This is a genomic window from Dyella marensis (genome assembly GCF_900112865.1).
Taxonomy (GTDB): Bacteria; Pseudomonadota; Gammaproteobacteria; order Xanthomonadales; family Rhodanobacteraceae; genus Dyella_D; species Dyella_D marensis_A.
This window is the reverse complement of the sequence record NZ_FONH01000002.1, coordinates 114,893-168,112: the sequence shown is the minus strand read 5'-3', so window position 1 is coordinate 168,112 and position 53,220 is coordinate 114,893. Positions and strand designations below refer to the sequence as shown.

At 66.9% G+C, this 53,220-nt stretch carries 40 protein-coding genes (1 of these 40 running past the window's edge); 28 read left to right on the top strand and 12 right to left on the bottom strand.

The annotated features are described in order from the left end of the window. The first annotated feature begins 1,108 nt into the window (after window positions 1–1,108). The 16 genes from BM172_RS03565 to BM172_RS03490 all read left to right on the top strand — a co-directional run bounded on the left by BM172_RS03565 (window position 1,109) and on the right by BM172_RS03490 (window position 27,310). Entirely contained in the window at window positions 1,109–1,765 is a 657-nt protein-coding gene (locus BM172_RS03565; protein ID WP_035323866.1) for a Pvc16 family protein, read from the top strand. A gap of 1 nt (window position 1,766) precedes the next feature. Continuing rightward, window positions 1,767–2,786, top strand: coding sequence for a hypothetical protein (locus tag BM172_RS03560; protein WP_026636667.1), 1,020 nt, complete (start codon window positions 1,767–1,769; stop codon window positions 2,784–2,786). A 67-nt stretch (window positions 2,787–2,853) separates the two neighbouring features. Continuing rightward, complete coding sequence (locus BM172_RS03555) at window positions 2,854–4,242, top strand: phage tail sheath family protein (RefSeq protein WP_026636668.1); 1,389 nt, start codon at window positions 2,854–2,856, stop codon at window positions 4,240–4,242. Window positions 4,243–4,438: 196 nt separating this feature from the next. After that, window positions 4,439–4,879: a phage tail protein gene (locus BM172_RS03550; protein WP_026636669.1), complete on the top strand. Its 441-nt coding sequence runs from the start codon at window positions 4,439–4,441 to the stop codon at window positions 4,877–4,879. Between the two features lie 5 nt (window positions 4,880–4,884). After that, the gene (locus tag BM172_RS03545; protein ID WP_026636670.1) at window positions 4,885–5,340 is read left to right on the top strand and encodes a phage tail protein; all 456 of its coding nucleotides are present in this window, start codon (window positions 4,885–4,887) and stop codon (window positions 5,338–5,340) included. A gap of 39 nt (window positions 5,341–5,379) precedes the next feature. Then, complete coding sequence (locus BM172_RS03540) at window positions 5,380–5,568, top strand: DUF5908 family protein (protein ID WP_026636671.1); 189 nt, start codon at window positions 5,380–5,382, stop codon at window positions 5,566–5,568. After that, window positions 5,568–6,293: a CIS tube protein gene (locus tag BM172_RS03535; RefSeq protein WP_026636672.1), complete on the top strand. Its 726-nt coding sequence runs from the start codon at window positions 5,568–5,570 to the stop codon at window positions 6,291–6,293. The genes BM172_RS03540 and BM172_RS03535 overlap by 1 nt, the downstream gene beginning before the upstream one ends. Further along, window positions 6,290–8,056, top strand: coding sequence for a type VI secretion system tip protein VgrG (gene vgrG, locus BM172_RS03530; protein ID WP_026636673.1), 1,767 nt, complete (start codon window positions 6,290–6,292; stop codon window positions 8,054–8,056). Before BM172_RS03535 ends, vgrG begins: the two co-directional genes overlap by 4 nt. Window positions 8,057–8,118: 62 nt before the next feature. Continuing rightward, window positions 8,119–8,388 carry a PAAR domain-containing protein gene (locus BM172_RS03525; RefSeq protein ID WP_026636674.1) on the top strand — a complete coding sequence of 90 codons (270 nt, stop codon included), beginning with the start codon at window positions 8,119–8,121 and terminating at the stop codon, window positions 8,386–8,388. Between the two features lie 4 nt (window positions 8,389–8,392). Beyond that, on the top strand, window positions 8,393–8,833 hold the full coding sequence (locus BM172_RS03520) for a GPW/gp25 family protein (RefSeq protein ID WP_026636675.1): 441 nt from the start codon (window positions 8,393–8,395) through the stop codon (window positions 8,831–8,833). A gap of 4 nt (window positions 8,834–8,837) precedes the next feature. Further along, window positions 8,838–12,509, top strand: a complete 3,672-nt coding sequence (locus BM172_RS03515) for a baseplate J/gp47 family protein (protein ID WP_026636676.1) — start codon at window positions 8,838–8,840, stop codon at window positions 12,507–12,509. Further along, on the top strand, window positions 12,506–16,258 hold the full coding sequence (locus BM172_RS03510) for a hypothetical protein (protein ID WP_051549045.1): 3,753 nt from the start codon (window positions 12,506–12,508) through the stop codon (window positions 16,256–16,258). The genes BM172_RS03515 and BM172_RS03510 overlap by 4 nt, the downstream gene beginning before the upstream one ends. A 21-nt stretch (window positions 16,259–16,279) precedes the next feature. Further along, the gene (locus BM172_RS22395) at window positions 16,280–20,536 is read left to right on the top strand and encodes a PKD domain-containing protein (RefSeq protein ID WP_051549047.1); all 4,257 of its coding nucleotides are present in this window, start codon (window positions 16,280–16,282) and stop codon (window positions 20,534–20,536) included. Continuing rightward, the gene (locus tag BM172_RS03500; RefSeq protein ID WP_026636678.1) at window positions 20,533–22,041 is read left to right on the top strand and encodes a contractile injection system tape measure protein; all 1,509 of its coding nucleotides are present in this window, start codon (window positions 20,533–20,535) and stop codon (window positions 22,039–22,041) included. The genes BM172_RS22395 and BM172_RS03500 overlap by 4 nt, the downstream gene beginning before the upstream one ends. A gap of 382 nt (window positions 22,042–22,423) precedes the next feature. Then, window positions 22,424–25,969: an eCIS core domain-containing protein gene (locus tag BM172_RS03495; RefSeq protein ID WP_051548370.1), complete on the top strand. Its 3,546-nt coding sequence runs from the start codon at window positions 22,424–22,426 to the stop codon at window positions 25,967–25,969. 12 nt (window positions 25,970–25,981) lie between these two features. Beyond that, window positions 25,982–27,310, top strand: coding sequence for an ATP-binding protein (locus BM172_RS03490; protein WP_026633988.1), 1,329 nt, complete (start codon window positions 25,982–25,984; stop codon window positions 27,308–27,310). 93 nt (window positions 27,311–27,403) lie between these two features. Here BM172_RS03490 and BM172_RS03485 read toward each other — a convergent pair whose 3' ends face one another. Further along, on the bottom strand, window positions 27,404–28,363 hold the full coding sequence (locus BM172_RS03485; protein ID WP_051548371.1) for a GlxA family transcriptional regulator: 960 nt from the start codon (window positions 28,361–28,363) through the stop codon (window positions 27,404–27,406). Between the two features lie 116 nt (window positions 28,364–28,479). On the opposite strand from BM172_RS03485, the gene BM172_RS03480 reads away from it, so the two are divergent. From BM172_RS03480 to BM172_RS03470, 3 genes are read left to right on the top strand one after another with little or no spacing between them, the layout of a single operon-like run. Then, window positions 28,480–29,541, top strand: a complete 1,062-nt coding sequence (locus tag BM172_RS03480; protein WP_035322449.1) for an HlyD family secretion protein — start codon at window positions 28,480–28,482, stop codon at window positions 29,539–29,541. Beyond that, entirely contained in the window at window positions 29,538–31,076 is a 1,539-nt protein-coding gene (locus BM172_RS03475) for a DHA2 family efflux MFS transporter permease subunit (protein WP_026633990.1), read from the top strand. Before BM172_RS03480 ends, BM172_RS03475 begins: the two co-directional genes overlap by 4 nt. Then, window positions 31,066–32,550 (top strand): efflux transporter outer membrane subunit, encoded by a 1,485-nt coding sequence (locus BM172_RS03470; RefSeq protein WP_035322450.1) that lies wholly within the window; start codon window positions 31,066–31,068, stop codon window positions 32,548–32,550. Before BM172_RS03475 ends, BM172_RS03470 begins: the two co-directional genes overlap by 11 nt. Here BM172_RS03470 and BM172_RS03465 read toward each other — a convergent pair. The 4 genes from BM172_RS03465 to BM172_RS03450 form a co-directional block, all read right to left on the bottom strand. Further along, entirely contained in the window at window positions 32,510–33,271 is a 762-nt protein-coding gene (locus BM172_RS03465; RefSeq protein WP_197022827.1) for a LysE family translocator, read from the bottom strand. The genes BM172_RS03470 and BM172_RS03465 overlap by 41 nt on opposite strands. Before the next feature lie 29 nt (window positions 33,272–33,300). Further along, window positions 33,301–33,708, bottom strand: a complete 408-nt coding sequence (locus BM172_RS03460) for a (R)-mandelonitrile lyase (protein WP_026633992.1) — start codon at window positions 33,706–33,708, stop codon at window positions 33,301–33,303. A 59-nt stretch (window positions 33,709–33,767) separates the two neighbouring features. Further along, window positions 33,768–34,217 carry a nuclear transport factor 2 family protein gene (locus BM172_RS03455; protein WP_026633993.1) on the bottom strand — a complete coding sequence of 150 codons (450 nt, stop codon included), beginning with the start codon at window positions 34,215–34,217 and terminating at the stop codon, window positions 33,768–33,770. 100 nt (window positions 34,218–34,317) lie between these two features. Beyond that, window positions 34,318–34,767 carry a nuclear transport factor 2 family protein gene (locus tag BM172_RS03450; RefSeq protein WP_177218777.1) on the bottom strand — a complete coding sequence of 150 codons (450 nt, stop codon included), beginning with the start codon at window positions 34,765–34,767 and terminating at the stop codon, window positions 34,318–34,320. A gap of 83 nt (window positions 34,768–34,850) precedes the next feature. Here BM172_RS03450 and BM172_RS03445 point away from each other — a divergent pair, with 83 nt between their 5' ends. The 3 genes from BM172_RS03445 to BM172_RS03435 all read left to right on the top strand — a co-directional run bounded on the left by BM172_RS03445 (window position 34,851) and on the right by BM172_RS03435 (window position 39,355). Then, a complete protein-coding gene (locus BM172_RS03445) occupies window positions 34,851–35,459 on the top strand; it encodes a hypothetical protein (protein ID WP_026633995.1) in 609 nt (202 codons plus the stop codon). Between the two features lie 346 nt (window positions 35,460–35,805). Next, a complete protein-coding gene (locus tag BM172_RS03440) occupies window positions 35,806–38,319 on the top strand; it encodes a PKD domain-containing protein (RefSeq protein ID WP_143096441.1) in 2,514 nt (837 codons plus the stop codon). A gap of 364 nt (window positions 38,320–38,683) precedes the next feature. Then, window positions 38,684–39,355 carry an HlyD family secretion protein gene (locus BM172_RS03435; protein ID WP_143096440.1) on the top strand — a complete coding sequence of 224 codons (672 nt, stop codon included), beginning with the start codon at window positions 38,684–38,686 and terminating at the stop codon, window positions 39,353–39,355. A 40-nt stretch (window positions 39,356–39,395) separates the two neighbouring features. Here the strand turns inward: BM172_RS03435 and BM172_RS03430 are convergent, their stop codons facing one another. The 3 genes from BM172_RS03430 to BM172_RS03420 all read right to left on the bottom strand — a co-directional run bounded on the left by BM172_RS03430 (window position 39,396) and on the right by BM172_RS03420 (window position 40,989). After that, window positions 39,396–39,701 carry a putative quinol monooxygenase gene (locus tag BM172_RS03430; RefSeq protein WP_035322451.1) on the bottom strand — a complete coding sequence of 102 codons (306 nt, stop codon included), beginning with the start codon at window positions 39,699–39,701 and terminating at the stop codon, window positions 39,396–39,398. Window positions 39,702–39,852: 151 nt separating this feature from the next. Continuing rightward, window positions 39,853–40,509: a GTP cyclohydrolase II gene (locus tag BM172_RS03425; RefSeq protein WP_051548374.1), complete on the bottom strand. Its 657-nt coding sequence runs from the start codon at window positions 40,507–40,509 to the stop codon at window positions 39,853–39,855. A 63-nt stretch (window positions 40,510–40,572) separates the two neighbouring features. Beyond that, entirely contained in the window at window positions 40,573–40,989 is a 417-nt protein-coding gene (locus tag BM172_RS03420; RefSeq protein WP_026633997.1) for a DoxX family protein, read from the bottom strand. Between the two features lie 160 nt (window positions 40,990–41,149). Here BM172_RS03420 and BM172_RS03415 point away from each other — a divergent pair, with 160 nt between their 5' ends. From BM172_RS03415 to BM172_RS03390, 6 genes are all read left to right on the top strand, one after another. Then, window positions 41,150–41,788 (top strand): TetR/AcrR family transcriptional regulator, encoded by a 639-nt coding sequence (locus BM172_RS03415; protein ID WP_026633998.1) that lies wholly within the window; start codon window positions 41,150–41,152, stop codon window positions 41,786–41,788. Between the two features lie 117 nt (window positions 41,789–41,905). Beyond that, entirely contained in the window at window positions 41,906–43,030 is a 1,125-nt protein-coding gene (locus BM172_RS03410; protein ID WP_026633999.1) for a pectinesterase family protein, read from the top strand. A gap of 182 nt (window positions 43,031–43,212) precedes the next feature. Further along, window positions 43,213–43,707: an SgcJ/EcaC family oxidoreductase gene (locus BM172_RS03405; RefSeq protein WP_026634000.1), complete on the top strand. Its 495-nt coding sequence runs from the start codon at window positions 43,213–43,215 to the stop codon at window positions 43,705–43,707. Window positions 43,708–43,784: 77 nt separating this feature from the next. After that, a complete protein-coding gene (locus BM172_RS03400; protein WP_177218776.1) occupies window positions 43,785–44,954 on the top strand; it encodes an alginate export family protein in 1,170 nt (389 codons plus the stop codon). A 105-nt stretch (window positions 44,955–45,059) separates the two neighbouring features. Beyond that, window positions 45,060–46,157 carry a serine hydrolase domain-containing protein gene (locus tag BM172_RS03395; protein ID WP_026634002.1) on the top strand — a complete coding sequence of 366 codons (1,098 nt, stop codon included), beginning with the start codon at window positions 45,060–45,062 and terminating at the stop codon, window positions 46,155–46,157. A 128-nt stretch (window positions 46,158–46,285) separates the two neighbouring features. Continuing rightward, window positions 46,286–47,752 carry an FAD-dependent monooxygenase gene (locus BM172_RS03390; RefSeq protein WP_026634003.1) on the top strand — a complete coding sequence of 489 codons (1,467 nt, stop codon included), beginning with the start codon at window positions 46,286–46,288 and terminating at the stop codon, window positions 47,750–47,752. Here the strand turns inward: BM172_RS03390 and BM172_RS03385 are convergent. The 4 genes in view from BM172_RS03385 to BM172_RS03370 are tightly spaced (at most 27 nt apart) and all read right to left on the bottom strand, a layout consistent with a single transcriptional unit that may run on beyond the window. After that, entirely contained in the window at window positions 47,668–48,963 is a 1,296-nt protein-coding gene (locus tag BM172_RS03385; protein WP_081805036.1) for a type III PLP-dependent enzyme, read from the bottom strand. The genes BM172_RS03390 and BM172_RS03385 overlap by 85 nt on opposite strands. Before the next feature lie 27 nt (window positions 48,964–48,990). After that, window positions 48,991–50,745 carry an IucA/IucC family protein gene (locus BM172_RS03380; protein ID WP_026634004.1) on the bottom strand — a complete coding sequence of 585 codons (1,755 nt, stop codon included), beginning with the start codon at window positions 50,743–50,745 and terminating at the stop codon, window positions 48,991–48,993. Then, the gene (locus BM172_RS03375) at window positions 50,723–51,901 is read right to left on the bottom strand and encodes an MFS transporter (protein WP_026634005.1); all 1,179 of its coding nucleotides are present in this window, start codon (window positions 51,899–51,901) and stop codon (window positions 50,723–50,725) included. Before BM172_RS03375 ends, BM172_RS03380 begins: the two co-directional genes overlap by 23 nt. After that, window positions 51,898–53,220: the 3' portion of an IucA/IucC family protein gene (locus BM172_RS03370; protein ID WP_026634006.1), read on the bottom strand. It continues 474 nt past the right edge of the window; the window shows 1,323 of its 1,797 coding nt (coding positions 475–1,797); the start codon falls outside the window, past its right edge; it ends in the stop codon at window positions 51,898–51,900. The genes BM172_RS03375 and BM172_RS03370 overlap by 4 nt, the downstream gene beginning before the upstream one ends.

The following is a 53,220-nucleotide window of genomic DNA, read 5'->3' as shown; positions in this document are numbered from 1 at the left end:
ATCGACGACCTGCTCAGGCTATCGAGACAATCACGGCATGTCTGTAGGGAAAGGCTGATTTGTGGTTGGCATTTGAGCCGATGCGATACGGCGACAATCGAGCCGTGACGTCGCAAAGGCGCAGCGCTAAAGCTGGCCTCAGTCCCCGCTCTTAGGCCATTTCTTTTTGGTTACTTTTGCTTTGGGCCAGCAAAGAAAAAGTAACTCGGGCGCCGGCAGGCGTCCGAAATGCCCGCTGCATAAGCGGCCAGGTCACCGGATCGCGACCATCAGGCGACACGGAAACTGGATTCCGGCCTACGCCGGAATGACGAGCAAAAAAGGCAGGCGCACAGAACGCCCGCTGCGTAAGCGGCCAGGTCGCGGCCACGCGACCATCAGGCGACACAGAAACTGGATTCCGGCCTACGCCGGAATGACGAGCTACTTCACGTGCCATGCACGCGCGTACCCCTGCCAACCACACGACAAAATCCACCAACCTTTCGGCCTATCCCATTCGCCACTAATCCATATCTGCGAAGCACATCACAGGAAACTCCAACAACCCACCCATATGGCCATCGCATGACACAAAAGAACACCGCCGAGACACCCATCAAACCCATCAAATAACCCTTAAATTCCCACTCCAACGACACATCGAAAACAACATCGACCACCACCAACCCACCACAAAACAAAAACCACCACCCCCACCCGCGTAGTCCTCCCCTTACTCCGGAAGGCAGATTGTGCCAACCGACACCCACCACGCAGAGTGCGCGACAGCCTTCCACCACGAAGGCACCAAGGAACGACGCGATCGCCACGGCCACGCACCGCCCAGGCCAGCGAACGCAGAACGACGCGCAGACCAGCAGGGAGACATGGCGTGAGCGTGATCAAGGAAAGCGGCAGACCGTCGCCAGTCAAGACGGCCATCGGATCGTCCGGTCCACAGACGCAGGCAACCAGCGCGCAACCGCGCGGCAGAGTACCTGGCGGCCGCGTCCATTCGCGGCCATAGCGTCGACATCGCGGTTTCTTGAAACAGCGTGGCGCCCGTCGCCACGCCCAGGCCGGCCTGCGTCCTCGGAAGGACGCGGCCATTCGCGGAGGGGGCAACATGCTGGCGCATGCGTTGACGATCGTCGCCAACGAACTGGAGCGGCACCTGTCCGACACCTACGGCGTGCCGGCGGTGTCGCCGCAGGTGCGCCTGGGCAATATCGCCGAGGGCGTGGGTGGCGGCGCCGGCAGTCCGGGCTCGATCCCGCGCGACGTGCTGGCCTTCTCGATGATCAACATCCGCGAGGAGAAGACGCTCAAGAACCTGGTGCAGCCGGTGCGCAACGACGCCACCCTGCGCGTGGTCTACGAGAACCCGCCGGTGTTCTTGAACTTCCACATCATGGTGGTGGCCACGCACACCAGCTACACCAATGCGCTGCTGCTGCTCTCGCGCACCATCAAGTTCTTCCAGTTCTCCAACGTGATGGACCAGAACTCGGTGGCGCCGGCCTCGCTGGTGACCAATGCGCCGACCAATCCGCTGGACCAGCTGGAAACCTTCAAGCTGATCTTCGACATCTACTCGCCGACCATGGAAGAAGTGAACCACCTGTGGGGCACGCTGGGCGGCAAGCAGTACCCGTTCGTGCTGTATACGCTGCGCCTCTTGGAAATGAAGTTCCGCGCGGCCCAGGCCGAGGCCGGCCTGATCACCGAAGTGGCCGGCGATACCTCGGCGCCGTCGTTCCGCCAGATCGGACTGGGGAGCTGAGATGAGCGAACGCTCGACCACATCGTATCGCCGCCTGTTCGAGGTGCGGCTGCTGCACCACTACTGGCTGGACAACGGCGGCCAGATCTTCGACACGCTGCCGGCGGACATGCAGGCCGCGCGCCTGCTCGGCTACGACGTGCGCCCGCTGCTGCGGGTGGCGCCGACGCCGTCCACGCTCAAGCAGCTCGCCGGCCTGCGTTGTCTGTTCATGCCCACCGCGCAGGGCTTCGTGGTGGCGGCGCCGGGCGAAGCGACGTTCCCGACGGATACCGCGTTTTCCTTCAGCGTCGCGATCGCCGACGGCCAATGCCTGGACTACACCGCGCTGACCTTCCGCGCGCAGGCCATCCAGGAAGCCGCCGACCCCGGCGACCTGTCACCCACCCGCATGGTCTATCGCTACAAGGCGGACGTGCCGGTGCTGTCCAACCTCACCGGCGTCAAGCGCGACTTCGGCGCGGGCCCGGTGCTGTTCCTGTCGCGCGACTATCCGGCGCCCGCCGCCAGCGACGCGGTGGAGTCGATGGTGCTGTCCGCCGGCGCGCTGCTGCAGCTGACCGGCGATAACCCCGGCGCGGCCACGGAACAGCTGGGCGCCTCCGCCACGGACATGCCGGTGTTCCTGCACCAGGGCGACGTGCCCGCGATCGCGCCGCCGGCCGGTGTGGTGGGCGCGCCGGCGCGCGGCGTGCAACTGGGCGACGACGTGCCGGACGACGTGTTCGCGCTCATCACGCTCACCGCCGTACGCGCGGGCGACGACGACTTCAGCTTCGTCGACGGCACGGGCGCGCCCAAGGCGCCCGCCACCGTCTACGAAGTGCGCCTGAAGAACCGGTCCACCTGGTGGACCTATCTGGACAAGCGGACCGGCGCGCAGATCGCGGCCGAACCGCAACCGCTGCCGCTCACGTTCTTCGGCAATGCGGGCACACGGCAAAAGCCTTCGCGGGGGATCGTGAAGGCGCAGACGAGCGGCGCGCGCATCACGCGGCTGGTCTCGGAGATCTACATCTAGGTTCGTATCGCAACTCAAAAGTCAGCAGCCAACAGTCACAGCACGCGGAAAGAGGGAGCTAACGGTCATGGCCTACAACACACCTGGCGTCTACGTTGAAGAAATCTCGGCGCTGCCGCCGTCGGTGGCCGGCGTCGCCACGGCGATCCCCGCCTTTATCGGCTACACCGAGAAAGCGACGATGAAGACGGACGGCGACTTGACGCTGAAGCCGACGCGCATCACGTCGCTGGTCGAATACGAGACCTACTTCGGCGGCGCCAAGCCGGAGGAGGGCATCAAGGTAACGATCGCCACCGCCACGGACGGCACGGTCAGCGCCAGCGCGACCCTGGCCGAGGCCGATCGCAACCAGAACCTGATGTGGTACGCCATGCGCCTGTACTTCGACAACGGCGGCGGGCCCTGCTACGTCTGTTCGGTAGCCAATTACAAGGCGCTGGACGTCGACGAGCTCGGCGACGGACTGGCGGCGGTGGGCAAGGAGGAGGAGCCGACCCTGCTGGTCTTCCCCGAAGCCCAGTATCTGGCCATTGCCGACTGCAAGACCCTGTACGACAAGGCGCTGCAACAGTGCGACTTGCTGAAGAACCGCTTCCTGATCATGGATGTCAATGGCGACGACAAGTCGCTCAATGACGAGAAGACGCTCATCGGCGACGCCGCGAAGAAGTTCCGCGACAGCGGCTCGCCGGCGAACAACCTCAAGTACGGTGCCGCCTACGCGCCCAATCTCGCCACCGTCATCCGCTTCGCCTACGCCGAGGACAAGACGGACGTCACCGTTGGCGCCACCACCAAGAAGCTGTCCGAATGGCTGCCGCTGGACAACCACTCCTACAACCTTGCGCGCGACGCCATCAACAAGCTGCCCTGCAAGCTGCCGCCGTCCGGTGCGATCGCCGGCATCTACGCGGCGGTGGACGCCACGCGCGGCGTGTGGAAGGCGCCGGCCAACTATGGCGTGACCGACGCGATCGCGCCGACCATCGTGATCGACGGCACCGACCAGGACACGCTCAACATCGATACCACCAGCGGCAAGTCGATCAACGCGATCCGGGCCTTCACCGGCATCGGCACCCTGGTCTGGGGCGCGCGCACGCTGGCCGGCAACGACAACGAGTGGCGCTACGTCAACGTGCGCCGCTTCTGCATCTTCGCCGAGGAATCGATCCGCCGCGCCACCCGCCAGTTCGTGTTCGAGCCGAACGACGCCAATACCTGGGTCAAGGTGAAGGGCATGATCGAGAACTTCCTCACCTCGGTGTGGCGCCAGGGTGCGCTGATGGGAGCCAAGGCCTCGGATGCGTTCTCGGTGCAGGTCGGCCTGGGCAGCACCATGACGGCGCTGGACGTGCTGGAAGGCCGCATGGTGGTGGTGGTGGGGCTGTGCCCGGTGCGGCCGGCCGAATTCATCGTGCTGCGGTTCGTGCAGACGATGCCGGTGTCTTGATTCCATTCAACGCCAAAAGCTTCAAGTCGGAGTCCTTCTCCCTCCGGGAGAAGGTGCCGGCAGGCGGATGAGGGTACGGGCGGAGTGGTGCGCATCACTCTCGCGCTCCGCCCGCACCCTCACCCCAACCCCTCTCCCGGTGGGAGAGGGGCTTAGCTACCGCTTCGATGCGGACTGTTTCCCAAGGAGTTGAACCATGAGCCAGCAAGCGTATCCCCTGCCGCGATTCCACTTCCAGGTGGACTGGGGCGGCACGATGATCAGCTTCACCGAGGTCACCGGCCTGGTGATGGAGCGGGAAAAGATCGAGTACCGCCACAGCGACAGCCAGGACTTCCACAAGATCGCCCAGCCCGGCCTGCAGAAGACCGCGGCCCTGGTGCTCAAGCGCGGCAAGTTCGAGAAGGACGTCGACTTCAACACCTGGTTCGAGGATGTCGCCGACGATCGCGCCAATAAGCGCCGCGACGTGATCATCCGGCTGCTCAACGAGAAGCACCAGCCGGTGGCGGCATGGAAGGCCTCGCGCTGCTTCCCGCTGAAGGTCACCGCACCGGACCTGAAGTCCGACGCCAACGAGATCGCCATCGAGAGCGTGGAAATCGCGCACGAAGGCCTCAGCCATATCGACGTCTGACCGCCATGAGCGATTACTACCCGCCCTGGAGCTTCTACTACAAGGTCGAGTTCATGCTCGACGACAAGCCCGCGCCCGCCGCCGACGCTCGTTTCCAGACCGTCTCGGGCCTGTCGGTCGAGTACGACTTCGAGAGCTTCAAGGAGGGCGGGGAGAATCGCTTCGAGCACAAGCTGCCGGTCCGCACCAAGTACGCGGACCTGGTGCTCAAGCGCGGCATGCTGATGGGTTCGGCGGTGCTGGACTGGTTCACCGCGGCGTTCCGCGACCGCGAGTTCAAGCCTGCGGACATCAACGTGATCCTGATGAACGAGCAGGGGCAATCGTTGCGCACCTGGAACGTGGCGCACGCGATTCCGAAGAAGTGGCTGATCAGCGATCTCAACGCCAATGAAAACAGCGTGGTGATCGAGACGATGGAGCTGTCGTACCGCTACTTCAGCCTGCAGGACGGGCAGTAGTTCTTACCCCCGATTTTTATCAAGCCGAGGCCACCGGACATGCCGGTCGAGATCAAGGAACTGCACATCCGCGTCGCCGTCTCGGGCAAGCCGCCCGAGGCGCACGGTGCGTCCGGTGGCGCCGCGAAGCAGGCCGCGGCGGCCGGGCAGGCGGCAGGCAAGGACGAACTGGTGGCCGAATGCGTGGAGCAGGTGTTCGAACTGCTCCAGGCGAGGAAGGAACGCTGATGGCTGACTCCGGCAAGCACGACAAGATGCTGATCCTCGCCTTCGCGGACTCCAAGGCCGCGGAGAACGGCGGGGTGGCCGAGGCCGACGCTTCCTTCGAGGCCCTGATCAATCCGGAGACCTACACGCTGTCCTACAAGCTGAAGTTCTCCGAGGGCGGGCAGGGGCAGGGCAGCAGCGGCAAGCAGCTGAAGTACGAGTACACCGAGCCGTCGGAGATGGCCTTCGAGTTCCTGTTCGACAACACCGGCATCATCGACGGCGAGCCGCGCGATTCGATCGCCGACGACCTGGCGAACTTCAAGAAAGTCATCATCGACTACCAGGGCGACGCGCACGAGCCGCGGCACTTCAAGCTGGTGTGGGGCGAGAACTCGATCTTCAAAGGCCGCGTCACCGCGGTGGACATCGTCTACAAGCTGTTCAAGTCCGACGGCACGCCGATCCGCGCCACCGCCAAGGTCACCTTCAAGAGCAGCATCGAGGAAGAGAAGCGCGCGGCCAAGGAGAACAAGCAGTCGCCGGACCTGACCCACGTGCGGCGGGTGAAGCTGGGCGATACGCTGCCGCTGCTGTGCAAGCAGATTTATGGCGATCCGCGCTACTACCTGCAGGTGGCCCACCGCAACGGCCTGGCCAATTTCCGCCGGCTCACGCCGGGCATGACGCTGCGCTTTCCGCCGATCGCGAAAACGCAGGCCAGCGGCAACGGAGGCGGCAAGTGAGCGAGCCGTCCGCCGTCCCGACCCCGGCCACTCCGGACGTCTGCACCGTCGAGATCCTGATCGGCGGCCAGGCCATCCCCGGCACCCTGCACGTGCAGTCGGTGACGGTCACGCGCGAGCTCAACCGCATTCCCTCGGCGGTGCTGCAGCTCGACGACGGCGAGGCGTCCAAGTCCAGCTTCCCGGCCAGCGACGGCGACCTGTTCGCGCCGGGCAAGGCCATCGAGATCCAGTTCGGCTACCGCTCGCAGAACACCACGGTGTTCAAGGGCACGGTGGTCAAGCAGCGCCTGAAGGTGCGCAAGAACGGCAGCACGCTCAGCGTGGACTGCTATGCCGACGCGGTGAAGATGACCTCGGCGCGCAAGAGCAAGTACTACGTCGACCAGAAGGACAGCGACATCGCCGGCGCCCTGCTGGATGCGCACGGACTGGCCAACGACGTCGAAGCCACCAGGCCGGACCTGAAAGAAGTGGTGCAGTACGACGCCACCGACTGGGATTTCCTGCTGTGCCGCGCCGAAGCGAACGGGCAGGTAGTGCTGGTCGGGGACGACAAGGTCTCCGTGGCCAAGCCCAACTTCAGCGGCTCGCCGGTGCTGCAGCTCGGCTACGGCTCCACCGTGCTGGAGCTGGACGTGGAGATGGACGCGCGCTGGCAGAGCAAGGGCATCAAGGCGGTGAGCTGGAAAGCGGCCGACCAGGAAGCCATCCAGGCCGATGCTGCGGAACCCTCGACGCCGGCCGCCGGCAATATCGCCGCGGCGGACCTGGCCAAGGTGCTGGGCGACGACGTGGACGACATTTTCCATGGCGGCGCGCTCGACGAATCGCAACTGCAGGCCTGGGCCGATGCGCGGCTGCAGCGCATGCGCCTGGCACGCCTGCGCGGACGCGCGCGCTGCCAGGGCTTCGCCGGCGTGCAGCCGGGGCAGATCGTGCAGATCGACGGCATCGGCCAGCGCTTCCAGGGCAAGTTGTACGTGTCGGCCGTGCGCCAGACCGTGGCCGGCGGCAACTGGGAAACCGACGTGCAGTTCGGCCTCGGACCGGAGACGTTCGCCGAGAGCTACGAGCTGCGCCCGCTGCCCGCGAGCGGGCTGCTGCCCGCGGTGGCGGGCCTGCAGATCGGCGTGGTCACGCAGCTGGAGAGCGACCCGGCCGGCGAGGACCGCATCAAGTGCCGCCTGCCGCTGGTCTCCACCAGCGAGGACGGCATCTGGGCGCGCCTGGCCACGCTCGATGCGGGCAAGGGGCGCGGCACCTATTTCCGTCCCGAGATCGGCGACGAGGTGATCGTCGGCTTCCTCGGCGACGACCCGCGTTATGCGGTAGTGCTGGGGCAATGCCACAGCAGCGCGCATCCGGCGCCGGAGCCGGCCAAGGACGCCAACCCGCACAAAGGCTATGTCAGCCGCGAGAAGTTGAAGCTCACCTTCGACGACGAGAAGAAGGTGATCGGCCTGGAAACGCCGGCCGGCAACAAGATCAGCCTGAGCGAAGACGCCAAGGGCATCGTGCTCAAGGACCAGAACGGCAACAGCATCACCCTCGACGGCAGCGGCATCACCATCGAGAGCGCCAAGGACCTGGTGTTCAAGGCGAAGAAGGACGTGAAGCTTTCCGGCACCAATACCGAATTCAGCGCCAAGAGCGGCTTCAAGGCCACCGGCACCGGCACGGTCGAGTTGTCGGGCGCGCAGACCAAGATCAGCGGCGACGCGACCACCGTGATCAAGGGCGGCATCGTGCAGATCAACTGACGGCGCCGCGCCCGCGACATGGGGTGCGGCTGGGCAATGGACGCAAGGGACGGAACGGGACCATGGGACTCGCCGCTAGGGTTACGGACATGATCGTCAGCTCGGCCACGTTCGGCGCACCCGTGCCGATCGTGCCGCCGGGTGCGCCGACGGTGCTGATCGGCGGCATGCCGGCAGCGCGCCTGAGCGACGGCTGCGGCCTGGACGTGATCCTGCTCGGCTCGATGACGGTGCTGATCGGCGGCCTGCCGGCCGCGCGCATCGGCGATCCCACCGGCGCGGGCGGCATGGTCAGCGCGCCCGGCTGTCCCACCGTGCTGATCGGAGGCTGAGGCCATGGATCGCGATTTCCTCGGCCGCGGCTGGTCGTTCCCACCGGACTTCAGCGGACCGGTGCCGGGCGTGGCCATGCTGGAAGACGAAGCCGACGTGGCCTCGAGCCTGCATGTGCTGCTCAGCACGCGGCCCGGCGAGCGGGTGATGCAGCCGGACTATGGCTGCAATCTCAGCGAGCTGCTGTTCGAGAGCCTCGACACGCGGATGAAGACGCTGATCGCCGACAAGATCGAATCGGCGGTGCTGTATTTCGAGCCGCGCGTGACGCTGAACCAGGTGAGCCTGGACGACAGCGACATCGCCGAGGGGGTGGTGCTGATCCAGGTGGCCTACACGGTGAAGTCCACCAACTCGCGCTTCAACTTCGTCTACCCGTACTACATCCGCGAAGGCACCGACATCAATCTCACCACGACCAACCTGCTGCCGGACAACAGCTGACGTCATGGCCAACGACTGCTCCCACAACGACGATCCCCTGAAGCTGGTGCGCGAAGGCACCAGCCAGGACGAGCGCGCGCCGGCCGCGCTGTCGCCCGACGCCGCGCCGGTGGATGCGCGCACCGTCGCGCACGACATCGTGTTCGCCCAGGGCTATGCCGGCCTGCTCAGTCGCTACAGCAGCGCCAATGCGCTGGTCGGCGACTGGCGCGATTATTTCGGCGGCGACATGGCGGTGCCGCTGGCGGTGGCCGCGATCGAGGATGTCGACGCGTACAAGACCGCGGTGCGCGAATGGTTCGACTTCCTCAATGACATGGACAACGCCGGGGACGCGGAGGCGCTGAAGGATCGCCTGGGCTATCTGTATGCCGCGCTCGGCACGCTGGCCGGGGCGCTGGACGGACTGCGGCAGAAGCTGGCCGACGAGACGCCGCTGAAGGGCACGCTGGACAACCTGATCCGCACCCAGCTCGCCCCCGCCTTCGCGCGCTTGATCGCCTATTACAAGGGTGGCATGGGCCTGGGTGTGGTCAACGTGGCCGCGCCGGATCTGCGCGTGCTGCAACAGGACGCCAAGGCCTTCGCCGACGTGCTGTCCGGCGGCCTGTCCGGTGCGTGGAGCGGGGATGCGGCCTGGGCGGGCTATGTGAGCGGCATCGCGGCCGATGCGTCGGTCTATGGCGCGGGCGGCGCGCCCGATCCGTTCGTACGCATCAACCACTGCGCCACGCACAACCTGTTCCGCTCGGTGTTCGACCTGTTCCTGAAGGTGCTGATGCGCATCGCCAGCGAGGCGCAGGCAGGGCTGGCCGACGCGCTGGCGAATGTCTCCGCGCATGCGCCGCACTACGCGTTGTACCTGGCTTTCCTGCAGTTGCTGACGCATGTGCGGGACGCCGGCAACGGGCTGACCCGGCGGCACCTCGATTTCTATTACTCGACCATCCTTGGCCTGAGGCCGCGGCCTTCGCAGCCGGGGCATGTGCACCTGCTGGCGGAACTGGGCAAGCAGACCGCGCAGTACGATCTTGCGCAGGGCACGCTGTTCAAGGCCGGCAAGGACGCGAGCGGCAAGCCGGCGTTCTTTGCCAGCGTCGACGACCTGGTGGCGAACAAGGCGACGGTGGCGTCGCTGAAGACGGTCTATCGCCACGGCGCCGAGCCGCTCGCCTCCGGCGCCGACGACCAGGGCCGGCTGTTCGCCTCGCCGGTGGCCAACTCCGACGACGGGCTGGGTGCGCCGCTGACCTCGACGGACCGGTCTTGGCAGCCGTTCTTCAACAAGGACTATGTCGACGGTGCGCTGGCCGCGATCGACATGCCGCCCGCGCAGGTCGGCTTTGCCATCGCCTCGCACCATCTGCTGCTGGCCGAGGGCACGCGCTATGTGTTCGCGCGCCTGCAGCTGCGCGATGCGCTGCCGGCCGGCTTCGACCTGTCCGACGACGTGCAGTGCCAGCTCAGCACCGCCAAGGGCTGGCTGTCGCGCGACCCGCTGTACTTCTCGCAGAGCGACAGCAAGTCCATCGACCTGGTGCTGGCGCTGAGCGGCGCGGACGAGGCCATCGTGCCGTACGCGGCGGCGACGCAGGGCTACAACTTCGACACCGACCTGCCGCTGCTGCTGGTGACGCTCAAGCAGGATACGCAGCGCGGCTACGCCTATGCGCGCATGCAGGACCTGGTGCTGAATTCGGTCGAGCTGTACGTCTGGGCCGGCGGCATCAAGACGGTCGCCGCTTCCAACGACTTCGGCCCGGTGGACCTGTCCAAGCCGTTCCAGCCCTTCGGCGCCTCGCCGGTGAAGGGCAGCAGCCTGGTGCTCGGCTCGAAGGAAATGTTCCAGAAGCACCTGGACTGGGTGGCGATCACGCTGCCCTGGCAGGTGGCGCCATCGGTGTATCCGAGCACCGACGGCTTGCCGGGCGTGGCGGTCGATGTATTGCAGGCCGGGTCGTGGACGGCCTCCAGCGATGCCACCTCGTGGATGGGCAGCGGTTCCGACTATGCCTACTTCACGATTTACGACAGCGCCAACCAAGCGGTGCTGGACGCGCCGGACATCGAGCCCGACGAGCCTTACAGCACACAGGCGCGGCAAGGCTATGTGCGCCTGCGCCTGACCGGCGACTTCGGCCAGGACAAATACCAGGCGGCCCTGATTGCCTACCTGCGCAACAACCCCGCCAACTCGCCCGATCCGGGCCCGCGTCCGCCGCAGGGTCCGGTGGCCGCGTCGTTGACGCTGGCCTATGCCTCGTCCACCACGTTGGTGCTGGACACCGCTACCGAGGCAGCGTTCCAGGCACGCGCCGGACGCTTCTTCCATCTGGCACCGTTCGGTACGGCGGAACGGCATCCGTACCTGTGCGGCGGCGCTTCCGTGCCGCTGCTGCCGCAGTTCGCCTTCGTGCGTGGCGGAGCGACGCTGAGCAGCGAGGCGGAGTTCTATATCGGCATCGCCGGCCTGGTGCCGCCGCAGAACCTGGCGTTGCTGTTCCAGGTGGCGGACGGCACCGCCAACCCGCTGGCGAACAAACCGGTGCCGCATATCGACTGGTCGTACCTGGTCGACGACTTGTGGGTGCCGTTCCCGCAGAACGCGGTGGTGGATGCCACCGGTGGCCTGCTCAACTCCGGCATCGTCACTTTCGCCGTGCCGCGCGACGCCAGCAGCGACCACCGCCTGTTGCCCGGCGGCATGTACTGGTTGCGCGCGTCGGTGCACGAGGCCAGCGACGCGGTGTGCCGGCTGAAGCTGGTCGCCGCGCAGGCGCTGGAGGCGGTGTTCGCCGACCAGGGCAATGCGCCCGATTTCTCGGCGCAGCCCTTGCCGCCGGGCACGGTCGCCCAGCTCGCCACGCCGGATGCGGCGGTGAAGAGCATCGCCCAGCCGTATCCGTCCTTCGGCGGGCGCGGCGCCGAGCGCATGCCGGATTTCTACCGCCGCATCAGCGAGCGCCTGCGCCACAAGGACCGTGCGATCGACCTGTGGGACTACGAGCGCCTGGTGCTGGAAGCCTTCCCGTCGATCTACAAGGTGAAGTGCCTCAATCACACGCAGTACGAGCCTGCCGAGAGTCAGGGCTCCGGGCCGTGCAGCGGTGGCGTCTATCGCGAGCTGGCACCGGGCCACGTCACCCTGGTGGCGCTGCCGAACCTGCGCGGGCAGGTGCAGCGCGATCCGCTCAAGCCGTATACCAGCCTGGGCGTGCTGAGCGATATCCAGGCGTATCTGGCCCAGCGTTGCAGCGGCTTCGTGCAGTTGCACGTGAAGAATCCGCAGTTCGAGGAAGTGCGGGTGTCCTTCACGCTGAAGCTGCGCGACGGCTACGACGAGGCCTACTACACGACGCAGCTGCAGCAGGCGATCACGCGTTTCCTGTCGCCGTGGGCATTCGACGGCACCGGTTCGCCGTCCTTCGGCGGCAAGATCTACAAGTCCGCGCTGATCCACTTCGTCGAAACGCAGCCCTGCGTGGACTACGTCACCGACTTCCGCCTGTTCCAGGACCTGCCATGCCAGCCGCCCGGCAGCGCCGACCTGGACGAAGCCATCGGCTCGCGCGCCGTGTCGATCCTGGTCTCGGCGCCGGCCAGCAAGCACCAGATCACCGTCATCAAGCCCGCGCCGGACCCGGCGCTGGCGGAAAGCTGCGGGTGCGACGCATGAACAGCCTCCAGCCACTCAATGCCATCCCGAGCGGGGCACAAGCCCTGGTTGCGCAGCCGGCGCTCGATCCCTCGGTGGATTACTACCAGCTGCGCCGCGAAGGCATCGGCCATGTGCAACAGGCCGGCCACCAGCAGTGGACCGACTACAACGTCCACGATCCGGGCATCACCATCCTGGAAGCGCTGTGCTACGCCATCACCGACGTGGGCTACCGCATCGAGTGGGATATCGAGGACATCCTCGCGCCCAGGCTGCCGTCCGCCGATCCGGCGCGGCCGTATCCGGACCAGGCGTTCTTCACCGCGCGCGAAGTGCTGACGGTCAATCCGACCACGCTCAACGATTTCCGCCGTGCGCTGATCGACCTGCCGGGCGTGAGCGACGCCTGGGTGTTGTGCAAGACCTGCGCGTGCGAGGTGAGCTATTGGGCTTACTGCGACCTGGCCGACAACCTGGTGTTGCAGTACGGCCAGCCCGCGAGCCCGCCGAACCCGGCCAGCGAGACCTGGGTGCTGGGCCTGTACGAGACGCTGCTGGAGCTGGACGACGATCCGGAACTGGGCGATCTCAACGACCGCACGGTGCAGCAGAACAGTGTCTTCCACGATGGCGACGGCGCGCATCCGATCCTGATGGAACTGCGCTTTCCCGATATCGCGCTGCTGGAGCGCGATGCCTGGCAGCGCTTCCTCGCCGACGATGCCAGCTTCGCCGATGCCACCGCTTTTGACATCGAGCTGGTGCGGCTGGGCGCGACCAAGACCTACAACGTGTTCGACCTGCCGGACCCGGCCGACCGCGATCAATACCTGAGCCAGCAGTGGAACGGCGTGTTCTACGTGAGCCTGCGCATCACGTTCACCGGCTCGCCCGACGTCGTCGATATCGAGAACGCCGCGCTGCGCGTGTTCGCCGACGGCGCGGTGCAGGACAGTGTCAGCGCCGACGCCTGGCGCACGCTGTTCACCGACAAGAGCCCCGCCGGCTTCGTGCTGCGCTATCGCAAGAAGGCCAAGGCCACCGCGGCTGCCGTGGCCGGCGCCAAGGCGGCCTTGCAGCAATACCGCAACCTCGGCGAGGACTATTGCCTGATCGACCACGCCGGCGTGGAGGACGTAGCCGTCTGCGCCGACGTGGAAGTGCGGCCCGATGCCGACATCGAGCGCGTGCAGGCCAGCATCTGGTTCGCGCTGGAGCAGTACATGACGCCGCCGGTGCCGTTCCGCACCTTGCAGGAATTGCAGGGGCGCGGCGTGGCGGTGGAGGACATCTTCGACGGCCCGGCGCTGGCCAATGGCTTCATCGAGGATGCGGATCTCGCGGCCGCCGGGCTGAAAGCCATGCTGCGCGCTTCGGACATGGTCCACCTGCTGATGGACATCGACGGCGTGGTGGCGGTGAACCAGCTGCGCATGACCAAGTACGACGACGAGGGCCTGGTCGTCGCCGGCGCCGCCGATCCGAGCTGGATCAACGACCAGCCCGTCTATGACCAGGGCAGGACCAGCGCGGCCTGGTTGCTGGCGATCAGCCCGCGGCATCAGCCGCGGTTGTACCTGAACCAGTCGCGCTTCCTGTTCTACAAGGACGGCTTGCCGTTCCTGCCGCGGGTGGACGAGGCGACGGATACGCTCAATCAATTGCGCGGCGATGCCGACCGCCCGAAGAACCCCGGCGCGCCGAACGACCTGCCGGTGCCGCCGGGCGTGTACCGGCAGCCGGACGACTATTTCCCGGTGCAGTACAGCTTCCCGCTGGCCTACGGCATCGGTCCGGACGGACTGCCGCCGCGCGCGCTGCCGGCACGCAAGGCGCAGGCGAAGAACCTGAAAGCTTACCTGATGGGCTTCGAGCAACTGCTCGGCAATGCGCTGGCGCAGCTGGCGCATACCTCCGACCTGTTTTCGCTCGATGCCACGGTGGCGCGCACGTACTTCGTCAAGCCGTTCGACGCCGATGTGATCAAGGACCTGGCCGACATCGCCGATCCGATGAAGCTGACCCGCGCCGCGGTCGAGGCGCTGGTGGAGACGCCGGCCGAATTCCAGACGCGGCGCAATGCCTTCCTCGATCACCTGCTGGCGCGTTTCGGCGAGCAATTCGGCGAGTACGCGCTGCTGCTGACCCAGGCCGCGGGCGATGCGGTGGCGAAGTCGAAGCTGATCGACAACAAGATCGCCTTCCTGCGCCGCTATCCGGCGGTGAGCCACGATCGCGCCAAGGCCTTCAACTACCAGCTCGAGCCGAATGCGCCGGGCAACGAGCCGGGCATCAAGCAGCGCATCAACCTTTTGCTTGGCTATCCGGACCTGAGTTATGCGTGGACCGCAGCTGCGCCTGCGGCCGGCGTATATCCCGTCGACTACCAACTGGTCGATGGCATCGGCACGGTCCGGTTGGCGGGCACGCTCAGTGTCACCGCGGACAGCGCTGCGAAAGCAGGGGAGGGCGCGTACCGCCTGCTGCTCGACCGCATGATCCTCGAAGAGGCTTACACGACCGTGCCGGTGACGGGCGGCAAGTTCGCGCTGGTGCTGCAGGATGCCGCATCGACGGAGATCGGCCGCAACCCCGTGCCGTTTGCCAGCTCGACCGAGGCGGATGCATTGCGCGAGCTGCTGCTGTCGTGGAGCGCCGGCGCGCGCACCCTGGTGGTCGAGCACATCCTGCTGCGGCCGAAGTTCATCGGCGACGCGCTCTATCCGGCCTGCTGCGAGGACGGCTGCTCCACCTGCGGCAGCGCGGATCCGTACTCGTTCCGCCTCACCTACGTGATGCCCGGCTGGACCGTGCAGTACACCGACAACCTCGACCTGCGCCGCTACGCCGACCGCACCATCCAGCGCGAGACGCCCTCGCACCTGCTGGCCAAGATCTGCTGGGTGGGCAACGACGGCTATGTGGAGAACCCCTGCGACCAGGTGGTGGAAGACCTGGCGGACCTGCTGCAGGCCGAGGGGCTGACCGCGGACAGCACGCCGCCGTCGGACGACGATGCCTGCGACGACGCGCACATGATCCTGGACGAATTCAGCGAAACGTTCAGCGCCTGGTTCGCCGACAAGAAGCTCAGCTTCCTGCGCGAGGATGCGCTGGCGGCGGCGATCGCGGCGGAGTTCGCCGGCATCGCGCAGCCGGCGGACGGCGAGTACAAGACGCTGTTCACCCCGGCGCTGTGGGACGAAGTGCGCGCCCTGATGACCGCGCGCTTCACCGAGGTCGCCGGCCAGGGCTGGCAGTTCGAGCGTTTCGAAGCCGCCTGGCGCACCTGGCTGGACGCCAATGCGGCGATCGACTGGACCGACGAACGCCTGGTCGAGCGCGTGGAGGCCTTGCTGATGGCCGGCGTGCAGACCGCCAACGCCTCGGCCGGCGCGTTGTGCGATTGCGCCAAGCGCATCGTCACCGACTACGGCAGTGCGTACTACGCATGGATGCGCGACAACTTCACGGCGGGCCACGCCTTCGAAGACCTGACGCCATTCGCCGAGCCCGCCGTGACCTTGTGCGCGGGCCTGAGCTTCACTCCCGACACGCAACCGAAGATCGCCGCGCTGCTGCAGGAGCGCTATGCCGCCTACGCCTTGCCGTCCTACTGGCTGTGGGTGGTGACGACCCTGCTGGCCGGCCTGCGCAACACCTACCCGGGCGCCACGCTGCACGACTGCGACGAAGGCAGCGATTTCAATCCGGTGCGCCTGGACAACACCGCGCTGGGCAACTACCCGCGCAAGACCACTCTTTGACTTTGACGACGGAGATCGCTCATGGAGAGCTTGCTTGACCATTACCCGGTCTTCGAAGCGAACCAGGTACTGATGAGCCGGCATCTGAACGATGCCTTCGACTACCTCGAACAGCAGGAACGCCAGACCCGCTCGCACCTGATCGGCATCGGCATCGCCTGCGGCCTGAAGATCCAGCTCGCCGGTTCCGCCATCGCGCTGTCCAAGGGCTGCGGCGTGACCTCGCAGGGCTATCTGATCGTGGAGCCGGAGGACCTGACGCTGACGGCTTACCGGCCTTACACGCTGCCCACCGATATCGACTACCCGACGTTCAAGAGCGACGGCAATCCGTTCGCGATGTGGGAGCTGTTCGAGGACGGCGTGCCGAACACCACGCCGCTGGGTAGCCCGGCGGGCTTCCTCGACGACAAGGCGGTGCTGCTGTTCCTGGAGCTGAAGAAGGAAGGCCTGCGCACCTGCAGCCCGAACAACTGCGACGACAAGGGTTCGCAGGTCACCGCCACGGTGCGCCGCCTGCTGGTCGCGCGCGGCGACCTGGACAGCATCATCGCCGCGGCGAACGGCCTGGGCAGCGGCCTCAGCGAAGGCGACCTGATCGCGGCGATGTCCGCGCGGCTGAACCTGCCGGACCTGCGCCTGCGCCGCTTCGACGTGCTCAATTCCAACCCGGTGAGCTCGGACGACGTCTATACCGCCTTCCTCGACATGATCCGCCAGGGCGACCTGGCCAGCGCCACGGGACAGGCGTTGAGCGCGGCCTATGCGGCGTTCCGTCCCTTGCTGGCCGCCGATTACGCCGCGGATCCGTTCACCGGCTTCGCTGCCGCCTATGGTTTCCTCGACAGCGCGCCGGGCGATACCACGCAGGTGAAGTTCCTGCAGTACTACGCCGACCTGTTCGACGACCTGCTGCGCGCCTACGACGAGTTCCGCTGGAAGGGCCTGGAGCTGATGTGCGCCTGCTGCCCGGACGATGGGCTGTTCCCGCGGCACCTGATGCTCGGCCTGCTGCATCCGGAGAACGCGGCCAACCCCGATGGCTACCGGCAGGGCTTCCTGCCGTCGCCCGCGGTGGGCAACTGCGAGGAGGAGGGTGCGCAACTGCGCCAGCTGTTCGCGCGCATCGTGGCGATGTGCGCCGGCTTCACCGACCAGCCCAAGCTGCCCAAAGCCAATCCTTCGTTGCCGTTCGACCCGCAGATCCGCGTCACCCCCAGCCGCCGCTGCTGCGGCGAGGATGCGCTGGAAGGCATGGCGATTCCGTATTACTACGCGCAGCCCGGCAGCCAGCCGCTGTATCCGCTGTGGAGCCCGGTGCTGACCCAGCGCAGGCGCGCCAACCAGAACCTGGGCTACAACGCCGACCTGTACACGCCGGCCGCGCCGGACTTCGTCACCGATCCGCTGCGCTACGACCTGGGTTCGCGCGACTTCCTGCGCATCGAGGGGCACCTGGGCAAGGACTACCAGTCGGTGCTGCGCTCGCTGCTGACCATGAAGTCGCAGTACCGCCTGCCGATCGACGTGATTGCGCTGCGCACCGGCGCCTATGACGACAGCCAGCCGGTGGACCTGAGCCAGGAGCAGGCGCGCTTCCAGGACCTGGAGGCGCTGTACGACTCGCTGCGCGGCGAGCTGCGCGCGCAACTGGCCGAAGGGATCATGCAGCTGTACAACTTCACGATTCCTGCCATCAACGGCCTGCCGCTGAGCACCGGCGGCACGCCGCAGCTGCCGCTGCTGAAGCAGTACGCGCCGCAGTTCACCTACAGCGCCAACACCATCGGCGCCTGGTACGAGCATTACCTGACGCGCTTCGAGAACCAGGGCTATATCGACGTCGACCAGAACGCGATCACCTCGTACGCGATGCTTTACCTGTACTGCGCGCTGTTCAACGGCACCTCGGCGCCGGATCAGTCCGCGTATCCGCACGTGGTGGCGATCTATTACTCCAGCAAGCTGGCCGGGATCCTGGATCCGTCGCTGGCCGCGCTGAACTATGCGGACTTCGAGAACAAGTACCAGGACCTGATGGCCCTGATCCGCTATCTGCGCTCGGCCGCCGTGCACACCGTGCCGGCCGACCTGGCGGGTTTCCTGCCGCAGGACGAGTTCATCGACCTGTGCGAAGGCGTGCTGATGGGCTGCAAGCTCGACGGCATCAAGGCGGTGCGCGACGAGTTCCAGTCGCGCGTCGGGGAGCTCAAGCGCTTGCAGTTCCTGTCCAGCTTCCTGCAGCGCGAACCGGGCATCCAGCACAAGGCCGGCGTGCCGCTGGGCGGTACCTTCATCCTGGTCTATCACGGCGACACCACCGTCAATAACTTCGGCCTGGGGCAGAACCTTGGCCTGCTGCAGTTCCCGCTGGAGCTGGAAAGCCGGGATGCCAGGCGCGCGCCGATGTCGGCCGAGCTCAGCCCGCGGACCGGCACCGCGCGCGCGATGAACATCGCCAGCAGCGGCATCGCCGGCGCGGTGAACACCGCACCGAGTGCCGACGCCACCGCGGATACCTCGCGCCTGGCGCGCGCGATCGGCAACCTCAGCGCCAACCGCAACCTGATCCAGAACGACGACCTGCACCTGGTGGTGGACTGGCTGACCGGCCGCACGCCGGTGGTCACGCCGACCGCGCCGCCGGGGCAGGGCACGCGTTCGGACGGCGATCCGGCCGCCGCGGTCATCGGCAAGGCGGTGGGCGAGTTGGATGCCGGCACGGTGATCGCCGATTTTTTCCTGCCGTATCGCCTGACCGGCACCGGTCCTGGCATCCAGTACGTGCTGCCGAAGGTGCCGCCCACCTTCACCGTGGCGGTGGGCTGCACGGAACAGAACGGCACGGCCTCGGTGACGATCGACGCCAAGGGGGGCGTGCCGCCGTACGACGTGGCCGCCGACGGCGGTGCCTACCAACCCCTGGGCGCGCCGCTGTCGCTGCCGGTCGGCAACCACAGCGTGACCTTGCGCGATGCCGAAGGCGCGGAAACGCCGGCGCAAGGCTTTACCGTGACGCCGCCGCTGACCATCGGCGAGCCCACCTTCACCTGCGCCGGCGGCAACTACACCGCCTCGGCCACGATCACCGGCGGCACGCCGCCGTACGAGGTCAACGGCCAGCCGGCGCCGTCCGCGATGATCGTCACCGCGCCCACGCCCAGCGGCGCCACGGTGGAAGTGACGGTGCAGGACAGCAAGGGCTGCGCGATCGGTGCGCAGTTCACCCACGAGTGCTGCACGCTGCCCTGCGGCGGCGCTTCGCTCAATCGCAACTTCCGCTTCTTCATTCCCGATCCCGACACCAATCCGGACAACGCCTACCAGGCGTTCAACGCGGACGGCGTGGTGTTCACCGTCGAGGCGGAGACGGGCAAGCCGGTCGACCTCAGCCAGCAGGTCGCCAAGATCCTGGTCGCGAGCAAGGATCAGCTCACCGGCGCGCAGTTCCAGAAAACCGTCAACGGCTGGATGGCCGCGATCAACAAGCTGATCGCCAGCACCCCGGGCCTGGCCCAGCCGGGCAAGGCGCAGTGGCTGACGCTGGGCTACAAGCCGCTGTCGCCGGGGCGGTTCGGCGTGCTGACGCTGGAATACTTCCAGTGCCTGAAGTTCGATATCGAACTGGTCTCGACCTGGGCGTTGCCGAACGACAAGCAGAGCATGTCGTTCGCATATGCGCCGGGCGGCACCTCGATCAAGTCGGGCGACAGCGCGTTGAACGTGCCGGCTTTCGACGGCGTGTCGATCGACAAGTGCGCCGATGCGCCCAAGCCGGTGAACCTGTGCCCGGTGCCGCCGGAGTTCGGCATCCAGGCGCAAGGCCCGGGCTCGGGCTCGGTCGGCGGGACATCCGAGTTCTCGGTGAACGTGTCGCCGCCGCAGAGCGCGATGACCTATGTGTGGGAGGCGCAGGGCGCGACGCCGGCGATGGGCAGCGGTCCCAAGTTCCTCACGTCGTTCAATACCAGCGGCACCCGGCTGGTCACCGTGACGGCTTTCAACGCCAACGGCTGCTCGGTGATGGCGACGGTGACGGTGAAGGTCGGCGGTTCGACCAGTGGTCCGCCGATCATCGTGCCGCCGCCGGTCCGCGTCGCCGCCAATACGCCGGTTGCCAAGACACCCAGCGTGCGGAAGGCGGCGACAGTGAAAACGGCGGTGGCGAAGACGGCGGTAAAGAAGGCCGCCGCCAAGAAGACAACCGCCACGAAGACCGCGGTCAAGAAAGCTGCCACGACCAAGCGCACCACCCCGACGCGGCGAGGCGGTAAATGAGCCAGGCACGGCGCCATGTGATCCGCCGCGAATGCGTCGACCTCGCCGTCGATGGCAGCGAGTCGGAAGGCTTCGCGCTGCAGGGCCAGCTCGCGGCGTTGTGCCAGGGCGAGCTCGCCGCGGCGCTGGACGAGGCCTTCTCGCGGGTGGTGCCGGGCGACGAGCATTGGCAGTTCGAGCGGCTCGAGGTGGACGCGGGGGACTTCACGCCGGAGACCTTCGCGCGCGATTTCGTCGCGGCGGTGGCGAAGGCGGTGGAGGAGCAGGTGCGCACGCGCATGCCGCAGGTGGTGACGCCACCTGAGCTTGCGCTCGCCGACGCTGGCGACCTGCGGGTGAGCGGCGCGCAGTCGGTGCACCAGGCCTTGCTGTATTTCCTCGCGACCGGCGTATTGCCGTGGTGGTTCCGCCTGCCGGAAGGGTCGAGCCTGGAGGCGGCGGTGGACGAGGCATGGGGTGTCGCTCGCGGTGGGCAGGGACCGGCGGGTGCTCCGCCGCGCGCCTTGCTGTTGCGGACGCTCGCCGTGCCCACGGCGCGGTTGCGCCTGGCGCGGCAGTTCTCGGCCGGGTTTCTCGAAAGGCTGCTGGAGCAGCTGGCGCCGGGCACTACAGCAGTGTTGCGCGGTGTCGTGTCCGCGGTGCGCAGCGAGGCATCCACCACGATGGCGAAAGGGATCCCCGAGCAGGCATGGGTGGCGACGTTCGCCTGCCTGGCCAAGCATCAGGCGATCACGCCGGAGCTGCTGGCCGAAGCGTGGGCCGCCATCGCGCCGGAGGCGCTGCCGCCGGGCGTTGCCGCACGCATCGCCGGCGCGCCGGTATCGCATGACGGCCTCCAGGCGCTGCCGCAACATGGCGGAACTACCCACGCCAGCGAGCGCCAGGCCATGACATCGAACGACCCGACGATAAGACACGACACGCAGGCTGCCGCCGGGTTGCAACCGGCGGTCGGCGCGACGATACCTGCGGCGAGCACCACGCCTGCGGCACAAGCGCTCGATCTGCAGGAAGGCGTCTTCGTCGACTGCGCCGGCCTGGTGCTGCTGCATCCCTTCCTGCCGCAGTTGTTCGAATGGCGTGGCGTCGCGGTCGATGGCCAGCTGGTGCAGCCGGATCGGGCGCTCGCGCTGCTGCACTTCCTCGCCACCGGCCAGCCGAGCGCACCGGAACATGCGCTGCTGCTGCCGAAGCTGCTATGCGGGCTGGAGCCGTCGGCCGTGGCCGGTGCGCCAGCGGAACTGAGCGAGGAGGACCGCGAGGCAGCCGAGAATCTGCTGAAGGCGGCGATCGGTCATTGGAGCGTGCTGGGCGACACCTCGCCGGACGCGTTGCGCGGCAATTTCCTGGTGCGCCAGGGCAAGTTGTCCAGGCGCGGCGACGACGATCAGCTGCAGGTCGAACGACAGAGCTGGGACATGCTGCTCGGGCACTTGCCGTGGGGCATCGGCGTGGTGCGGTTGCCGTGGATGCGGCGGATGTTGTGGGTGGAGTGGCCGTACTGAGGGAGAGGGATTTCACCTTGAAGATTGAGGAAGGTCGTCGGAATGCTGAGCCCCTCTCCCTTCGGGAGAGGGGTGAGGGTACGGGCGGAGCGCAAGAGTGATGTGCACCGCTCCGCCCGTACCCTCATCCGGCTGCCGCCACCTTCTCCCGGAGGGAGAAGGGTTCCTGTTTGAAGGTTGAGGGGTGCCGCGACGTTTGTGAGTGTCGCAACACAGAGCCCCTCTCCCTCCGGGAGAGGGGTTGGGGTGAGGGTACGGGCAGAGCGGAACAGTGATGTGCACCGCTCCGCCCGCACCCTCATCCGGCTGCTGTCGCCTTCTCCCGAAGGGAGAAGGATTCGAGGTGGGGAGTTGAGGAAATCCATCGGGAGGAGGACACGGAGTGGGGTCGATCAAGGCGACAGCCGAAAAGAGTTCGAGCACCGCGTCGGCCACGCCGGCGCAGGCGCCGAAGCGTCCGTTCTTTGCGCAGGCGGGCGGCGGGGATTTCTTTCCGTCGGTGCAGGCGAAGATGACGGTCGGTGCGCCCGGCGACAAATTCGAACAGGAAGCCGACCACACCGCCGACAAGGTGTTGCGCATGCCCGACCCGGCCACGGCAGGCAAAGTGCAGCGCCTGCCGGGAGAGAAGGCGCAGCGCCAGACCGCCGATAAGGTGCAGCGGCGCCAGGAAGAGAAGATCTTCCGCGCGCCCAGGGGCGAAAGCATCCAGAAGGCTCCGGAACCGAAGGTGCAGCGCCGCGAGGAGGAAAAGATCCTGCGCGCGCCGGCTGAGCCGGCGGTGCAGCGGGTCGAGCAGAAGGGCGTGCAGCGCGCCGAGCAGAAGCAGGTCCAGCGCACCGAGGAAAAGAAGGTGCGGCGCGCGGAGGAGGCCAAGGTCCAGCGCGCCGACGACAAGGCGCTGCAGCGTGCCGAAGACCACGTCGCACATCCGCACCGCGCGGAGGAAATGATCTTCCGCGCACCGGACGACAAGCTGCAGAAAGCCGAAGCCGCCCCGGGCGGCGAGCATGTGCAGCGCGCGGCGTCGGCCGGTGGCGTGCCGGCCGTCGAGGACAACGTGCAGTCCACCATCCACCGCAAGATGACCGGCGGCCAGGCACTGGGTAACGATGTGCGCGGCTTCATGGAGCCGCGCTTCGGAGCCGACTTCAGCAACGTGCGCGTGCATCACGACGGCGAAGCGGCCGGCCTCAACAACCGGCTGGGGGCGAAAGCCTTCACCTACCAGAACCATATCTTCTTCTCGCGCGGCCAGTTCCAGCCAGGCACCAGCGACGGCAAGCAACTGCTCGCGCACGAGCTGACCCACACTATCCAGCAGGGCCATGCCGTGCAGCGCTCGCCGGAGGCCGCGCCGGTGTCGGCCGCGCCAGCCACGCCGACGGTGCAGCGCTTCGGCATCCAGGACGCGCTGGACAAGTTCGCCGACTGGGCCTACGCGATTCCCGGCTACCGCCTGCTGACCCTGGTGATCGGCTTCAACCCGATCAACATGCGCTCGGCCGACCGCTCGGCGGCCAATATCCTGCGCGGCCTGATCGAGCTGATGCCGGGCGGTTCGCTGATCACCCAGGCGCTGGACAACCATGGCGTGATCAACAAGGCCGCCACCTGGGTCGAGGCCAAGCTCAAGCAGCTGGGCGATATCGGCGCGGGGCTGAAGCAGGCGCTGGACGACTTCCTCGATTCGCTGAGCTGGACCGACATCTTCGACCTGGGCGGGGTATGGGAGCGCGCCAAGCGCATCTTCACCGAGCCGATCGCCCGGCTGATCGATTTCGCCGTGTCCACCGCGGTGGAACTGCTGAAGATGATCAAGGACGCGATCCTCAAGCCTTTGGCCGCGATGGCCCAGGGCACGCGCGGCTACGACCTGCTGTGCGTGCTGCTCGGCGCCGATCCGATCACCGGCGAAGCGAAGCCGCCCACCGCGGACAACCTGCTCGGCGGCTTCATGAAGCTGATCGGGCAGGAGGAGATCTGGGAGAACATCAAGAAAGGCAACGCCATCGCGCGCGCCTTCGCCTGGTTCAACACCGCGTTGAGCGGGCTGATGGGCATCGTGCGTTCGATTCCCACCCGGATCATCGAGACGCTGACTTCGCTGACCATCACCGACGTGCTCACCGTGGTCGGCGCATTCGGCAAGATCGCCAGCTGCTTCATCAGCATCGCCACGGACTTCATCAGCTGGGGCCTGGGCACGATCTGGGACCTGCTGAAGATCATCTTCGACGTGGTGAAGCCCGGCCTGATGGGCTACATCATGAAGACCGGCGCGGCGCTCAAGAGCATCCTGAAGAACCCGATGCCGTTCCTGGGCAACCTGGTGCGCGCGGCCAAGCTCGGCTTCAGCAATTTCGCCGACAACTTCGGCACGCATCTGAAGGCGGGGTTGATCGACTGGCTGACCGGTTCACTGCAGGGTGTGTACATCCCCAAGTCGGCCACCCTGCCGGAACTCGGCAAGATGGCGATGAGCGTGCTCGGCATCACCTGGGCGCAGATCCGCGGCAAGATCGTCACCGCGCTGGGGCCCAACGGCGAGCGCATCATGCAAGGCCTGGAGCTGGCCTTCGATGTGGTGAAGGCCTTGGTCACCGGAGGCGTGGCGGCGGTGTGGGAGCTGATCAAGGAGAAGCTCAGCGACCTGAAGGACCAGGTGATCAGCGGCATCGTGTCGTTCGTCACCGACACCATCATCAAGAAGGCGATCCCCAAGCTGATCGGCATGTTCATTCCGGGCGCCGGCTTTATTCCCGCGATCATTTCGATCTACGACACCGTGATGGTGTTCGTGCAGAAGCTGACCAAGATCATCCAGGTGGTCACCGCGTTCATCGATTCGATCGTCACGATTGCCGCGGGCAATATCGGTGGGGCGGCCAAGCGAGTGGAAAGCATCCTGGCGGGGCTTTTGTCGCTATCGATCAGTTTTCTCGCCGGCTTCCTGGGACTGAGCAAGGTCACCGACAAGATCATGGAGGTGGTGCAGAAGGTACGCGGGAAGGTGGATGCGGCGATCGGCGCGGCGGTGAACTGGGTGGTTGGGAAGGCGAAGTCGCTGTTTGCGCGCTTGTTTGGCGGTAAGGACAAGGACAAGCCGGACGATCGCACGCCGGAGCAGAAGCAGGCCGATCTCAATGCCGGCCTGTCAGAGGCAAATGCGCTCGTCGAGGCGCCCGGCGCTACCGATACGTCGATTCGCAAAGGTCTCGAAGGGATCAAGGCCAAGTATCGGATGACTTCGTTGGAGCTGGTAGTCGATACCGATGGCGAGCTGGACGAGTCGGCGCACGTGGAGGGCAAGGTCAATCCCGAGGGAAAGGGTTCGATCCACCGCATCGGCAAGGACGGCAAGGTGGGGCCGCTCGGCATCAAGCGCGAGATGCTCAAGGACTGGTCGGTGGAAACAGTGAAAAAGCTGCTGGAGGACAAGGTCTGGGACACGTTCAAGAAGGCGGGCTCCAAGTTCAAGGAAGCCGGCCTGGCGATACGCCACAAGGTATCGATCAGCGACGTGATCAAGCACACCGATGATGCCATTGCACCGAAGGAGCCCGACCCCGCGGCGAAGCTGCTGGAGGACAAGAAGCATCCGGTGGCGGGAAATCCGAAGACCAAGCCCAAGATCAGGGAGTCCGCCATCGATTACTTGAACGAGGTCAATCAGGATCCCAAAAACCTGTTCGTCGGCGACGCCCATATCAACAGCACCATCGTCAAGGAGCAGTACGACGCCGGCGACGATGGCGACTATGAAACGCCGGAAGACACGGATTATCGCAAGAATTTCGTCGCGAACTGGGGTTTCCAGGGCGAGACGTTCGAAATTACGGTGCAGCGCAAATCCAGGCGGTTGAAGCAGGGCCTGGTCAAAGAGAAATGGAAGGACGGCAAGCGCGAGATCGTGCCGGTCACCTGAGGATGGTCTGCCATGCATAGCGAATCGACGGCGCTGGAAGCGGCGCTGGAATGGGCCAGGCGCATCGTCGCCGGTTGCCTGGAGGTGCATTTCGGGGCGAGCGAGAGCTTGTCCGTCGCGCCGCTGGATCTGTTCGATGACGGCTCGCCGCTGGTGAACTTCGTCCGCCGCGAACAGCCCACGCGCGAAGAGCTGGCCATCTTCATGCTGGCGCTGGCCGCCGAACTGGAGCCGGGCTTTTTCGACGGGCTCATCGCGCGGCATCTGCCGCATGGCGGCGATTTTCCCGAGTTCGGCGGGGTGAAGCGGGGCGAGGGCTATCGCGGCGTGATGCCGACGGGCGAGACCGTGCAATTCATCCTGGCCGGTGGCGAGCTGGCGGAACGCCTGGCGATGCGGCGCTTCTTCGCCGTCGACCACTGGTTCCACCAGAAGCGGGTGTTGTGGCTCGAACCCGTGCGCGAAGGCGATCCGCTGATGAGCGGCCGCCTGATCGTCAACCCCGAGATCGTCGAGGAAATCGTCACTGGCAGGATCGGCCGCCCCGCCTTCAGCATCGACTTCCCCGCCGAACACATCGAGACATCGATGGACTGGGACGACCTGGTGCTCAATCCGATGACCCGCGCGCAGATCCGCGAGATCGAACACTGGATCAAGCACAACGACACCCTGATGAACGACTGGGGCATGCGCAAGCGCGTCAAGCCGGGTTATCGCGCGCTGTTCTACGGTCCGCCGGGCACCGGCAAGACGCTGACGGCGATGCTGCTGGGCAAGCACACCGGCAAGGACGTGTTCCGTGTCGACCTGTCGCGGGTGGTGTCCAAGTACATCGGCGAGACCGAGAAGAACCTGTCGCGGCTGTTCGACAAGGCGGAGAACAAGAACTGGATCCTGTTCTTCGACGAGGCCGATGCGCTGTTCTCCAAGCGCACCGACGTGCGCGACGCGCACGACAAGTACGCCAACCAGGAAGTGGCCTACCTGCTGCAGCGGATCGAGGGCTACAACGGCTTGGTGATCCTGGCCTCGAACCAGCGCGCCAATATCGACGACGCCTTCGTGCGCCGCCTGCAGGCGATCATCCCGTTCCCGATGCCGCAGCAGGAGGAGCGCTACGAGATCTGGCGCCGCACCTTCCCCGCGCAGATCGCCCTGGCCGGCGACGTCGACTGGCGGCATATCGCCGCGCGGCACGAGCTGACCGGCGCCAACATCCTCAATGTCACGCATTTCTGCGCGATCGAGGCCCTGGCCAGGCAGACGCAGGAAGTGGACCTGCGCAGCCTGGAGGAGGCGATCAGGCGCGAGTACGTCAAGGAAGGGCGAGTGATGTAGCGGGCGGACCGCCGTAGGTTGGGGTGAGCGCAGCGAACCCCGACATTGCCGCCATGTTGGGGTTCGCTGCGCTCACCCCAACCTACGTGTATCTCAGGCGATGGCTGCCAGCGCGTCGGCGTCTGCGGCGACATGCCGCCGCATCGCCTGCGGCGATTGCCCGAACGCGCGCAGGAAGGCGCGGCGCATCCGCTCGCGATCGGCGAAGCCCACTTCGCGTGCGATCACTTCGATGGGATGGCGCGTCTGTTCCATCATCAGGCGCGCCGCTTCGACGCGCAGATGCTCCACCGCCTTGGCCGGCGATTCGCCAGTTTCCGCCGTGAACGCACGGCTGAATTGACGCGGACTCAAGTTCGCAGCGGCGGCCAATTCCTCCACCGAGAGCGTGGCGTTGAGATGGCTCTTGGCATAGGTGAGTGCGTTCTGGATGCGGTCGGACTTCGGCTCCAGTTCCAGTAGCGCGGAGAACTGCGACTGGCCGCCGGCGCGGCGGTGGTAGACCACCAGTTTTTGCGCGACCTTGCGCGCTATCTCGAGGCCGAGATCCTTCTCCACCATCGCCAGCGCGAGATCGATGCCGGCGGTCATGCCGGCGGAAGTCCAGATATCGCCGTCGATGATGAAGATGCGGTCTTCCTCCACGTTCACCTTGGGGTAGCGGAGCGTCAGTTGCCGTGCGAGCGCCCAGTGCGTAGTGGCGCGGCGGCCGTCGAGCAGGCCGGCCTCTGCCAACAGGAAGGCGCCAGTGCAGATCGCGGCGACGCGGCGGGTGGTCTGCGGCGTCTTGCGGATCGCGTCGATCAGCGACGGCGGCGCCACCGGCACGCCCACGCCGCCACCGATCAGCAGCGTGTCGAATGCATGCGCGTCGATGGCTTCGGTCGGCACGTCCATGCCGAGCGTGTTGCGGACCGGGCCGCCGTGCTCGGAGAGCAGGTGGATCTCGTAGTTGGTCTGCTGCAAGGCCAGGTTGGCGAATTCGAAGACCGAGGCGGCAGCCAGGGTCATGATCTGGAAGCCGGGGAAAAGCACGAAACCGATGCGCTGCATGGCGAGCCTCCGCATGGCATAAAAGGTGGCATCAGCGACATTTAAGCCGAAAGCACTTGGACTTACAACTAGCGCCACTGGCCGCATACCCGCCGGCCCTGTGGAGATTCGCTGCGATGTCCGCCATTCCCGAGCAGGTCGCCGTCCGTCCGCGCCTGAACATCCTCAAACCCCTGGCCGCGGCCGTCGCGCTGGCCGGCGTGGCGTTCTACGGCATCCACTGGTGGTCCGCCGGCCGCTTTGTCGAGGACACCGACGACGCCTATGTCGGCGGCGACACCACGGTGCTGGGCGCCAAGGTGCCGGGCTATGTGCAGGCGGTGGCGGTGAGCGACAACCAGTTCGTGCACAAGGGCGACCTGCTGGTGAAGCTGGACGACCGCGACTACCGCGCTGTCGCCGCCAAGGCCGAGGCCGCCGTGGCGGCGCAGCAGGCGGCGCTCGGCAACCTCGATGCGCAGGCACACCTGCAGGAAAGCGTGATCGCCCAGGCGCAGGCGGCGCTGGCCGCCGCCAATGCCGAGGCCAAGCGCTCCAGGCTGGACGACGCGCGTTATCGGGAACTGGCCGACCGCGCCGCCGTGTCGGTGGAGAGCGCGCAACGCGCCGAAGCCAGCTTCGCCACCGCCGCGGCCGCCACCCAGCGCGCCAGCGCAGCCGTGCAGGCGGCGCAACGGCAATTGGAAGTGATCGGCACGCAGAAGCGCCAGGTCGAAGCGGCGCTGCTGCAGGCCCGTGCCGAAGCGGAGCTGGCGCGGCTCAACGTGGCCTACACCGAGTTGCGCGCGCCGGTGGACGGCGTGGTCGGCAACCGCCGTGCGCGAGTGGGCACCTACGCCGCGGTGGGCAACCAACTATTGGCGGTGGTACCGGCACACGGCCTGTGGGTGGATGCCAACTTCAAGGAGGACCAGCTCAAGCGCATGCGTGTCGGCCAGGCGGTGGAAGTGCGCGCCGACGTGATGCCAGGCCGCGTATTCCAGGGCCACGTCGCCAGCCTGGCGCCCGCCACGGGCGCGCAGTTCAGCGTGCTGCCGCCGGAGAACGCCACCGGCAACTTCACCAAGGTCGTGCAGCGCGTGCCGGTGCGTGTCCAGTTCAATGGCGCGGATGGCGACCTCGGCGTGCTGCGGCCCGGCCTGTCGGTCACCGCCCGCATCGATACCAAAGCGCCATGAGTCCGGTCGCCCACCTCAGCCCCGGGCAGAAGGTGTTCGCCTTCGCCAGCATGTGCCTGGGCATGTTCATCGCGCTGCTCGACATCCAGATCGTGTCGGCCTCATTGCGCGACATCGGCGGCGGGCTGTCGGCGGGCGCGGACGACGTGGCGTGGATCCAGACCGCGTACCTGATCGCCGAGATCGTGGTGATCCCGCTATCTGGCTGGCTGTCGCGCGTGTTCTCCACGCGCTGGCTGTTCGCCGCTTCGGCGGCCGGGTTCACCATCACCAGCCTGCTGTGCGGGGCGGCCTGGGATATCCAGAGCATGATCGTGTTCCGTGCCGCGCAGGGTTTCCTTGGCGGCTCGATGATCCCCACCGTGTTCACCACGGCCTTCGTGTTCTTCGAAGGCAAGCAGCGCGTGATCGCCGCGGCCACCATCGGCGCGATCGCCTCGCTGGCGCCGACGCTGGGGCCGACCCTGGGCGGCTGGATCACCGACCACTATTCCTGGCACTGGCTGTTCTTCATCAACCTGGTGCCGGGTGTGTTCGTGGCGATCGCGGTGCCCTTGCTGGTCAAGATCGACGAGCCGGATCTGTCGCTGCTGAAGTCGGGCGACTGGGCCGGCATCGCGCTGATCGCCGTGTTCCTCGGGTGCCTCGAATACACGCTGGAAGAGGGGCCGCGCTGGAACTGGCTGGAAGATTCGACCATCCGCACCACCGCGTGGGTGAGCCTGGTTGCCGGCGTGCTGTTCGTGTGGCGGGGGCTGACGGCGGAGCATCCGGTGGTCGACCTGCGCGCGCTGAAGGACCGCAACTTCGCGCTGGGTTGTTTCTTCTCCTTTGTCACCGGCATCGGCCTGTTCGCCACCATCTATCTCACGCCGCTGTTCCTCGGGCGGGTGGAGGGCTACAGCGCGTTCCAGATCGGCAAGGCGGTGTTCTCCACCGGCGTGTTCCAGATCCTCAGCATCCCGGTGTATGCCTTCCTTGCCAATCGCGTGGATCTGCGTTGGCTGCTGATGCTCGGGCTGGCTCTGTTCACCGCCTCGATGATCGAGTTCATGCCGATCACGCACGACTGGAGCAGCACCGAACTGCTGCTGCCGCAGGCCTTGCGCGGCATCGGGCAGCAGATGGCGGTGCCGCCGACGGTGACGCTCACCCTGGGCGGCCTGGCGCCGGCGCGCCTGAGGTTCGCCTCGGGCCTGTTCAACCTGATGCGCAACCTCGGCGGCGCGATGGGCATCGCCGCCTGCGCCACCATCCTCAACGATCGCGCCAACCTGCATTTCTATCGTCTCGCCGAGCACCTGACGCCGGCCAACGAGGCGATGAACAGCCACTGGAGCGACCTGTCGGGCGCCACCGAAGCTTCCAGCGCCGCGCTCAGGCAATTGTGGCAACTGACTTTCCGCGAGGCGCAGACGCTGACTTACGCCGACGCCTTCTTCTGCATCATGCTGTGCTTTGCCGTGGCCACGGTGATGGTCCCGTTGATGCGCAAAGTGCAGCCTCCCACCGGACCTTCCGCCGATGCGCACTAAACTTCTTTCCACCTTGCTGCTGCTTGGCCTGGCCGGTTGCACCGTTGGCCCCGACTACGTCAAGCCTTCGCTGCCGGGCGCCGGTGCGTTCCACGAGACCGGCGACCTGAGGTCGCCTGCCGAAGCCGCACCGCCAGTGCTCGATACCTGGTGGACCGGTTTCGGCGATCCGGAACTCGTGCGCATCATCGAGCGCGCGATGGCGCAGAACCTCGACCTGGCCGCCTCGGCAGCGCGGGTGGAACAGGCGCGCGCCGCCGCGCGGCATGCCCAGGCGGACCGGCTGCCGCAAGCTTCGCTCGACGGCAGCGCCGCACGCGTGCGGCAGTCCGAACTCAGCCCGCTGGGCAGGGTGGCGAGTGCGCTGCCGGGTTACCAGCGCAATCACACGCTGGAAGAGGTCGGCGCCGGCGCGAGCTGGGAGCTGGATCTTGCCGGCGGCCTGCGCCGCGAGGCCGAGGCGGCCGACGCCGAGTACCAGGCGGCCGAAGCGAGCCACGCCGGCGTGCGTGTCTCGTTGGCGGCCGAGGCGGCGGATGCCTACTTCCGCGTGCGTGGTGCACAGGCGCGGATCGCCATTGCCCAGGACCAGATCCGCAACGAGCAGGGTCTGCTCGATCTGGTGAAGCTGCGCCAGCAGCATGGCCTGGGGACGGCACGCGAAACCGCGCAGGCGGAGGCCTTGCTGCTGCAGGCGCAGGCTACGGTGCCGCCGCTGACGATCGAGTTGGAAACGCAGCTCAACCGGCTGGATGTGCTGATGGGCGCGGCGCCGGGGACTTATGCCGAGGAGATTCGTCCGCTGGGCACGCCCTTCGCGCTTCCTTCCATCGATACCGCGGAGGGTCCCGCTGCGCTGCTGCGCCGCCGTCCCGACGTGATCGCGGCGGAACGCCATCTGGCGGCGAGCAACGCGCGGATCGGCGCGGCGGTCGCGCAGTACTATCCTTCGTTCTCGCTGTCGGCGCTGCTCGGCGTCAGTTCGCTCGCCCCCGGCAAGTTGTTTACCGGCGCGGCGATGCAGTCCAGCGGTGCGCTTGGACTGCACTGGCGCTTGTTCGATTTCGGCCGCGTAGATGCGGAAGTGAGCGCTGCCAAGGGCGCGAACGCGGAAGCGATGGCGCTTTATCGCGGCTCGATGCTGCGCGCCACCGAGGACGTCGAGGACGCCATCGTCAACCTGGTGCAACTGGAAGCCCGGCACGGCGTGCTGGACCGGGAAGTCGATGCGCACCTGCGCGCCCGCGATGCCGCGAAGGATGCGTACACCGGCGGCGCGGTCAGCCTGATCGAAGTGCTGGACGAGGATCGCCAGCTGCTGCAAGCCCGCGACGACCTCGCGCGCATCCATGCGGACGAGGCGCGCGCGGCGGTGTCGGTGTTCCGTGCGCTGGGCGGCGGCTGGGATGCGGCGAAGGAGCCGGGCACAGGCCTCAGCGCTGCTGCGTCGCGACCTTCAGTCCAAGCGAAATGAAGATGGCGCCGACGATCTTGCCCTGCCAGCGCGACAGCCAGGACAAGCGCCCGACCAGCCGTCCCAGCGGCTTGATCGACAAGGCCAGCAACGTCGTATAGAGCGAGCTGAGCGCGACGAAGATCAGGCCGAGCACGGCGAACTGGGCGAAGGTCGAGCCGCGTTCCGGGTGCACGAACTGCGGCATGAAGGCCATAAAGAACAAGGCGGTCTTCGGATTGAGCAGCTCGGCCGGAATGGCCTGGAAAAAAGCCTTGGCGGGCGTGATCGGCGCCATGGCGGGCAGGGAAGGGTGGCTCGGTTTTTCCAGGATGGCGCGGATGCCCAGATAGATAAGGTAGGCGGCGCCGACGTACTTCACCGCGTTGAAGGCCAGCGCCGAAGTCATCAGCACGGCGGACATGCCCACGGCCGCGAACAAGGTGTGGCCGAAGTCGCCCGCCGCGATGCCCAGCCCGGTGAGCACGCCGGTTTTCCGTCCGCCCTGGACGGTGCGGCTCACTACCAGCAGGACCGCCGGACCGGGAATGAGGAAGAGGCCGAGCACGACGGCGACGAAAGTGCCGAGGGTGGGGAGGTCGAACATGGCGGGCTCCAGCGGGTAGCTGCTGCGCATGAATCCCTGATGCGCCCGGCAAGTCAAGCGGCGAGCCACCAACGCCGTCATTCCGGCGCAGGCCGGAATGACGGCCGAGAGTCGCCCCGGCTTGCTTGTCGCCACTCATCGTTCCGCAAAGCCATCGTGTCACCTCAGGCCGGCGGGCCGGCGAAGTATTCCTCGTCCGTTACCTTCTCCAGCCAGTCGATGACCTTGCCGTCCAGCGCCTCCTGGATGGCGATATGCGTCATCGCCGTGGTCGGCGTGGCGCCGTGCCAGTGCCTGTGGCCCGGCGGGCACCAGACGATGTCGCCCGCGTTGATTTCCACGATCGGGCCGTCCTCGCACCTGGTCCAGCCCTTGCCTGAAATCACGATCAGGGTCTGGCCCAGCGGATGCGTATGCCACGCGGTGCGCGCACCGGGTTCGAAGGTAACAGTGGCGCCGGCCACGCGGGCGGTACCGGTGCGCTGGAACATGTTGTCGATGCGGACGTTGCCGCTGAAGTGCGCCTCGGGTCCCTTCTGTGAGGGCTGGGAGCCGTTCCTGATGATTTCCATGCGGGTTTCCGTGAAAGGGCATGAGAGCGTGAGGTGAGGTTGCGCCGGTCTCCGCGCACTCACCTGTCCTTGTAGTAGGCATCCACCTTGATCACCTCGACCCCGCGCCATCCCCAATAGACCCGATGCGCCTGGATCTGTCCGTTCGCGATATCCATCACTTCGACGAAATCCATCTGCTCGCCATCGGGCGTGGCGCGCGGATATTCCCAGATCAGCGTGGTCCCGTCGGTGTAATAGCCGCGCCGGTAGAAATGCCGTGTGCCCGGCTTGCGCGGGGCTGCCTGCTCGAGCAGCCGGCGGATCTCCTCGCGGTTCTTGAGCACGCCCTGGTTGCCTTGCAGCAGGTGCGGCACCAGCGGGCTTTCCAGGGTGGCGGTCGGGGCGTAGAGCTCGATCATTGCGGCGAGGTCATCGGCGGACCAGGTGCGGTCCCATTCGCGGTAGATGCGTTCGATGTCCTGCGCGGTGTTCTGTGGAAGATCGGTGCGGCTGATGTTGTGCGACATGGCGGCCTCCGGCGTAGTAGCGGCTGGGCGTGTAGAACTCGAAGCCGATGGAATAACGCCGGCGGCGTGCATCGCACGTCGCGAAAGAGGCTCAGGGACGTTAACTGCTTGCCAGGCGCGACGCGTGGCTGGCCACGATCACCCAGCCGTCCGGCTTGCGCACGTAGGTGTCGGTGAACTGGAAGTCCAGCGCATACGGCTTGCCGTCGCTCTTGCCTTCTACCCGGGTGATGCCGGTGACCACGGCCGCGTCGCCATACACGCGCACCTTCGAGCCGTGGTTGCGGAACACGTCGTACTTCGTGCCGCCGCGCAGGTCGGCAACCTCATCCGCACGCGTGGTGACCTTGCCGGTGGAGCTGGTCAGGGTGAAGCCCGGGTCGAGATGCTTTTCGAGCCAATCCGCATCCTCGCGTTCGTAGGCGGCGCAGATGTCGCGCTCGGCCTGCAGAATCTGCCGGACGTCAGCTTGTTCGGAAGACCGGGCCGGGGCGCCCGCGAGCAGGAGCACCGGCAACAGCATGGCGGGCAGGGCAGCGGCGGAACGCATGGGCTTCTCCATGGACGGGATGGCGCTCTGTATAGCATGCATGGCGCTTAGCGATCCCCTGTCAACTGGCGCATGATTTGCCGATGGACGAATTCATCCTGCCACGCACGCTGGGCAAGGGCCGCAGCTTCGTCTACATGCTTCCCTGCCGCGACCAGGATCTGCTCAAGGTCGGTTTCTCGCGGGAACCGCTGGTGCGCCTGCGCACGCTGCATCCTCGCTTCTTCGACTACTTCGACCTGGAGCGCGGCCTGCTGCTGGAAGTGGATCGCGTCGTCCAGGCACGGGCGATCGAGCGCGACATTCTGCTGCGGCATGCCGAGGAGCGCTCGCCGGCGCCGCTGGTCGTGCCCGACCAGGCGGCCGGCTATACCGAATGGTTGCGTGGCGTCACCCCGGAGGTGACTGCGCGCCTGCGCGAGGCCGCCGCGCGCGAGGACTATCCGCTGCACGCCTTGAGCGATTGGGTAAGGCAGATGTTCGAAGCGCAGGCGGATCGTCTCTACGACCTCTCGCTGAAGTTGCTGGAAGCCATCGAGTACGAGGCATTCAATGTGCCCGGGGAACTGGCGACGGGCCAGGCCGCGCGGTCGCTGATCTATGTGCTCGACGCCTGCGCGAGCGTCGGCATCGACATGACGGCGACGTTTCCGGAAGCGGTGCTGGCGTGGCGTCGCTTCGCGTCTCGATGACCGCGAACGTGATGCCGCGGAACTGCGATACATCCCACATTCGCCCGGTCGGCATATAGACGCCTCCATCACGACGCCGGGCGCACATTCCTGCGACCCACGTACGCAATGTCGTGGGTTTCCACGGACTGGGGGAAGCATGAAGCGCACCACGCACTTGTTGCTGTAGGCCGGTTGTAGCTGGCCTTGCGTCCATGCGCGTCCGCGCATGGCTTCGTCGCATGCCTGTCGCGGCACGTGTTCGTGCATCCGCGCGAGCGCGCTTGTCCGCAAGAAGGCGCGCCCGCGGCTGCCCCTCGTTCGCCATCACCCGAGTCAACCCGCGTCACCACACAAGGAGAGTTGCATGAGTACCTGCAAGCGTACGCATGAAGGTGCAGCACGACACGGTCCACGAACATCGCGATGGTGGCGCAGGCTGGCCATCGCGCCGGCCTGCCTGACCCTGCTGGGGTTGGCGATGGCCGAACCCGCTTCCGCCGCGATCCGGCACGGCATGACCTGGCGCGTGCAGGAGCAGCAGGGCAACTACGTGCATGTCGGTCGCGACGACATCAGCAACGCCTACCAGGGCGACACCACGGTCGACCAGATGCTGCCGATCCTGTGCGTGCTGAAGGATGGCCGCGCGGCACCCGGCGGCATCAGCTTCGACTTCAATAACGGCTGGGTGCAGGGCGCGTTGCAGCTTACCCATCCGGTCACGGGCAGCGCGTTGACTTCGCAGGCCCAGGCCGACGGCATCTGCGCCAACTCGCTCGGCGCCGGTTGGCGCATGGCCGAGTTCCACGACGGCGGTGGCGGCTGGTCGTACTGGGGCGCGGGACAGTTGCCCACCGATACGCGCTTCTGGGTGGCGATCAACGACCAGCCGGCCAATCCCTGGAACTCGGCCGGCGATCCGCCGCCGGCGGATCCGCAGGACCCCAACTACAACCAGCAGACCGTGCAGACCGGCGCGGGCTGGAAGCTGGTGCAGACGGCCGGCAAGCTCGACGACACAGGCGCCACGTTCAACGAGCAGTTCTACCAGGTGGACGGACCGGCCGGCTTGACCGCCTCGCCGCTGCCGCAGCAGCTCAAGGATGCGATCGCCGCCGATATCGCCGCCACGCCCGCGGGTGAAGCGGTGAGCTACTCGGTGAGCAAGACCATCGCGGACGAAGTCGCACTGTCGGCGATGCAGGGCAGTCCCACCCAGCGCCTGATCGACCTGTCGGCGCAGGCGGATGCGGCATCGGCCATGGCGTCGACCAACGTGAGCCGCATGGGCATCCTCGGTTGCGGCGACAAGGACATCACCAAGAACAAGGCCTTCAACTGGGGTTCGCCGATCAACAGCAACTACAACCTGGGCGACGCCAACAGCGGCTTCACCGGCAACGTGACGCTGTCGGGCACGGCCAACGTGAATGCCAACGGTGAAATCCAGGTCACGCTCAAGCGCACGGGCATCTGGTTCGTGTGCGTGCCGTACGGCGTGAAGTTCCGCTATGCGCGGGTGAACGGCACGGCGCAGATCGACCAGGGCGCGACGGTGAGCGGTTCCATCACCTATGCCAATCCCAAGGCCTGGGAGTGGCAGATCGCCAAGCCGTTCCTGTTCTCGATCAACTTCATGGCCGGTCCGATCCCGGTGCATATCGGCTTCAACCTGCCGATCACCGCGGGCTTCGACAAGAAGGGCATCACCGCGACGGTGACCGGGTCGGTGAGCTACAGCGGGCGCAGGATGGTGTCCGGCTACTTCGACTACAACTGCACCAGTTCGGGCTGCTCGGGCAATTCGTCGCTGGATACCACGGACCTCGGCACGCAGCCGGTGACGGCCAGCGTCTCCGGGCGCTTCCAGCCTTCGCTGTATGCACAGGTGGCGTTCCGCGGATACCTGTACAGCGACGGCTTCGCCTATGCGCAGGTCGGCATCCGCCCGTACATCATGGGCGACCTGTGGGGCTATTACGGCAATAACTGCGGCGACGCGGACGGCGACGGCAGCTTCGAGACCGTCGACGCGCTGACCTTCGACCTGGACTGGCAGCTGAAGGTCACCGGCCAGGCCGATACCTTCATCACCAGGGAGTGGCGCAAGGACATCTACACCTCGCCGCGCTGGCACGTGCAGTTCTGGGATCTGCTGGGTGGCGCCGGTTCGCGCGCGGTCACGCCGATGATGGTGGGTCCGGGCACCGTGCCCGCGGGCGCGGGGCAGACTTATACGGCGAAGATGCGCTCGTGCTGGCCGTATGCCGACAACGTCAACTTCTCGGTCGACTGGGGCGACGGCAGCGGTGCGCAGGCTGTCAGCGGTCCGGCGTCCACCGGCGTCAACGCCTCGCACACCTGGGCCTCGACCGGCTCGCCGCTGCTGCGCCTGACGGCGTCGAGCGACGCGCACGGCCGCAACCTGGGCAAGGCGACGCCGCGCACGGTGACGGTGAACAATGCGCACGTGCACCTGGGCATGACCTGGAAGCTGCTAGGCACCAACGGTTCGTATTCGCACGTCGGCTCCGATGCGCAGACCAATGCCTACCAGGGCGACACCAACCCCGCCACCGCGCTGCCGGTGCTGTGCCTCCGGCAGGACGGCCGCGCGGCGCCGCCGGGCATCACGTTCGACGCCTACAACGGCTGGGCCAAGGGCGAGATCCGGCTGACCGCGCCGGTGCAGGGCCTGTCGCTGACCTCACGGGCGGTGGCGGACAACCTGTGCGCATCGACCTTCGGCGCCGGCTTCCGCATGGGCGAGTTCCATGACGGCAGCGGGGGCTGGACGTGGTGGGCGCAGGGCCTGGTCAGCGGTGCCAACCGGTTCTGGGTGGCGATCAACGATCAGCCGGCCAACCCATGGAACTGATGGCGCAACTTTGAAGTGACGATCGGCCGTGCCGCGGGTGCTTTCCGCCCCGCGGCATGGCAACCGCGGTGTGCGGCGCGTCGTGAGAGACGAATCCGCATCACAGATCGCGCCGGTACTGCATCCCGGTTTGATAAGACTGGCCCTATTTGACCGGCGGTTGTCCTCATTCGGCCCGTGCGTTCGCGTATGCTCCCGCGAAAAATCAGACCCCAGCTCAGATGACATGCCCGCCAAGGCGGCAAGAGCACAAGGGGACAAGCGAGCCGGGCGCGGCCATACGCCACCAGTGCCAGGAAAGCATGACGTCAACGCGTTGATCGCATGGACGCTCCTTCGGAACGCGCAGGTTGAGGACACGGACTTGCAGCAGCTCCAACCCAGAAGACCTCTTTCCAAACGGCACCAGCTCAAGCGGCTGCAGTTGCGCCGCAACCAGCTGGAGCGCCTGCAGCACAAGAAACGCCAGCACCGCATCGTGCTGCTCCAGCAGCAACGGGCGCAGCTGCTGGCGCGGCTGGCGCAGCTGATCATCGACATCCTGCACAGCGGCCTGCAATGGCGCCTGCAGTGGGATGGCGCGGGCACGCCCGCGCCGAAGAGCACGGCCAGGCGCGGGACCGTCATCCGCGCGCCGGTGTCCGGCGTGCTGGCCAGCGTCCTGCGGCGCGAGCCCGGTGCAGAAGCGGATCCCGCGGCAACCGGCTCCTCCAGCCTGCTGGCGGAGCTGTGGGTCGACAAGCGCTCGCTCGGCTTCATGCGCAAGGGCGCCGTGGTGGTCATCCGCTACCGGGCGTTTCCGCACCAGCGCTTCGGGCGCTACAGCGGCCGCGTGCTGTTCCATTCGGTACTGGCGATTTCCGCCAGCCGCGCCACGCGGCTGCTCGGGCGGCCGATGGACGGGCCGCGCTACCGGGTGCGGGTGTGGCTGGACCAGCAGAGTTCGATCGTCGACGGCCGCACCGAGCCCTTGATTCCAGGCATGACGCTGGATGCGGACATCATGCTCGAGCGCCAGCACCTGGCCGAATCCTGAGGCGGCGCGCTGCGCATGCCGGGCGGCATGCGCGGGGATCTCACGCGGGCAGGTCGAGGCGATACCACGGCTGGCACGAAAGCGTGCTGCCGGTGATGTTGATGAAATCGATGAACTCGCGGGTATGCGGCGCGGCCGTGTGCGCATCGAGTGCGGCCTTGTCGGCGAACACTTCATGCACCACGAACCTGCCGGCGTCGGTGGCGTGCGCATGCAACTGGAAGGACAGACAGCCCGGCTCGGCGAGCGTATGCCTGGCGAGCGCGTCGAAGGCCTGCAGGAAGCGGTCGTGCCAGTCCGGCGCGACCGTGGGAAAGGCGAGGACGGTGATGGGGCGGTGATCCATGCTGTTCTCTACGGCAGGGGCGCGAACGCGGCCAGTCGCATGCCGCCAGCGGCCACGCGCGCGGGCTCGACTACCGTGGTATCGCCCAGCAGGTGCATGCGGTTGACTGCAAGTGGATGCGCATCCTGGCGACCGCGGGCAAGGGCATCGCTCAGGCTTCTTCCGTCGCGCCCGGCAGGACCAGGGTGTGCCGGGTGTGGCGCACCTTGGCTTCGAGATAGCGCAGGTTATGCCGGCCGGAGAACACGCCGGTGGGCCGCACCCCCGCCACTTCGATGCCGAGCGCTTCGAGTTGCGCGCGCTTGTCGGGGTTGTTGGTGATCAGCGTGATGCGGGTCAGGCCCAGCGCCTTCAGCATCTCGGCGGCGGCGGTGTAGTCGCGCTCGTCGTCGCCGTGGCCCAGCGCGCGATTGGCGGCATAGGTGTCGTGGCCCTGTTCCTGCAGCCGGTAGGCGTCGAGCTTGGCATAGAGGCCGATGCCGCGGCCTTCCTGGCGCATATAAAGAAGGTAACCGCCTTCCTCGTGCAGGCGCGTCAGCGATTCCTGCAGTTGCGGACCGCAATCGCAGCGCGCCGAGCCGAGCACGTCGCCGGTGGTGCATTCGGAATGCAGGCGCACCAGCGGCGCCTCGGCCTCGCCGGCGCCCAGGCGCAGCACGAAATGCTCCTTGCCGTCGGACAGCCCGTGGAAGCTGTACATCACGCCGGCCGCCTCGCGGCCGTCGGCCAGGTGGATCGGCAACTGCGCGGTGGTGCGCACGCGGGGCGTCTTGTCGAGCGGAACGGCGTGCACGCAGGAAGTGGACATGGGGAATCTCGTGGCTTGTCGGGGAGGGGCCGCGTTACAACATGGGGATGAACCCGTGGGTGCTCAACGCGGCATCACCGGTTGCATGCGGCGTCCCCACAGAATGAACAGGGCCAGCGCCAGGAACACAGCGTTCACCGGAGTGGCCGCCAGCTCGCCGCGGCTGGCGTGAAAGCCCGCCGCGCAGAGCTGCAACAGCACGCAGCCCAGCGCCGCGGGCACGGTCAGGCCGGGCTTGATGCGGGTCAGGGCGGGCAGGAGCACGCCGACGCCGCCGGCGATGTCGATCGCGCCGAGCCCGCGCACCATGGCCTCGGGGAACTGGCCGGTCCACGGCCACATGGCCGCCAGTTCGGGGATCGGCTTGAACAGCTTGATGCAGCCGATGATCACGAAACCTGCGAAGACCAGGGCCTGGGCGAGCCACAGGCCGGCATTCAACAGCTTGCGGGGCTTGGGCGGGACGGCGGCGGACGACATCGATTTTCTCCGGCATGGTGGGCAACATCCGCCCCTGGGCGCCGTCGAATGCGCCCATGCTGGCTATGCGTTGCGGTGATCCGGCGGGTTCATCGCCGGCTTCGTGATACGATAATCTATATTATCGTTTCGTGCTTGGACGTCAACAGGTCGGGGTTTCATGAGGCAGTGGTCGGACAATCACCCGCAGGGCAAGCTGCTGGCGCGCAAGCGCGCCGCCATCGTGCAGGCGGCGCAGGAAGTGTTCCTGCAGCAGGGTTACGAAGGCGCGAGCATGGAAAGCATCGCGCAGGCGGCGGGCGTCTCGATCATGACGCTGTACCGCCACGCCAGGCGCAAGGAGGATCTGTTCGCCGCGATCATTGCTGCCGCCTGCGACCATTCCAGCGACGAGAAGCAGGCGGAAATCCGCGAGATGGAGCGGATGCCTGTGCAGGACATGCTGGTGAAGCTCGGCGTGATGTTCCAGGAGAAATGGAGCGATCCCGCCATCCTCGCGCTGCTGCGCGTGGTGATCACGGAGCTGAAGCGCTTTCCGCAGCTGGCCGATACGGTCTATGAGGCGTTCTTCCTGAACTGGACGGTGAACCTCGATGCGTTCCTGGCGCAGCGGCCGGAACTGCAGGGCATCGAGGCGAAACGGCGCAGGAAACTGTGCGAGGCGTTCTTCGACCGCATGGTCGGGCTGGATGCATTCCGCCTGCTGCTGGGCATGAAAGGCTCGACCAGGAACGAACGCACCGAGCGCGCGCGTGCGGCCAGCATCGCCTTGCTGGCGGATCTGCGCGCCGAAGCGTGAAGCGCTAAGCGCCATCGAGGCGGCGGCCTGAAATGACGGCCGCCTGGCATCCGTGGCGGCGGTATGCGCTCGCGCGAGTGGACACACTGCATGACTTGTCCACCGCCAGGAGTGCTTGTGAAGTCCATCGCCTCATCTCGCGCGCGAGCGCTGGCCATCGGCCTGCTCGCTGCCGGCCTGTCCCTGTCCGCCTATGCCACGCACGCCGCGGTTGCGCTTGAAGTGTCCGCCGACGGCAAGGCCGCCTATCGCACGATCCACGAGGCCATCGCGGCGCTGCCGCCGACCGGCGGCGTGGTCCATGTCCATTCGGGCGTGTACCGCGAGAAGATCAGGATCGACAAGCCCCATGTGCTGCTGATCGGCCTGGGCAAGGACGCGTCCAAGGTGGTGATCACCAACGACGACTATGCGGCCAAGTACAACCCCGCGACGCGCCGCAACTTCGGCACCTCCGACAGCTACACCGTGATGGTGACGGGCAACGACTTCTACGCCACCAACCTGACCATCGCCAATACCGCCGACTACGAGCCACCGAACTACCTGGGCAACGGCCAGGCGCTGGCGCTGTATTCCAAGGGCGATCGCGCGGTGTACCGCGCCGTGCGCCTGTTGAGCGGCCAGGACACGCTGCGCATCGACGGCGCCAGGCGTGCGTATTTCCACAACAGCTACGTGGAAGGCACGGTCGACTACATCTGGGGCGACGGCAAGGCGGTGTTCGACCATTGCCTGGTCCGTACCCGCATCAACGGCCGCGTCGATGGCACCACCACCATCACGGCGCAAGGGCGCGAGCGACCCGACGAGGACACCGGCTTCGTCTTCATCGATTCGGACCTGCTGTTCGAGAGCGCGAAGATGAGCAATGTCTTCCTGGGACGGCCCTGGCAGCAGTACGCGGCGACTTATTTCGTCAACACCACGATGGGACCGCAGATCGCCCCCGCGGGCTGGATGGAATTCCATCCCGGGCCGGGCGGCAGCAACAACCTGCCCACTTCGACCTATCGCGAGTACAACTCGCTCTATCCCGCTGCCAACGGCAAGTGGGCCGCGTCCGATCTGCGCCAGCGCGAAAGCGTGTCACCGCAGAGCAACGTATCGCTCAGCGCGAACGAAGCCGCGCGCCTGGTGGCGGATGTCTACCTCGCCGGCAATGATCACTGGGCGCCGACCCGCGTGAACTACGGCACGAAGACGCAGCAGAAGCTGCCGGTGCCGGCTGCGGCGCCTTGAGCGCCGCCTTCCGCGGGCGCTTGCGGAAGGCCTGAACTGACTGAGGCCCGGCATCCTGGCGACCTGTGTCGCCGGGATGCCGGCCGGAGAATGGCTCGCATCGGCCTTGTTTCCCCCTTGGCGTATACGACGCCATGCCAGCGCCGGACGCCGATCGCTCACTCCCTTACTCAGTGAATCCCATGAAAAAGCTCCTGCTCTGCGCGGCCCTGCTCGCCGCGCCGCTGGCTCACGCCGACGCTTCGCACATTCCCTATGCCTACACCGGCACCGCCGCCACGCCCGCGCAGCCGCGCGAAGCGGAGATCGCCGCGCTGTTCGATCGCTGGAACGCCACGCTGGCCACCGGCGACGCCGACCGGATGACGGCCCTGTATGCGCCCGACGCGGTGCTGGAGCCGACACTGTCCAACCAGATCCGCGCCACGCCGGCGGACATCAGGTCGTACTTCGTGATGTTCCTGCAGGGCAAGCCGCAGGCAGTGATCAACTATCGCCAGATCCGTTTCCTCGACGATGGTGCGGCGGTGGACATGGGCGTCTATACTTTCACGCTGAGCAAGAACGGCAAGGCGCAGAAAGTGCAGGCACGCTATACCTACGTCTACAAGAAGATCGATGGCGAGTGGAAGATCATCAACCATCATTCCTCGCTGATGCCGGAACGCGCTTCGTAATGCGCGTGGCGGGTGCGCAAGGCCCTGGCCGGATGGCCAGGGCGTGGCGCTCGTGTCTCGTGCTGGCCGGCGGGACCATGGCGGCGATGTCGGCGGCGGCGGGCGAACCCCCTGTCGAAAGCGGGCCGTTCCTGGACCTGCGCTATCGCTACAGCAACCTGTATTCGCAGTCGGCGCCGTTGCGCGGGCACGCCAATACGGCGCGCCTGCAGCTCGGCTATCGGTGGGCGATCGGCGACGGCTGGAGCACCTATGTCGAGGGCACCGCCGTGCGTTCGCTGTTCGGGCGCCAGTACGACGACACCTCCGGACGCCGCCTGCCGTATCCGATCGAGGCCGATCCAAAATCCACCGGCCTCACCAATGCCTGGCTCGAATACCGCGACGACGACGTGCGCGTGCGCGTCGGCCGCCAGTACGTGCTGATGGACAACGGCCGCTTCGTCAGCAACAACGGCTGGCGGCAGACCTCGCAATCCTTTGACGGCGTCGGCGTCAGCTGGAAGGCATGGGCGGGCGCCGAACTCGGCTATCACTGGCTGGACCAGGTCAATCGTACGGTCGGCGAGGATTTCCCCGATCGCCTGCAGCGCCGCTGGAAACTCGACGCGCACCTGCTGCACTTCGACCAGGCCCTGCCGCTGGGCAAGCTCACCGCCTACGGTTACTTCATCCGCAACCGCACGCGGCCGGCCAATTCGGTGCGCACGCTTGGCGTGCGCTGGAGCGGCACGCGCAAGCTGGACCCGGACGGCGCGAGCCTGGGCTGGATTGCCGAGGTGGCTCGCCAGCACGATTACGGCAACAACCCCGCGCGTTTCAGCCTGGGCTATCACCTGGCCGAAGTCAGCTATGGCTATGCGCCGTTCTCGCTCAAGGCGGGCGAGGAGCGCCTGGGCGGCGATGGCGTCACGCCGTTCAATGTGGCCTATGGTGCCGCGCGCGCTTTCAATGGCTGGGTCGGTGCCTTGCGCATTCCCGCGGCCGGATTGCGCGACCGCTACGCCGGTGCCTTCGGCCAGTTGCCGATCGCGCGCAAGGCGAGCTGGCAGGTGGTCTATCGCCACTTCACGCCAGTGCTCGGTGGGCCGGCGCTGGGCAACGAGCTCGATGCGGGCATGCTGTTCGACGTGGGCCGCGGCGTGACGCTGGAAATGCAGTACGGCGACTATCGCGCGCACGGCTACGGCGTGGACGAGCGCAAGCTCTGGCTGATCGCGCAGTACCGCTTCGGCCGCCAGCCTTAAACGGGTTCGGCCAACTTCCGGCACTTATCGCCGGCTCCCGCTTCCACCGATAAGGCTGCGTCGACTAGCGCGCACCGGCGGCGCGCTCCACGCGGAGGGAAGGGCATGGCGAGCAGGCGGCGTTTCGTGCAGGGCATGGCGGGTGCGCTCGCCGGGGTGTGGCTGGCGCCTTCGCTGCTGGCGAGCGAGGCCGGCGCAGCAAAAGGCGTAAGGAAGGTCGTCGATGATTTCGTGAAAGCCAATGGCTTTCACGGCGTCATTCATCTCGTGCGCAACCGGCGCGTGGTGTTGTCCGAAGCCTTCGGCATGGCCGATGTGGAAGCGGGACGCCGCACCACGGTGGAGACGCTGTATCCGCTGGCCTCGATCAGCAAATGGTTCGTCTCGATCGCCGTGCTGCGGCTGGTCGAGCAGGGCAAGCTGTCACTCGATGGTTCGATCGCCGATTACCTTGCCGGTTATCGCGCCGACACCGGCGCCAAGGTGAAGCTGAAACATCTGCTGTCCAATTGCAGCGGCATTCCCAATGGCTTCTCGCCACAGGTCAAGGCTGATCCGGCGATATGGACCAAGGCCTATACCACCGGCGAAGCGATCAAGGCGTTCTGTTCGGGAGACCTTGCCTTCGAACCGGGCAGCCGGTTCTCCTACGATCTCACCAATTGGATCCTGGTGAAGGGCATCGTCGAACAGGTCACCGGCCATGAGTTCGCGCAGGTCATCGACGGACTCGTACTCACTCCGCTGGGTTTGAAGCAGGTGCTGCCGCGCTATACCGACGAGGCGCGCGCCCGGGTCGCGATCGGCTACGCCACGATCGATCCCCCGGTGCGCAAGATGAACCCGCAGCTGGTCTATACGCTGGCCTCCGGCGGCTATTGCGGCACCGCGACCGAGCTGGTGCGTGCGGCCGAAGGCGTGTACGGCGGCTCCTTGCTGAGCGCTGCCTCGCGCGAAGCCTTGAGCACGATCCTGGTGCCGACGGAGTCTTATGCGCTGGGCGGCCGGGTCAAGGCCGTGCAGGTCGATGGCACGGCGCAGGCGTTTGCGTGGGAGACGGGACGAACGGACGGCTACCGCTCGCTGCTGGCGCACCGGCTCGACGGCCAGTCCACCCTGGTCCTGCTCAACAACACCGACCTGAGCCAGAAGACCATCGACCTGTTCGCCGAGGCGGTATTCGCCGCGGAATCGCAGGCATAAAAAAAGCAAGGAACGTCTCCGTCCTTGCCGCTTCCAGAGTATAGCTCACCCCCCGGCTTGCCGTAAGGCCCGGGGCATGGCGCAGCATCGCCCACCGTTGCCGTAGCGGCAGACCTGAGGGCGATGCGATGACAGAACACGAAGTGGTCATAGTCGGTGGTGGTCCGACCGGCCTGATGCTTGCGGGCGAATTGGCATTGGCGGGCGTGCATGTCGCCATCGTCGAGAAGCGCGCCAACCAGGACGTGCCGGGCTCGCGCGCGGGCGGCTTGCATCCGCGCACGCTGGAAGTGCTGGACCAGCGCGGCATCGTCGACTGGTTCGTGGCAGAGGGGACGCGGCATCCGCATGCGTATTTCCATATCGCGCTGGATGTCAGCGATTGTCCCACCCGGCATAACTATGTGCTCGGCCTGTGGCAGAAGCATATCGAGCGCATCCTGGCGAGCTGGGTCGATACCTTGCCGGTGCAGTTCTACCGCGAACGCGAGGCGCTCGGCTTCGAGCAGGACGATGAGGGCGTCAATATCAGCCTGTCCGACGGCACTGCATTACGCGCCCGCTACCTGGTTGGCTGCGACGGCGGCCGCAGCCTGATCCGCAAGATCGCCGGCATCGAGTTCGCCGGATGGGACGCAAGCAAGAGCTGGCTGATCGCCGAGGCCCTGATGGCCGACGAGCCTGCCTGGGGCTTCCGCCACGACGCGCAGGGCACGCATGGCATCGGCAAGGCGGAAGACGGCCGTGTGCGCATCGTGCTGACCGAGGCGCAGCTCAACACCCGCAGCGAGCCGTCGCTGGACGAGGTCAGCGAGACATTGGCCGCCATCTACGGCACCGACTTCGGCATCCACGACGCCACCTGGGTTTCCCGCTTCACCGACCTGAGCCGCCAGGCCGCGGCCTATCGCGAGCGGCGTGTGCTGCTGGCCGGCGACGCCGCGCACGTGCATCCGCCGATGGGCGGGCAGGGCCTCAATCTTGGTGTACAAGACGCGGTGAACCTGGGCTGGAAGCTCGCGCAGGTGGTCAAGGGCGTGGCGCCGGAAAGCCTGCTCGATACCTATCACGCCGAACGCCACCCCGTTGCCGCGCGCGTATTGCGCAACACCATGGCGCACGTCGCGCTGCAGCGCAGGGACGAGCGCAGCCAGGCCCTGGCCGGATACCACGCCGAGTTCCTCGCCATGGACGAGCCGCGCAGGCGCATGGCAGCCGAAGTGGTCGGGCTGGATATCCGCTACGACGGCGGCGAGGGGCATGCGTTGCTGGGACGGCGCATGCCGGATCTCGAACTCGTCACGGCGGGCGGTCCGCTGCGGGTGTTCAGCCTGCTGCATGAGGCGCGGCCCTTGCTGCTTAACCTGGGCGAGCGCGGTGCGCTCGATGCGGCGATGGCGCCATGGGCGGATCGCGTGCGCTGCGTCGATGCGAGCTGCGCCGGTCCGTGGGAGTTGCCGGTGCTGGGCGACGTCGGCGCTCCCTGCGCGGTGCTGGTCCGTCCTGACGGTTATGTAGCCTGGGTTGGCGAGGGCAGCGACGACGGGCTTGCCGCGGTCCTGCCCAGCTGGTTCGGACCGCCCGCCCGGACGTAGCACACCTCTTCAGCCATGCTTTCGGCCTGCAGAAACGCCATCCGCGGCGCCGGATGCATCAGGAAGTTCTGGTGCGAGATATTCCACGCATAGGCGCCGGCGAGCGGGAACAGCAGGCAATCGCCCGGCGCCAGCGCTTCGACCGGCTGTGCGCGCGCCAGCACATCCTTGGGCGTGCACAGCTGGCCGACCAGGGTGACGCGCTCGTGCTCGATCAACGGTGCATGATTGCCGCGCAGGATCCGGAACGGATGATCGTGTCCCTGCGCCGGCGGCGTGCGGAAATGGTGGGTGCCGCCGCGCGCCACGGCGAACCACTCGCCGTGGTTGCGCTTGATGTCGAGCACTTCCATCGCGTACCAGCCGCAGGCGACGCTGACGTAGCGGCCGGGTTCGAAGCGCAGGCGCAGGCCGTTGGCATGCCGGTCCAGCACGCCGCGCAGGCCGGTGCAGAAGCCCAGCCAGTCGAAGGAAGCGGAGGGATCGGCGTAGTCGACGCCGAAGCCACCGCCGGCATTGACCACGGCGAAGTCCAGCCCGTAGGCGGCTTTCCAGCGGTTCGCGACATCGAGATACGCACGCACCAGGTCGAGCTGCATGCGCGCATCGCGCTGATGGGACATCAGGTGGAAATGGAAGCCTTCCAGGCGCAGCCGTGGATGCTCTCGAAGCATTGCGACGGCCTGCGGCAGATCCTGCTCGTCCATGCCGAACGGCGTGGGCTTGCCACCCATCATCAGGCGGGTATCGCCGATACCCGGCACGGCGATGTTCATGCGCAGGAACACTGGCACGTTCCGGTCCAGGCCGTCAGCGATGGCTGCGAGCCGCGCCAGTTCGCCCAGGCTTTCCACGTGCAGCGTGCAATCGGGCAGTGCGGCGGCCAGCACCAGTTCGCTGTCGAGCTTGCCGGGCCCGCCGAACAGCAGCGGATGTGCCGGCTGCTGTTCGTGCAGCCAGCGCAGCTCGCCGCCGGAGGCGGCCTCGAAGCCGTCCACCCATGGCGCCAGGGTCCGCAGCACGGGCGCCTCGGGGTTGGCCTTGGCGGCGTAGTACAGCTCGCAACCGTGCGGCAGGGCTTCGCGCATCCAGCGGACGTGGCGCTGCAAGGCGTCGAGGTCGTAGACGTAGGCGCAGATCGGCTCGCGCGATTCGATACGCCAGCGGGCGAGGAGCGCTTCGACGGGTTCGGGGGAGCAATGCAGTGTCATGCGTGCGTGCCTGGTTGGAAGCTTGGCTCAGGCCACCTGCCGCGCGGCGGCAGGCGGGCTGATCGGGTTGGCAAGATAGGTGTAGTCGGAGTCGCGATCCGCGCGCTTGAACAAGCGGGTGCGCAGGTTGTTCTTGCTGGGCAGCGCGTCGCCTTCCAACAGGCCTTGCAGCAGCGGCTGCGTACCGAAGCGCTCCTGCCAGCGTTGCGCGATGGCGCCGATGCATGCCCATAGCCGGTCTTCCAGTGCCGCATCGCCGTCGGCGAGCTGGAAGATCGCCTCGGCGAGGTTGTTGACCAGCGCGCAATAGGCCACGCGCTTCCAGCCCAGTTCCTGGCTGTAGTGCACCGATTGGCGGGCGCGTTCCGACAAGGCGCCCAGCTGCTGTTCCGGCCACCGTTCGCGTACCAGTTTGGTGCCTTCCAGGTCGCGCACCCATACGCGCGACGGCATGCCGCGGTCGAAGCCGAGCACGGTGTTCTGCAGATGCGGTTCGAGCACGATGCCGTGCCGGAAGAACGCCACCCATACGCCATCCAGCAGCAGCCCGGCATACGCCTCGAACCAGGCCACGGCGGCGCGCGCATAGCCGCTGGCCGATATCCCCTGGCGCAGCATCGTCTTGCACACGCTGACGCCGTGGCGATCGTGGGTGAACAGCGCGCCCGCCACCTGCGGGTGGTAGCGCTCGCGCACCAGCGCGCCGGGGTTGTCGCGATACAGGATGCCGAAGCTTTCGGTCAGCTCGCGGTGCGCTTCCGGGTCGCCGCCGAGCGCGCTGAAGTCCAGCGTGGTCGCCGCCGGTTCCAGCAGCACGCCGAAGCCCGGCACGCGCTCGCCCACGTCGCGCCATGCCGGCTCCAGCAGCTCGGTCATCGCCACTGCGCTTTCCAGTTCGTACCAGGCGTTCTTGCGCACGCAGTTGGTCAGGCGGACGTGGATCGACATCTTGAGGAAGTAGTCCAGTTCCGCGTGATACATCGTGCGCACCGACGAGGTGGGCTGCAGCTGCATGCCGCGCATGCCCAGCGGCTCGATCCAGCCGCGTTCGCGCGCCTCGCGCAGCAGCGGATGAGCCAGCAGGCGTTGCGCTTCCCAGGGGTGGCAGGGATACAGATGCTCCTCGCCGCCGACTTTGGCCAGCGTGGAGCGCACATTGCGGCCTAGCGTGCGCAACAGGCGCGGATCGATGCGGAACCAGTACAGCGGGATGTCCACGCGCGCTTCCGGCGAGCAGGCGAGCACCTGCCCGATGGGGACGCCTTCGCGGCTCTTCGGCGCGGGATGCAGCGCATGCCCCCACAGCATGCCTTGCTCGGCGTCGATCAGCGCGTCGCCGCGCAGCGGCGCGGCAGCGGCATGCTGCAGCAGATGCCGGGTGATCTCGATGCTGTTGTCGGACTGCGCCAGCAGCTCGGCATTGAAGCCGCATTCCGGCGCCAGGCGCTCCAGCAGGAAGTGGATGGTGGCGTGCGCGTCGGCGCAGCGCCAGGCTTCGCCTGTCGACTTCAGGTATGGCGCCGAGGCGTAGGTGCAGCGTCCGAGCCGGCTGCCATGGCCCAGGCGGATGCACAGCGCATAGCCGGCCTGCGCGAAGTCGATGCGCAGCAGCGGTCCTTCGCCCAGCGCGAGTCCGGCGGGCCGGTCGAGTCCGCGATAGTCCAGGTCGGCCTGTCCGCGCGGCAGGGCGAACTCGCGCAGATAGCAGTTCAGCCAGCAGGTGATGGCCTGCGCATCGGCCTGGGCCGCGTACCACTGTTCACGCATCGCTTGCTGGAGCATACGGTTGCCTCGAGGGTAGGAAGAGAAAGAGCCGGACCGCGCAGAGCAGTGCACCGGCGCCCGCCAGCGTCGCGGCGACGAAGGGCATGGCCAGTCCCCAGCGGTGCACCAGCGCGCCCGCGGCGACGCCGCCGAGCGCGCCGGCCCATTTGCCGCAGGCATCGAAGCGCCCGAACAGCCGTCCGGCGCCGCCGCGCCCGGCCTGTGCACTGAGCGCGCGATTGATGCCGCCGATGGCCAGCAACATGCCGATGCCGTAGAGCACGCGCGCCGGGGCGAGCCAGGCCGGATCGGCGAGCACGGCATGGCCCAGGCAAGCCAGCGAGAACAGCCCCAGGCCGATCAGCAAGGGCCGCTGCGGCGCCGGCGAGCGAGCGCGCAGCCAGGGCAGCAGCACCAGGTACACCAGGTGCGGCAGGCTGTAGTAGAGGCCGGCATGACTGTCGTTGCCGACGCCCAGCGCTTCGCTGTAGGAGATGAAATAAGGGAAGGTGACCACCATCGCGAAGCAGAACAGGAACTGCACGAGCAGCAGGGGCAACAGCTCGCGCAGGTTGTCGTGCTCGCGCGGGCCGGCATGCGGCGTCGCGGTTGCGCCAACCGTTGCGACCGGGTCGGTCGGCAGCAGCCAGGTAAGCGCAAGCGCTAGCAGCGGCAGCACGGCCAGGTAGGCGTACAGCGTCTGCGCCAGGCCCAGCCCGGTAGCCAGGCCGAGCAGAGCAGGTGCGGTCACCATCGCCAGGCGCGCGGAGAACTGCGTCCAATCCAGCGCGCGGGTCAGCGAGCTGCCTTGCGCCTGCGTGGCCAGGTACGCATTGGCGGCGGCAAGCGAACCGCCGCAGGTGCCCTGCACGATGAGCGCGAGCACGAACCACGGCAGGCTTGGCGCGCAGCCGGCCAGCACGAAGCCCAGCGCCAGGCCCGCCTGCGCGCGCATCAGCGAGAGCTTGCGGCCGTAACGGTCGGCCAGCCGTCCCCACGCCGTGGCGGTCAGCGCGGTGCAGACGGTGGGCAGCACATAGAGCAGGCCGCTGAGCCAGTCCGGCGCACCCGGCGCGAGTCCGGCCAGCACGCGCGGCATGAACACCGGCATGCCCAGGGCGGTGAAGGCCGCCAGGTAGTGGGCGGTCAGCACGGCGGCGAGCGTGCGCATCAGGCGGCTCCGTCGGCCTGGCGCGCCGAGCTGTCGGCGTCGTCCGCCAGCATGAAGTTCGGGCCGCTGTCGCCATAGAACTTGTTGATGTCGCTGGCGCCGGTGACGCGCTTGCTCAGCAGGCTGCCGGCGCTGAGCAGGTATTTCACCGGCAGCCACGGCGCCTGCAGCAGGCGTTCGGCCGGACCGGTGTCGATGCCTTCGCGGGCAAGTTGATCCAGCGTGGCGCGCAAGGTCTGCCGCAGGATGGCGTACATCGGTTGCCGCGCCGCCGGTTGCCAATCGGCGATGCTCTCGAGCACGGCCAGCAGGTCCAGCTGCAGGATGATGGTGCAGAACATCCGCGCCAGCGCGGCATCGTCCTCGACCGGGATGCGCGGGTCGCGCAACGGGCCGAGCGTATCGAGGTTCGGCAGGCATGCGCGCAGGCGCGGCAGCAGGACGCGGGCGGAATCGTTGTCCTTCATCAGCAGCCGCGGCGGCTGGCCCGGCGTGTAGATCAGCACCGCGTTCTGCTGGTTCGCTTCCAGGGCCACGCCGTAGCGCAGCCACAGGCGCAGGTGCACATGGCTCAACAGTTCCGCATAGGCACGCCACCAGGCGAGCAGGTCGCCATGGTGGAAACGGTCGGCCAGGTGCGCGGCGAACGGGCGGCCGTCGGGCATCGTGCTGCCCAGGGCGGCCGCGGGCACCAGGGTGGCCTCGGGCAGGGACGGGTACTCGCGCACCAGATAGGCCAGGTGCTTGGCTTCGTCGACGTGGCCGCCGTGCGCCTCGTCCACATGCAGGTAGCGTCCGCACAAGGCTTCGTCGTTTTCGGCGATGGCGGTCAGCGCCTGTCCGAACCAATGGCCGTCGTAGATCGTCGACGGCTTGATCAGGCGCAGGTTCAAGGCGCCGAGCGTGCGCATCAGCAGCGGCAGCTTGATGTGCTGGCCGGGGTGATCGACCGGCATCACCGTGCGCACCGACAGCGTCGGGCGCACCCATAGCCAGGCACGCGGCGCGCGCTGCGTGTGCGGCGGCAGCGGGAACGCAGCGCTGTCGTGCAGGCGCGGCCAGGTCAGCGGATGTACCGGCAGCAGGGCATGCGTGGAGACCAGCGCATCGTCGAGGCCGAGGTCGCACATCCGTGGCCAGAACGCGGGTGGCTCGCTGGTCAATTGCAGGCGGTCGCGTGGCACCGCCAACCAGTGCAGTTGGAAAGAAGGATCGAATTCCGGCGCATACGCGCGCATGTCGGATTCGCCGAAGCCGGACTTGGCACGCGCCGTGGGATAGAACGGGTGATCGCGATAACTTGCCACCTGGTCGCAGCGTAG

Excerpts from the sequence above, each read along its gene's own strand:
- BM172_RS03565 (WP_035323866.1), top strand. The coding sequence starts at position 1,109 with ATGCTGGCGCATGCGTTGACGATCGTCGCCAACGAACTGGAGCGGCAC.
- BM172_RS03560 (WP_026636667.1), top strand. The coding sequence starts at position 1,767 with ATGAGCGAACGCTCGACCACATCGTATCGCCGCCTGTTCGAGGTGCGG.
- BM172_RS03555 (WP_026636668.1), top strand. The coding sequence starts at position 2,854 with ATGGCCTACAACACACCTGGCGTCTACGTTGAAGAAATCTCGGCGCTG.
- BM172_RS03550 (WP_026636669.1), top strand. The coding sequence starts at position 4,439 with ATGAGCCAGCAAGCGTATCCCCTGCCGCGATTCCACTTCCAGGTGGAC.
- BM172_RS03545 (WP_026636670.1), top strand. The coding sequence starts at position 4,885 with ATGAGCGATTACTACCCGCCCTGGAGCTTCTACTACAAGGTCGAGTTC.
- BM172_RS03540 (WP_026636671.1), top strand. The coding sequence starts at position 5,380 with ATGCCGGTCGAGATCAAGGAACTGCACATCCGCGTCGCCGTCTCGGGC.
- BM172_RS03535 (WP_026636672.1), top strand. The coding sequence starts at position 5,568 with ATGGCTGACTCCGGCAAGCACGACAAGATGCTGATCCTCGCCTTCGCG.
- BM172_RS03525 (WP_026636674.1), top strand. The coding sequence starts at position 8,119 with ATGGGACTCGCCGCTAGGGTTACGGACATGATCGTCAGCTCGGCCACG.
- BM172_RS03520 (WP_026636675.1), top strand. The coding sequence starts at position 8,393 with ATGGATCGCGATTTCCTCGGCCGCGGCTGGTCGTTCCCACCGGACTTC.
- BM172_RS03515 (WP_026636676.1), top strand. The coding sequence starts at position 8,838 with ATGGCCAACGACTGCTCCCACAACGACGATCCCCTGAAGCTGGTGCGC.
- BM172_RS03510 (WP_051549045.1), top strand. The coding sequence starts at position 12,506 with ATGAACAGCCTCCAGCCACTCAATGCCATCCCGAGCGGGGCACAAGCC.
- BM172_RS22395 (WP_051549047.1), top strand. The coding sequence starts at position 16,280 with ATGGAGAGCTTGCTTGACCATTACCCGGTCTTCGAAGCGAACCAGGTA.
- BM172_RS03500 (WP_026636678.1), top strand. The coding sequence starts at position 20,533 with ATGAGCCAGGCACGGCGCCATGTGATCCGCCGCGAATGCGTCGACCTC.
- BM172_RS03490 (WP_026633988.1), top strand. The coding sequence starts at position 25,982 with ATGCATAGCGAATCGACGGCGCTGGAAGCGGCGCTGGAATGGGCCAGG.
- BM172_RS03485 (WP_051548371.1), bottom strand. The coding sequence starts at position 28,363 with ATGCAGCGCATCGGTTTCGTGCTTTTCCCCGGCTTCCAGATCATGACC.
- BM172_RS03480 (WP_035322449.1), top strand. The coding sequence starts at position 28,480 with ATGTCCGCCATTCCCGAGCAGGTCGCCGTCCGTCCGCGCCTGAACATC.
- BM172_RS03475 (WP_026633990.1), top strand. The coding sequence starts at position 29,538 with ATGAGTCCGGTCGCCCACCTCAGCCCCGGGCAGAAGGTGTTCGCCTTC.
- BM172_RS03470 (WP_035322450.1), top strand. The coding sequence starts at position 31,066 with ATGCGCACTAAACTTCTTTCCACCTTGCTGCTGCTTGGCCTGGCCGGT.
- BM172_RS03460 (WP_026633992.1), bottom strand. The coding sequence starts at position 33,708 with ATGGAAATCATCAGGAACGGCTCCCAGCCCTCACAGAAGGGACCCGAG.
- BM172_RS03455 (WP_026633993.1), bottom strand. The coding sequence starts at position 34,217 with ATGTCGCACAACATCAGCCGCACCGATCTTCCACAGAACACCGCGCAG.
- BM172_RS03450 (WP_177218777.1), bottom strand. The coding sequence starts at position 34,767 with ATGCGTTCCGCCGCTGCCCTGCCCGCCATGCTGTTGCCGGTGCTCCTG.
- BM172_RS03445 (WP_026633995.1), top strand. The coding sequence starts at position 34,851 with ATGGACGAATTCATCCTGCCACGCACGCTGGGCAAGGGCCGCAGCTTC.
- BM172_RS03440 (WP_143096441.1), top strand. The coding sequence starts at position 35,806 with ATGAGTACCTGCAAGCGTACGCATGAAGGTGCAGCACGACACGGTCCA.
- BM172_RS03430 (WP_035322451.1), bottom strand. The coding sequence starts at position 39,701 with ATGGATCACCGCCCCATCACCGTCCTCGCCTTTCCCACGGTCGCGCCG.
- BM172_RS03425 (WP_051548374.1), bottom strand. The coding sequence starts at position 40,509 with ATGTCCACTTCCTGCGTGCACGCCGTTCCGCTCGACAAGACGCCCCGC.
- BM172_RS03420 (WP_026633997.1), bottom strand. The coding sequence starts at position 40,989 with ATGTCGTCCGCCGCCGTCCCGCCCAAGCCCCGCAAGCTGTTGAATGCC.
- BM172_RS03415 (WP_026633998.1), top strand. The coding sequence starts at position 41,150 with ATGAGGCAGTGGTCGGACAATCACCCGCAGGGCAAGCTGCTGGCGCGC.
- BM172_RS03405 (WP_026634000.1), top strand. The coding sequence starts at position 43,213 with ATGAAAAAGCTCCTGCTCTGCGCGGCCCTGCTCGCCGCGCCGCTGGCT.
- BM172_RS03400 (WP_177218776.1), top strand. The coding sequence starts at position 43,785 with ATGGCGGCGATGTCGGCGGCGGCGGGCGAACCCCCTGTCGAAAGCGGG.
- BM172_RS03395 (WP_026634002.1), top strand. The coding sequence starts at position 45,060 with ATGGCGAGCAGGCGGCGTTTCGTGCAGGGCATGGCGGGTGCGCTCGCC.
- BM172_RS03390 (WP_026634003.1), top strand. The coding sequence starts at position 46,286 with ATGACAGAACACGAAGTGGTCATAGTCGGTGGTGGTCCGACCGGCCTG.
- BM172_RS03385 (WP_081805036.1), bottom strand. The coding sequence starts at position 48,963 with ATGACACTGCATTGCTCCCCCGAACCCGTCGAAGCGCTCCTCGCCCGC.
- BM172_RS03380 (WP_026634004.1), bottom strand. The coding sequence starts at position 50,745 with ATGCTCCAGCAAGCGATGCGTGAACAGTGGTACGCGGCCCAGGCCGAT.